The sequence below is a fragment of the Bacillus sp. AR13-1 genome (genome assembly GCF_008042285.1).
Lineage (GTDB): Bacteria > Bacillota > Bacilli > Bacillales > Bacillaceae_G > Bacillus_A > Bacillus_A mycoides.
The window spans coordinates 1-57,671 of the sequence record NZ_QNUA01000008.1; the positions used below are offsets into that span (position 1 = coordinate 1).

57 protein-coding genes, 1 pseudogene and 1 riboswitch (1 of these 59 running past the window's edge) are annotated in these 57,671 nt (G+C 35.8%); of the genes and pseudogenes, 52 read left to right on the forward strand and 6 right to left on the reverse strand.

The features are described from left to right. The first annotated feature begins 105 nt into the window (after positions 1-105). The 22 genes from DN408_RS07250 (at position 106) to DN408_RS07345 (ending at position 22,084) form a co-directional block, all read left to right on the forward strand. Complete coding sequence (locus tag DN408_RS07250) at positions 106-588, forward strand: ArpU family phage packaging/lysis transcriptional regulator (protein WP_078204473.1); 483 nt, start codon at positions 106-108, stop codon at positions 586-588. Beyond that, positions 588-1,130 carry a site-specific integrase gene (locus DN408_RS07255; protein WP_002010102.1) on the forward strand — a complete coding sequence of 181 codons (543 nt, stop codon included), beginning with the start codon at positions 588-590 and terminating at the stop codon, positions 1,128-1,130. Before DN408_RS07250 ends, DN408_RS07255 begins: the two co-directional genes overlap by 1 nt. A gap of 327 nt (positions 1,131-1,457) precedes the next feature. Further along, positions 1,458-2,189, forward strand: a complete 732-nt coding sequence (locus DN408_RS07260; RefSeq protein WP_078177836.1) for a nucleotidyltransferase family protein — start codon at positions 1,458-1,460, stop codon at positions 2,187-2,189. 2 nt (positions 2,190-2,191) lie between these two features. After that, positions 2,192-2,941, forward strand: a complete 750-nt coding sequence (locus DN408_RS07265; RefSeq protein ID WP_078177837.1) for a Panacea domain-containing protein — start codon at positions 2,192-2,194, stop codon at positions 2,939-2,941. A gap of 560 nt (positions 2,942-3,501) precedes the next feature. Then, the gene (locus tag DN408_RS07270; RefSeq protein ID WP_078177838.1) at positions 3,502-4,176 is read left to right on the forward strand and encodes a hypothetical protein; all 675 of its coding nucleotides are present in this window, start codon (positions 3,502-3,504) and stop codon (positions 4,174-4,176) included. Between the two features lie 159 nt (positions 4,177-4,335). Then, complete coding sequence (locus tag DN408_RS31315) at positions 4,336-4,473, forward strand: hypothetical protein (protein ID WP_158080629.1); 138 nt, start codon at positions 4,336-4,338, stop codon at positions 4,471-4,473. Positions 4,474-4,609: 136 nt separating this feature from the next. Continuing rightward, positions 4,610-4,945 (forward strand): HNH endonuclease, encoded by a 336-nt coding sequence (locus DN408_RS07275; protein ID WP_078177839.1) that lies wholly within the window; start codon positions 4,610-4,612, stop codon positions 4,943-4,945. 124 nt (positions 4,946-5,069) lie between these two features. Continuing rightward, on the forward strand, positions 5,070-5,381 hold the full coding sequence (locus DN408_RS07280) for a P27 family phage terminase small subunit (protein WP_088291085.1): 312 nt from the start codon (positions 5,070-5,072) through the stop codon (positions 5,379-5,381). Beyond that, positions 5,378-7,045: a terminase TerL endonuclease subunit gene (locus DN408_RS07285; RefSeq protein WP_147740025.1), complete on the forward strand. Its 1,668-nt coding sequence runs from the start codon at positions 5,378-5,380 to the stop codon at positions 7,043-7,045. Before DN408_RS07280 ends, DN408_RS07285 begins: the two co-directional genes overlap by 4 nt. An 8-nt stretch (positions 7,046-7,053) precedes the next feature. Then, entirely contained in the window at positions 7,054-8,217 is a 1,164-nt protein-coding gene (locus tag DN408_RS07290) for a phage portal protein (protein ID WP_179957887.1), read from the forward strand. Further along, on the forward strand, positions 8,201-8,983 hold the full coding sequence (locus tag DN408_RS07295; protein WP_147740026.1) for a head maturation protease, ClpP-related: 783 nt from the start codon (positions 8,201-8,203) through the stop codon (positions 8,981-8,983). The genes DN408_RS07290 and DN408_RS07295 overlap by 17 nt, the downstream gene beginning before the upstream one ends. A gap of 19 nt (positions 8,984-9,002) precedes the next feature. Continuing rightward, positions 9,003-10,157 (forward strand): phage major capsid protein, encoded by a 1,155-nt coding sequence (locus DN408_RS07300; protein WP_147740027.1) that lies wholly within the window; start codon positions 9,003-9,005, stop codon positions 10,155-10,157. Between the two features lie 12 nt (positions 10,158-10,169). Beyond that, the gene (locus DN408_RS07305; RefSeq protein ID WP_088291081.1) at positions 10,170-10,463 is read left to right on the forward strand and encodes a hypothetical protein; all 294 of its coding nucleotides are present in this window, start codon (positions 10,170-10,172) and stop codon (positions 10,461-10,463) included. 1 nt (position 10,464) lies between these two features. Continuing rightward, positions 10,465-10,815, forward strand: coding sequence for a phage head closure protein (locus DN408_RS07310; protein ID WP_147740028.1), 351 nt, complete (start codon positions 10,465-10,467; stop codon positions 10,813-10,815). 1 nt (position 10,816) lies between these two features. Further along, on the forward strand, positions 10,817-11,161 hold the full coding sequence (locus DN408_RS07315; RefSeq protein WP_002138037.1) for an HK97 gp10 family phage protein: 345 nt from the start codon (positions 10,817-10,819) through the stop codon (positions 11,159-11,161). Next, positions 11,158-11,490 carry a hypothetical protein gene (locus DN408_RS07320; protein WP_016120701.1) on the forward strand — a complete coding sequence of 111 codons (333 nt, stop codon included), beginning with the start codon at positions 11,158-11,160 and terminating at the stop codon, positions 11,488-11,490. The genes DN408_RS07315 and DN408_RS07320 overlap by 4 nt, the downstream gene beginning before the upstream one ends. Continuing rightward, positions 11,491-12,084, forward strand: a complete 594-nt coding sequence (locus DN408_RS07325; RefSeq protein WP_147740029.1) for a major tail protein — start codon at positions 11,491-11,493, stop codon at positions 12,082-12,084. It abuts the gene before it with no gap. A gap of 6 nt (positions 12,085-12,090) precedes the next feature. Then, the gene (locus DN408_RS07330; protein WP_016095495.1) at positions 12,091-12,453 is read left to right on the forward strand and encodes a hypothetical protein; all 363 of its coding nucleotides are present in this window, start codon (positions 12,091-12,093) and stop codon (positions 12,451-12,453) included. Between the two features lie 53 nt (positions 12,454-12,506). Beyond that, positions 12,507-12,668, forward strand: a complete 162-nt coding sequence (locus DN408_RS31745; protein ID WP_218943192.1) for a hypothetical protein — start codon at positions 12,507-12,509, stop codon at positions 12,666-12,668. A gap of 16 nt (positions 12,669-12,684) precedes the next feature. Then, a complete protein-coding gene (locus tag DN408_RS07335; RefSeq protein WP_147740030.1) occupies positions 12,685-16,305 on the forward strand; it encodes a phage tail tape measure protein in 3,621 nt (1,206 codons plus the stop codon). A gap of 41 nt (positions 16,306-16,346) precedes the next feature. Beyond that, positions 16,347-17,834: a distal tail protein Dit gene (locus DN408_RS07340; RefSeq protein ID WP_098403616.1), complete on the forward strand. Its 1,488-nt coding sequence runs from the start codon at positions 16,347-16,349 to the stop codon at positions 17,832-17,834. Beyond that, positions 17,831-22,084 (forward strand): phage tail spike protein, encoded by a 4,254-nt coding sequence (locus tag DN408_RS07345; protein WP_147740031.1) that lies wholly within the window; start codon positions 17,831-17,833, stop codon positions 22,082-22,084. The genes DN408_RS07340 and DN408_RS07345 overlap by 4 nt, the downstream gene beginning before the upstream one ends. A gap of 298 nt (positions 22,085-22,382) precedes the next feature. Here DN408_RS07345 and DN408_RS07350 read toward each other — a convergent pair whose 3' ends face one another. Further along, positions 22,383-22,697: a hypothetical protein gene (locus DN408_RS07350; protein WP_147740032.1), complete on the reverse strand. Its 315-nt coding sequence runs from the start codon at positions 22,695-22,697 to the stop codon at positions 22,383-22,385. A gap of 167 nt (positions 22,698-22,864) precedes the next feature. Between DN408_RS07350 and DN408_RS07355 the strand changes: the two genes are divergently transcribed. The 3 genes from DN408_RS07355 to DN408_RS07365 are packed head-to-tail and all read left to right on the forward strand — an operon-like array spanning position 22,865 to position 24,401. Next, the gene (locus tag DN408_RS07355) at positions 22,865-23,101 is read left to right on the forward strand and encodes a hemolysin XhlA family protein (RefSeq protein WP_147740033.1); all 237 of its coding nucleotides are present in this window, start codon (positions 22,865-22,867) and stop codon (positions 23,099-23,101) included. Beyond that, on the forward strand, positions 23,101-23,340 hold the full coding sequence (locus tag DN408_RS07360; RefSeq protein WP_147740034.1) for a holin: 240 nt from the start codon (positions 23,101-23,103) through the stop codon (positions 23,338-23,340). Before DN408_RS07355 ends, DN408_RS07360 begins: the two co-directional genes overlap by 1 nt. After that, positions 23,337-24,401, forward strand: coding sequence for an N-acetylmuramoyl-L-alanine amidase (locus tag DN408_RS07365; protein ID WP_147740035.1), 1,065 nt, complete (start codon positions 23,337-23,339; stop codon positions 24,399-24,401). The genes DN408_RS07360 and DN408_RS07365 overlap by 4 nt, the downstream gene beginning before the upstream one ends. Before the next feature lie 282 nt (positions 24,402-24,683). Here DN408_RS07365 and DN408_RS07370 read toward each other — a convergent pair whose 3' ends face one another. The 5 genes from DN408_RS07370 to DN408_RS07385 all read right to left on the reverse strand — a co-directional run bounded on the left by DN408_RS07370 (position 24,684) and on the right by DN408_RS07385 (position 28,039). After that, positions 24,684-25,415, reverse strand: coding sequence for a hypothetical protein (locus DN408_RS07370; protein ID WP_147740036.1), 732 nt, complete (start codon positions 25,413-25,415; stop codon positions 24,684-24,686). A 67-nt stretch (positions 25,416-25,482) separates the two neighbouring features. Beyond that, positions 25,483-26,298: a hypothetical protein gene (locus tag DN408_RS31320; RefSeq protein ID WP_235712290.1), complete on the reverse strand. Its 816-nt coding sequence runs from the start codon at positions 26,296-26,298 to the stop codon at positions 25,483-25,485. Between the two features lie 46 nt (positions 26,299-26,344). Continuing rightward, positions 26,345-26,896 carry a DUF7018 domain-containing (lipo)protein gene (locus DN408_RS07380; protein ID WP_147740037.1) on the reverse strand — a complete coding sequence of 184 codons (552 nt, stop codon included), beginning with the start codon at positions 26,894-26,896 and terminating at the stop codon, positions 26,345-26,347. A 32-nt stretch (positions 26,897-26,928) separates the two neighbouring features. Next, positions 26,929-27,078, reverse strand: coding sequence for a hypothetical protein (locus tag DN408_RS31325; RefSeq protein WP_179957888.1), 150 nt, complete (start codon positions 27,076-27,078; stop codon positions 26,929-26,931). A 10-nt stretch (positions 27,079-27,088) separates the two neighbouring features. After that, the gene (locus DN408_RS07385) at positions 27,089-28,039 is read right to left on the reverse strand and encodes a hypothetical protein (RefSeq protein WP_147740038.1); all 951 of its coding nucleotides are present in this window, start codon (positions 28,037-28,039) and stop codon (positions 27,089-27,091) included. A gap of 281 nt (positions 28,040-28,320) precedes the next feature. Here DN408_RS07385 and spoVFB point away from each other — a divergent pair. The 27 genes and pseudogenes from spoVFB to DN408_RS07525 all read left to right on the forward strand — a co-directional run. Then, positions 28,321-28,509 (forward strand): annotated as a pseudogene (gene spoVFB, locus DN408_RS31330) (dipicolinate synthase subunit B); the annotation flags it as partial. Between the two features lie 149 nt (positions 28,510-28,658). Continuing rightward, the gene (gene asd / locus DN408_RS07395) at positions 28,659-29,705 is read left to right on the forward strand and encodes an aspartate-semialdehyde dehydrogenase (RefSeq protein ID WP_147740039.1); all 1,047 of its coding nucleotides are present in this window, start codon (positions 28,659-28,661) and stop codon (positions 29,703-29,705) included. Positions 29,706-29,728: 23 nt separating this feature from the next. Beyond that, positions 29,729-30,961 carry an aspartate kinase gene (dapG, locus tag DN408_RS07400; RefSeq protein WP_002088068.1) on the forward strand — a complete coding sequence of 411 codons (1,233 nt, stop codon included), beginning with the start codon at positions 29,729-29,731 and terminating at the stop codon, positions 30,959-30,961. Positions 30,962-30,972: 11 nt separating this feature from the next. Then, entirely contained in the window at positions 30,973-31,851 is an 879-nt protein-coding gene (gene dapA / locus DN408_RS07405; RefSeq protein ID WP_002014579.1) for a 4-hydroxy-tetrahydrodipicolinate synthase, read from the forward strand. Positions 31,852-32,459: 608 nt separating this feature from the next. Further along, positions 32,460-34,130, forward strand: coding sequence for a ribonuclease J (locus DN408_RS07410; RefSeq protein ID WP_002088065.1), 1,671 nt, complete (start codon positions 32,460-32,462; stop codon positions 34,128-34,130). 102 nt (positions 34,131-34,232) lie between these two features. Beyond that, a complete protein-coding gene (tepA, locus tag DN408_RS07415; RefSeq protein WP_002014582.1) occupies positions 34,233-34,982 on the forward strand; it encodes a translocation-enhancing protein TepA in 750 nt (249 codons plus the stop codon). Continuing rightward, entirely contained in the window at positions 34,979-35,182 is a 204-nt protein-coding gene (locus tag DN408_RS07420; protein WP_002088064.1) for a YlzJ-like family protein, read from the forward strand. Before tepA ends, DN408_RS07420 begins: the two co-directional genes overlap by 4 nt. 214 nt (positions 35,183-35,396) lie before the next feature. Further along, positions 35,397-37,781, forward strand: coding sequence for a DNA translocase FtsK (locus DN408_RS07425; protein ID WP_002128718.1), 2,385 nt, complete (start codon positions 35,397-35,399; stop codon positions 37,779-37,781). Between the two features lie 203 nt (positions 37,782-37,984). Continuing rightward, a riboswitch (purine riboswitch) is annotated at positions 37,985-38,086 on the forward strand. A 233-nt stretch (positions 38,087-38,319) separates the two neighbouring features. Further along, positions 38,320-39,045: a GntR family transcriptional regulator gene (locus tag DN408_RS07435; protein WP_002088063.1), complete on the forward strand. Its 726-nt coding sequence runs from the start codon at positions 38,320-38,322 to the stop codon at positions 39,043-39,045. A 90-nt stretch (positions 39,046-39,135) separates the two neighbouring features. Then, on the forward strand, positions 39,136-40,212 hold the full coding sequence (locus tag DN408_RS07440; protein ID WP_002128714.1) for a BMP family lipoprotein: 1,077 nt from the start codon (positions 39,136-39,138) through the stop codon (positions 40,210-40,212). Between the two features lie 108 nt (positions 40,213-40,320). Beyond that, positions 40,321-41,853 carry an ABC transporter ATP-binding protein gene (locus tag DN408_RS07445; protein WP_002128712.1) on the forward strand — a complete coding sequence of 511 codons (1,533 nt, stop codon included), beginning with the start codon at positions 40,321-40,323 and terminating at the stop codon, positions 41,851-41,853. Further along, the gene (locus tag DN408_RS07450) at positions 41,846-42,904 is read left to right on the forward strand and encodes an ABC transporter permease (RefSeq protein WP_002088061.1); all 1,059 of its coding nucleotides are present in this window, start codon (positions 41,846-41,848) and stop codon (positions 42,902-42,904) included. Before DN408_RS07445 ends, DN408_RS07450 begins: the two co-directional genes overlap by 8 nt. After that, positions 42,905-43,864 carry an ABC transporter permease gene (locus tag DN408_RS07455; RefSeq protein WP_002066758.1) on the forward strand — a complete coding sequence of 320 codons (960 nt, stop codon included), beginning with the start codon at positions 42,905-42,907 and terminating at the stop codon, positions 43,862-43,864. Positions 43,865-44,074: 210 nt separating this feature from the next. After that, complete coding sequence (gene yfmF, locus DN408_RS07460) at positions 44,075-45,349, forward strand: EF-P 5-aminopentanol modification-associated protein YfmF (protein WP_002033691.1); 1,275 nt, start codon at positions 44,075-44,077, stop codon at positions 45,347-45,349. Further along, entirely contained in the window at positions 45,350-46,636 is a 1,287-nt protein-coding gene (yfmH, locus tag DN408_RS07465; RefSeq protein ID WP_002014592.1) for an EF-P 5-aminopentanol modification-associated protein YfmH, read from the forward strand. Between the two features lie 117 nt (positions 46,637-46,753). Beyond that, a complete protein-coding gene (gene ymfI / locus DN408_RS07470) occupies positions 46,754-47,467 on the forward strand; it encodes an elongation factor P 5-aminopentanone reductase (protein WP_002014593.1) in 714 nt (237 codons plus the stop codon). A gap of 76 nt (positions 47,468-47,543) precedes the next feature. Beyond that, entirely contained in the window at positions 47,544-47,792 is a 249-nt protein-coding gene (locus tag DN408_RS07475) for a DUF3243 domain-containing protein (protein WP_000114449.1), read from the forward strand. Between the two features lie 139 nt (positions 47,793-47,931). After that, entirely contained in the window at positions 47,932-48,717 is a 786-nt protein-coding gene (locus DN408_RS07480; protein ID WP_000574107.1) for a DUF3388 domain-containing protein, read from the forward strand. Between the two features lie 21 nt (positions 48,718-48,738). After that, complete coding sequence (locus DN408_RS07485; protein WP_016127442.1) at positions 48,739-49,665, forward strand: helix-turn-helix domain-containing protein; 927 nt, start codon at positions 48,739-48,741, stop codon at positions 49,663-49,665. A 63-nt stretch (positions 49,666-49,728) separates the two neighbouring features. Further along, positions 49,729-50,307, forward strand: a complete 579-nt coding sequence (pgsA, locus tag DN408_RS07490) for a CDP-diacylglycerol--glycerol-3-phosphate 3-phosphatidyltransferase (RefSeq protein ID WP_002014596.1) — start codon at positions 49,729-49,731, stop codon at positions 50,305-50,307. A 20-nt stretch (positions 50,308-50,327) separates the two neighbouring features. Further along, the gene (locus tag DN408_RS07495) at positions 50,328-51,566 is read left to right on the forward strand and encodes a competence/damage-inducible protein A (protein ID WP_078178533.1); all 1,239 of its coding nucleotides are present in this window, start codon (positions 50,328-50,330) and stop codon (positions 51,564-51,566) included. A 141-nt stretch (positions 51,567-51,707) separates the two neighbouring features. Then, the gene (gene recA / locus DN408_RS07500; protein WP_002014599.1) at positions 51,708-52,739 is read left to right on the forward strand and encodes a recombinase RecA; all 1,032 of its coding nucleotides are present in this window, start codon (positions 51,708-51,710) and stop codon (positions 52,737-52,739) included. 483 nt (positions 52,740-53,222) lie between these two features. Then, positions 53,223-54,788: a ribonuclease Y gene (gene rny / locus DN408_RS07505; RefSeq protein WP_002014600.1), complete on the forward strand. Its 1,566-nt coding sequence runs from the start codon at positions 53,223-53,225 to the stop codon at positions 54,786-54,788. A gap of 179 nt (positions 54,789-54,967) precedes the next feature. Next, positions 54,968-55,762 carry a TIGR00282 family metallophosphoesterase gene (locus DN408_RS07510; protein ID WP_002014601.1) on the forward strand — a complete coding sequence of 265 codons (795 nt, stop codon included), beginning with the start codon at positions 54,968-54,970 and terminating at the stop codon, positions 55,760-55,762. Positions 55,763-55,911: 149 nt separating this feature from the next. Further along, positions 55,912-56,172, forward strand: coding sequence for a stage V sporulation protein SpoVS (spoVS, locus tag DN408_RS07515; RefSeq protein ID WP_000404341.1), 261 nt, complete (start codon positions 55,912-55,914; stop codon positions 56,170-56,172). Between the two features lie 59 nt (positions 56,173-56,231). Next, positions 56,232-57,155, forward strand: coding sequence for a dipeptidase (locus DN408_RS07520; RefSeq protein WP_078178534.1), 924 nt, complete (start codon positions 56,232-56,234; stop codon positions 57,153-57,155). Between the two features lie 227 nt (positions 57,156-57,382). After that, positions 57,383-57,671 carry the 5' portion of a 2-oxoacid:acceptor oxidoreductase subunit alpha gene (locus DN408_RS07525; RefSeq protein ID WP_002014603.1) on the forward strand. It continues 1,469 nt past the right edge of the window, so the window shows 289 of its 1,758 coding nt (coding positions 1-289); it begins with the start codon at positions 57,383-57,385; the stop codon falls past the right edge of the window.

Sequence of the window (57,671 nt, forward strand, 5' to 3'; positions counted from 1 at the left end):
ACTCGTGAAATTGAAGATTTAATGGGGATTCATAGACCTTGTTATGAGCGTAGACGTGGGGCTTTAAGACAAAAGTAATTTAAAAATAAAAAGGAGTGGTCTTACATGACTAAACAATTATCTTTCTTACCGAAAATTGATAGAACGGCAACGCAGAAAAAATTAGAAGGTGTTCTCGAAAATGTACGTTTATATAGACAGTTTGGAATGATGCGTGAAGAAATGAAAGTCACTCCTTCTTATGAAATTAGATATCACGGACCTACAAATGATGTAGGAAATCCATTAGAAGATGTAGCGATGGCTAATATACAACAAAGTGAACGAGAAGAGTGGATTAAAAAAACGTCATTTCGTATTGATCAGTTCCTTAGTCGCTTGGGCAATGGGCGTGCAGGAAAGGATCAAAGAAACATCATCATTAAGCGTTATTTAGAAGATGAAGATGTATGTGATTATATGGTTTATAACGAGATTGGCATGAGTGAGCGTACTTATCGACGCGTTAAGGCTAGAGTGTTTTATAAACTTGCTTTTGCTCTTAGATTAGAAGTTTACGAGACAGAAGAGACTGGAGGTAATGAATAATGAATTTTGTTCAGCCAATACGTGATCCAGAAGAAATACAGCAGCTGAAAGATTATTTTAAGGAAAAGAGCTTACGTAATTACATTCTCTTCATTATGGGAATCAATACAGGCCTAAGAATCTCGGACATTTTGAAATTGAAGGTAGGAGATGTTAAAGGTAGTCATATATCTATGAGAGAAAAGAAAACAGGGAAACAGAAACGAATACAAATTACTGCAGCACTGAAAAGAGAACTTAAATGGTTTATTGAAGAAAGAGAAGATAATGAGTACTTATTGCAAAGTAGACAAGGAAAGAATCGTCCTATTGGTCGTAGCATGGCATATAAGATATTAAGTATAGCCGCAGCAGAGTTTGGTTTAGATGAAATCGGAACACATACGCTAAGAAAGACGTACGGGTACCATATGTACATGCAAACGAAAAACATAGCATTACTTATGGAGATATTCAATCATTCGTCAGAGAAGGTCACGTTACGTTATATAGGTGTAAATCAAGATGCAATGGATAAAGCGATGACTAGGTTTAAAATCTAAGCATTGCTTTTTTCTTTTTTAATCTATACAGTTACTCATAAATTTCGTACTGTGTAACTCAAAAGAGAAAGTATTATGAATTCAATGATAGCAAGGGATTTAGCAATTGGGTCAGTTACACACAATATAAGATATGGGTAAGTGATATAACAAAAGATAAAGGATATTGTTTCCTCTTGTCGAAATAATTATATATGATATCAGTTTACTTTTTTACAAAAGTAAAGCTATGTATTAGAAATAATAGAATATCATGACGAATTTTGATATTATATATACAAGGAGAATTAACAACTTTAATGGTTTACTAGAGAGAAGGAATACGAGTTGGATATTCTACAAATACAAGGTTTACAAGATTTACAAGAAATCAAGCCATATTGTCATTATAGTGATATACAAAAACTTTTTTTAGAAATTTATGATCTACATAATAAATTCTCAGCAGCATGGATTAAAAAAAATCAGACAACCGGATTCGAATTCATGAATTTAAATAAGAGACAGGTTAGAAATGTTTCAAGTGTTATTGAGGATAGAGAAGTATTTTTAATTGACAATATGTTTTATCGTCTTATTAAAAGTTATATGAATGAATTGGAATCATTGACGGTGGAGAGTGAATTAGAATACGATTATACGGAGTTAGATCTTCGAACTCGCATAAAACAAAATGAATCCGTAGTGAATAAATTAAAGTATTATAGAGTTGGAAAAGAAGGAGCAGGGGCTTTTAATCTAAATAAATGTTTAAATGATCTTTTTGGCATTCGAATAATTATTGAAGATTTTGACCATAACTGTAGATACTTTAACGATTTATGTGAAGGCTTAAAGGCTGAATATAGAATACGTACTATGGACTCATCAAAGAATAATTATAAAGCTACACACATATATTTTTATGGAGAAAGTAACAGATATTTTCCTTGGGAACTACAAGTGTGGAATGCAAATGATCTCAGTTCAAATGTTATATCGCACTCTTTACATAAACAGGAATATACAAAATGGGCTGATATTTATAAAAATTCAGCAGAAATTGAGGGAGGTGCTTAATCATGGCTTTTCACTTTATTGCAGTTATGAGTCACTATTCTGACGGGAGACGAATCGCTTGGCATTATTCCGATGAATCTAAACTTGATAAAGAAATTATTCAAGGTTTTTTAAAAAGAGTAAGAAAAAAATGTGGAGAAGTACAATTAGGTATCCACAAATTGGCGACAGATTCTACAACGTGGGATTCTGTATTACAAAAAGATTCGTTCTTTAAAGATGTATACAAAACTCGAGATGTAGAGACTTTTATTGAAATGATTATTCAAGATCAGGAATTAAGCGCTACAGACGTTTCTAAGTTTATATTGTCCGTATTGCCATCCTCTCACCTTAAATTGCAAAAATTACTGTATTTTTCATACGCAGAGTTTTTATTGCGAACAGGAGCTAAATTATTTAAGGAACCGATTGTAGCATTCAAGTATGGTCCAGTTGTTGAAAGTGTTTTTCATAATTATAAAGTTCATGGATCTACGACTATTGACTACAAGGAAGATGAAACAATATGTTATTCAACAGAGGATTTAGCCATTACACCATCTTTTATGAAGCTAGTATCCTCAGAACACGGTATTGTAGCACTAGAGTGCATTTTAAAAACCTTGAATCAATATGGGGAAGTGAGTGCAGGTGATCTAGTTGAAAAGACACATCAAGATGGAGGGCCATGGGATAGAGTATTTAAACCAGGCTGGAATTGTGAAATTACTGATGATGTTATTACACAATATCATCAAGTTATTAATTAATTCTTTAAGCATCCTATATGGGTGCTTTTTATTTTGGATAATAACCCTATTATCATATTTAATTGCACAGAATTAAAATAACTGGCAGAGTCGTGACCGCTTTTTGACCGCAAATGTGCCAGTTGTTTTGAGTTTGCCGTGATATATTTGTATTGTGAGAAGTGGCGGAAAACACAACTCACAAGGATAAATTTATAATTCTAAACGGTTCCATATTGACGACATGCTTCAGGGAATGAAATTCGTAACCAGCTGCGATGGTGCTGATTGAATGAGCCCGTTAATTTAAGAGAGCTTTTGCTCTTCTCCCAGTCACTTGATACAGTTCGGCGAGCAATTGTATAAAACAATATCAGGTGATTGAGAGCAGTGTGAAATTTCATACACCGTATGCTAATGTAATACAAGAAGATATGAGGTAGTTGAAGTTAAAGAGTGGAAATGCTGATTTAAATCTTTATTTTTATGGTAAAATAAGGTGCTTATTATATATCAAAAAATATATAAGAGAGACTTGTTAAATTTGTTGTTTGTATTTATTAATAAAGAGGAGAATTTAAATGAAAGTTAACTTAATGGAAATATTGCCAGATTTGGCAGAATACGATATGAAAAGTGTAATAGAAATCCATAAATATGGATGGGATATGGAGATTGCAAAACTAGAGAAAACATACCAATATGTTGAAGAATTGGTTAATGCAAGAAGAAAGATGTGTTCTGTAGCAGTGCATAGTGACCCTGGAGGAAGCACTATGCATTTACTGGATGAACTTAGCCTAGCTACAATGCTTATTCAACCTACTTATTATAAGTCGGTATTTGTTACAATATACAGTACGTTGGAGGCAACACTGAAGAATTTGGCTTCTGCGATTGAAACTGAAGTAAAAGTGGAAAAGTCACTAGAAGATTTAAGGCAACATAATGGTATACGGAAGTATATCAACTTTTTAATGCATAATGGTATACAAGAAAATTTAATTAAAGATAAATCTTGGAATGAACTTTTAAAGTGGCAAGATTTAAGGAATTGTATTAGTCATAATGGTAGCGTACCTAAAAATGATGAAATGAAAACAACTCTTGCACAGATAGGATTCTATATTGATAGGGAAACACCTCAAGTAATGTTTCATCCCGAAGATGTAGAAAGATTTATTCATTTAGTAAAAGTATACATGGAAAATGTATATAATCTTTGTCAAAAAACTTTTAACTTAATTATTAAATAAAATTTTACGAAGCAACTAATTATGATCCAAAATCAAATGAAAAAAATCGAAGAGGCATTCAAAGAAACATAAAATCAAAGAGGTAATAATTTTATATAGTTATGTTTTAGAAAAGCACTTCTTAAAGGAGTGCTTTTTATTGTGAAGAGGAAGTGACATATGAAGATTCCTGAAATGATACTTAATCTTTTTGATATCAATCAAGCCTATGAAATCGTGACAATTGATGAACATACGTGTGAGCCGATATATACACATAAGGGAACAGTCGTAAAGAAAGATGAAGAAAGTCTTTAGTTACAAAAGGAAGTGCAGTTTATAGAGCGCCTTTATTTCTAAAAATATAGAGGAAAGTGAATTCTATGAGAAGTGTATTAATGTAGTATGAGGTGATTAGTATGTTACTAAAGATATATAGGTGTGATAAGGAATAATGAAAGAATACAAAACAAAACAACAGAAGCGTAAGTTCTATGACAGTAGTGAGTGGAAGAGTATACGAGAACAGGTAAAGAAGCGTGACAACTATGAGTGTCAAGAGTGTAAGCGCAACGGCCATATTCGTGTGGATACCAATGAGTACAGTGAGAGTGCGAAACGTAAGAAGATACAGTTGGTTGTCCATCATATCAAAGAGTTAGAACATCATCCAGAGCTCGCATTAGAAATGGATAATTTAGAAACAATCTGTGTGGATTGCCATAATAAAGAGCACGGAAGAACATTCAAAAAGAAACTGAATAAATGGCAACACGATGAAAAGTGGTAAAATGATTCCAAAATAACACCCCCCCTTAAAATATTTCATCAATTTTTCGTATAAGGGGCACCGGAGGAGGGGGTTAACTGTCAGGTTTTTTTCTAAATTACGCACGTAAGGGGGGGGTGGGTAGATGGCTGTTAGTATTGTAAGGTTAAAAGAACAGCTCATGAATAGTATTGATATTACAGATTTAGTCGAAGTTGAGAAGGTAGAAAGATATATTGATCTTGTCAAAGCATTTAGAAAAATAAATAAAACTATTAATAAAGAAGGCGAGTCCGTAACAGTAAAAAACGGTTCTCAAGTTTTTGTTAAAGCCCACCCTCTTATAGGTGAGAGGAATAAAATTAACAGTTCTTTAATTGCATTAGGTAGAGATATAAAGTTTGTTGTTAAGAATACTATCCCTAATACAGGCTATAGCAAAAGTGATCTTACATGATTAGGCAAAAGTATGTGGAAGAATATATTGAACTTTATCGAAGTAGAAAAGTAAAGTTCAATAAAGAAAGAGAACTGTTAATTGAATATCTAGAAAAACATGTTTTAAACAGAGACGATTTGTATTTTGATGATGAAATGATTGAAGATTGTATCAACTTCGGCGAGAAGTGGTATTTTCCATTGCAGCCATTTCAAAAATTCTTAATAGCATTCGTCTTTTTATTTTATAAGAAAAATGGACGTGTATTTTATCGGAAATTCCTATGGATGTTAGGTCGTGGCGGTGGTAAAAACGGTCTGATATCAGTAATTGCTCATTTTTTAATCAGTGAATTGCATGGAATACCAGAATACAACATATCTGTTGTTGCGAATAGTGAAGAACAAGCAAAAACAAGTCCTGATGAAGTAAAGAAAACTGTTCGTAGACATGAAACATTAAAAAAGGCTTTTAAAGCAACGGAAACACAAACCACTTCAAAAGCTACTGCAAGTGTACTGAAGTTTAGAACATCAAACGGAGATACAAAAGATGGTTTGCGAGATGGAGCGGTTGTTTTTGACGAAATACATCGATATGAAAGTAATAAAGATGTCCGTGTCCACATCAGCGGCTTGGGGAAAAGGAAAAACCCCCGCGAGTTTTATATTGGTACAGACGGATATGTACGTGATGGTTTCCTAGATAAATTAAAAGAAAAAGCAAGGAAAGTATTAAATGGTGAAGCACGTCCTAACGCTCTTTTTCCGTTCATTTGTAAATTAAATGATGAAAAAGAAGTCGATAATATCGATGTTTGGGAAATGGCGAATCCTATGCTGTCAAAACCGCTAAGTGAATATGCTGAAGGTTTATTTGAAACGATGAAGGAAGAATATGAGGATTTGGAAGACGATCCTGACAACCGAATCGAATTTATGACAAAACGTATGAATTTACCTGTTTCAAATTTAGAACGTTCGGTTGCGAAATGGGAGGAAATAGTTGCTACAAATCGTCCATTTCCTGATCTATATGGTCGGGAATGTATTGGAGCATTAGACTTTGCAAGTATTAGAGATTTTGCTGCTTGTGGTCTTTTATTTAGAGTAGATGGTGAATATATCTTTAAAACGCATTCCTTTGTTCGTAAAGAGTTCGTTGATATTTACTATGGTTATTCTAAAAAAGCGAATGAGTATAAAAAAGAGAAATTCGCACCAATAAAAGAGTGGAAAGAACAAGGCTTACTAACCGTTGTGGATGAACCAACTATTAATCCTCAGCACATTGTTAATTGGTTTGTTGAAATGCGTGAATCTTATGGATTGAAAAAGATTATTGCTGATAATTTCCGTATGGAGGCAATAAGACCATTATTAGAAGCTGAAGGATTTGAAATAGAAGTTATAAGAAATCCTAGAGCGATTCACAGTTTACTAGCACCTCGTATCGAAATGGCATTTGCAAATAAACAAATTATTTTTGATGATAATCCTATGATGCGTTGGTATACACAAAACGTATTGGTTGTTATAAAAGGTGATGGGAATAAAGTATACGAAAAGAAAGAGCCAGTACGTAGAAAAACTGATGGATTCCAATGTTTTGTACATGCTCTTTATCGAGCTGATGAAATACAAGAATCTACAGATTTTATAATAGGTGATATTAAATTCTAATAAAGGGGGTGATAATCATTGGATGGCTGGATGCAGTATTTAAAAGAAATAGTGAATTAGGATTTATGTTTGATGTGGAAATGTTTATCGATAAGACAAATAGAGTCCACATGAAGCGGTTAGCAATTGATACATGTATTTCTTTTTTAGGAAGAACAATAAGTCAGTCCGAATTTAGAGTGAAAAACGGTGAAGCCTTTGAAAAGAATGAACTTTACTATCGATTAAATGTTAGACCAAATAAGAATATGACAGCAAGTACCTTTTGGGAAAAGTATATGTACAAGCTTATTTATGATAATGAGGCTTTAATTATACAGGCTGATGATGGTGATTTACTTATTGCTGATGATTTTGATCATAACGAATACGCTGTTTTTGAAGATACTTTTACAAATGTCACCGTAAAAGATTATCAGTTTAAGAGAAGTTTTAAGCAAAGTGAAGTTATTCATTTGAAATATCGAAATGACAAATTATCACCGCTTATTGATAGTCTTTTTACTGATTATGGTGATTTATTCGGTAGGATATTAAGCTCACAAAAACGTAAAAATCAAATTCGCGGAACAGTGGATATGGATATGCTTGCTGCAAAAAGTAAAGAGCATCAATCAAAGCTGCAAGAGTTCATCGATAACATGTATAAAGCAATTGGAGAAAAAGACGTTGCTATCATTCCACAGCAACCAGGATTCAAATACGCTGAAACATCAGATGGCGGAAACGCTGGTCAAAGTGTGGATGAAATCAACAAAGTAACGAATGGCTTTTTAAATCAAGTAGCGATGGCTTTCGGTATTCCGACCGCTTTGTTATATGGGGAAATGGCTGATGTAGAGAAGCAGACGAAGAATTACATGCTTTTCACAGTGAAACCTTTATTAAAAAAGATTTCAGATGAAGCAAACGTTAAATTCTTTGAAATGAACGAGTACCTTGAAGGGCAAAAGATTGAAGTTAAAGCTGTATCTTATCAGAACATATTCGACCTTGCGACAAGCATTGATAAACTCATTTCTTCTAGTGCATTTACAGGTAATGAAATGAGATTAGAAGCCGGATATGAGGCTTCTAATGATCCGAACTTGGACAAACATTATATTACGAAGAACTACGCTGAAATGAATATAGGTGAAGGAGGTGAGAAAGTAAATGACGGTGAAGCTTGATATTAAAGGTCCAATCATTTCGAGTGATGAAGCTTGGATTTATGAATGGTTTGAAATGGATGCAACAAGTCCAGGTATGGTTGCAAAAGAACTAACAAATGCCAATGGTGATGATTTAATCGTATCAATTAATAGTCCTGGTGGTTATGTACACGAAGGATCAGAGATTTATACAGCATTAAAAAATTATCCGGGCCAGGTTGAAGTTCAAATTGTTGGTTTGGCTGCAAGCGCAGCTTCTGTTATTGCAATGGCTGGTGATAAAGTTCGAATTTCACCAACAGCACAAATTATGATTCACAATGCTTCTATGTGGAATGGTGGAGATCATCGTGATATGGAAAAGGCTGCTGAGATGCTAAAGACGACAGATCGAGCAATTGTAAATGCATATGTCATTAAAAGTGGTAAATCCGAAGAGGAACTACTTAATATGATGGCTGAAGAAACATGGATGGGGCCACAACAAGCATTAGAAAACAACTTTGTGGATGAAATCATGTTTATGGATAATCCGGTTAAAATGACTGCTTCAGGTGCCGTTTCTGCTATGATTCCACAGAAAGTAATCGATGGTTTTAGAAACGGAACACTTAATAAAGGGAAAACTGAAGGCATTACAAAAGATGATTTAAATGCTGCATTATCAGAATTAAAAAGTGAAATCCTGAATGATCTACAAACTAATACAGAACCAAAACCAAAAGAGCCGAATCCGGAACCAGTTAAAAACAACGGATTGAAAAGGCTCTTTTTAAATTTATAAAAAATGGAGGAAACAAATAATGACAATTAAATTCAATAAATCTGAAGCATTTAGCAAGGCCAAAGCAAAATTAACAGATGCTTTAACAAACGCCGAAAGTACAGAACAAGAACAAACATCAGCATTTGAAAATTTCTTTGATGCATTACAAACGGATGTAGCGAACTCAGTTCGTGAGCAAGTAAATAATGATATGCTTGATCGTTCCATTCTACAGCAACGTGGTCAAAACGTTCTGACTTCAGCAGAAACAAAATTCTTTAATGCCGTTGTAAAAGATGGTGGATTCAAAGATGATTCTATTCTTCCTAAAACTACGCAAGAGCGTGTATTTGAAGATTTAGTAACAGAACATCCATTATTAGAGGCTGTAGGGTTACAAGATTTAGGAGCGGTGACGAAGTTTATTTATTCTGATGCAACTAAAGCTTATGTATGGGGTCCTTTATTCGGTGAAATCAAGGGTCAAGTAAATGCGGCATTCCGTGAAGAACAAATTGGCCAACTTAAATTAACTGCATTCGCGGCTATTCCAAATGATATGTTAGATCTTGGGCCGGAATGGGTTGAACGTTATGTTCGAACTTTATTAGTAGAATCTTATTCTGTTGGTTTAGAATACGGTTTTGTTAATGGTACTGGAGTAAATCAACCAATCGGTTTAATGAAAGATTTTAACTCTACTACAAATGCGGTGACAGACAAAAAATCATCCGGTACATTAACATTTGCTCCATCTGAGCATGGTGAAGTAATTGCTGGTGAACTTTATGAAGTAGTAAAAGCTTTATCTGTTGATGGCAAAGGTAAATCCCGCAAAGTATTAAATAAAATTGTGATGGTTGTCAATCCTGTGGATGCAATCGGTGTACAAGCACGTAATACAATTCAAACGGCAACAGGCCAATGGGTGATGGCATTACCTTATAACATTCAAACTGTAGAATCTAAAGAAGTGCCAGTTGGTAAAGCATTATTCTTTGTGAAAGGCCAATACCTTGCTGCAATTGCTGGTGGATATAAGCTTAAATCGTTTGACCAAACATTAGCGATTGAAGATGCAACGCTTTATACAATCAAACAATTTGCTAACGGTAAACCAAAAGATAATAAAGCGGCAATTGTATATGATTTAAAGATTTCATTTACACCAGCACCACCAGCAACTAAATAAGGAATGATGTAAATGGAAACAGTAATTTCAAATGAATTATTACAGCAATTCAAAGATAGGATGCGATTAGGCGATGATGAAGACGACAACCTAAGACGCATCTTATTTGCATCTAATAAAGATTTAATTAGGGTTTGTGGTAATTACGACCTTAATAAAGACGAGGTGTTCAAGGAATTAGTCTTTGAACGCTCTCGTTATGTTTATAACGATGCTCTAGAGTATTTTGACAAGAATTTTTTAAGTCAGATTAATAGTTTAAGCATTGAAAAGGCTTTAGAAGAAATTAAGTTGGGCGGTGAATAAAATGCGTCCTTTTCAGTATAAAAAGCCACTGAATACAGGCGATTTTAGAAATCGAATCAATTTTGAACAACCTGTAGTAATAAAAGATGAATTAAACCAGGTAATTGAAACATCTTGGCAGGAGTTAAAAAAAGCCTGGTCAATGATAAAAACGGTGAAAGGTTCCGAGTATATTGAAGCTTCAGCTTCACAGGCTACACGGGTGTATCGTTTTGTGATTCCATATACTTCTGGTATTACGGAAGAAATGCGAATTAATATGAAAGGCCGTATCTTTGATATTATCGAACCGCCAATGAATGATGATGAAATGTATCAGACATTGACTATTATCGCAAAGGAGCATGTTTAGTATGAATGATTTTGCGAGTGATCTTGCTAGGGAGTTGCAAAGGTATGCAAAAGTTGTGGAAGAAGATTTGGAAAATGAAATCGATGAAGTAGCAGATATTGCTGTAGGTAAATTAAAGCAAAATAGTCCTAAAAAAACGGGCGGCTATCGTAAAGGCTGGCGCAAGAAAAAAGAAGGGAAAGGTGTTGTTCTTCATAATACAAAGGGGCAATTAACGCATCTTTTAGAAAATGGCCATGCGAAAGCTGGTGGAGGCCGAGTACCGAAGAAAGTGCATATTCTTCCAGTTGAAGAGTATGTAATCGACGAATTGCCAAGACGAATTGAAAGGGCGGTTCAACGATGACATTAGGTGAATTAACAAAAATTCTTGAAGCTACAGGTTATCCTGTGGCTTATTCGCATTTCACAGCAACGCCGACTAATCCTGTTCCAGCTCCACCTTATATTTGTTTTCTTGTGGACGGTTCAGCCAATCTCATGGCTGATAATAAGGTCTATCATAAGATAAATGATTTAAATATAGAGCTTTATACAAATAGAAAAGATTCAGTTGCAGAAGCCAAGCTTGAACAAGTCCTGGACAATCATGAAATACCTTATGATTCGCCATTCGAAGGGATTATTGAAACAGAAAAAATATATCAAAAATTTTATGAAACGAGGTTGATATAAATGAATGAAAACAAGGTAACATTCGGTTTGAAAAATGTACATTATGTACCATTAGATACTAAGGATTTTTTGGTTAAATTTGGGACACCTATTCCATTACCTGGTGGAGTTGAACTAACTTTTGAGCCACGCGGTGATTTAATTGAATTTTATGCAGATGACATGCTTTATTACGCGGCAAGTAATAACCAAGGGTACGATGGAGCATTAAATATTGCTACTATCCCAGAGCAATTTGCTATTGATGCACTTGGTGAGGAATTAGACGAAACGGATGGCGTATTAAATGAATTGGCTGATGCAAAAGGGAAACCATTCGCATTATTATTTGAGTTTGATGGTGATGTGAATGCAACCCGTCATGTTATGTATAACTGTTCAGCAAGTCGGCCAATGATTGCATCTAAAACAAAAACAAGTTCTGCTGAACCAAATACAAATGAACTGAAGTTTGTTTCTAGCCCAATTGTTTTAGCGCCTGGTGGAAGGCCAATGGTTAAAACGAAAACGACTGCTAAAACAACACAAGCAATTTATAACGACTGGTACAAAAAAGTATATGTAAAAACACCGGCAGCACCAAAAGGAGCGTAATTATAAATGGAAAAGACAATTACTATAGATGGAAAACAAGTTCGATTAAAAAGCACAGCGGCAACAGTTAAACGATATAAAGCACAATTCAGACGTAATTTATTTGCAGATATGATGGGGTTAGGAGCAATTAATGCGTTAACTACGCCAGATGGATCAGAACAACCTATTGATATGTCTAATGTTGATATAAGTAAAGTGGACTTTGAACTTATTTATGACTTGACTTGGTTATTTGCTAAAACGGCTGATTCAAATATTTCTGATCCTATGACGTGGTTGGATGAATTTGAAGAATTCCCAATTGAAGAAATCATGCCAGAAATCATGGAATTAGTTCAAGTCACTATGGGAGCAAAAAAAAAATAACAGGAAATGATGAAAAGCAAGGGACATTCAGTGATGAAGAATTAACCACTGATTTGTTCCTTGCTCTTTGTTATAAAGCAAAATTAACGTATTGGGATTTAGAAACCATGACAATCGGCGATTGCTTTGATTATATTGCTGAATTTGCTGAAATGGAAAATCCAGATAAAGAAAAAGTAAGAAAAGCGAATCAAAGAGATTACGATTCTTTCTAGGAAATGAGGTGAGAATATGGCAGGAAAAATTAAAGGGATTACGATTGAAATCGGAGGAAATACTCAACCGTTACAAAATGCCTTAAAAGATGTAAATAAACAAAGTGATAACCTGGCCAATGAACTGAAGGAAGTAGAGCGTTTATTAAAGTTTAATCCTGGTAATGTCGAAGCTTTAGCCCAAAAGCAAAAGTTACTGACACAACAAATTGAAAATACGACCGAAAAATTAGATAAATTAAAAGCAGCGGAACAACAAGTGCAAGCTCAATTTCAAAACGGTAAAATTTCTGAAGAACAATATCGTGCATTCAGGCGTGAAATTGAATTTACAGAAGGATCGCTTAATGGTCTGAAAAATAAACTTGGAAACATGAAAGCAGAACAAGACAATGTAGCCAGTTCCACTCGGCAATTAGAAACATTGTTTAGTGCTACAGGGAAAAGCGTTGATGATTTTGCAGGGGCATTAGGAAATCGTCTTGTGAATGCAATTCGAAATGGAACGGCTACAAGTCGACAGTTAGAGCAAGCAATTGGAATTATCGGCCGAGAAGCATTAGGAACAGAAGCTGATATTGAGAAATTACAACGAGCTCTTCGATCTGTGGATGCTGGAAACTCAATACAACAAGTGCGAAATGAATTAAGAGATTTACAGCAAGAAGCCGGAAGAACAGAGAAGAAGTTTGAAGGACTAAAGGTAGGATTAGAAAATGTCATAGGTGGTATGGCTGCCGGTGGTGGTATTGCAACTGCGATTGAAAAAGCAATGGATATGTCAAAGTTGAAAACTAAGATTGATATAACATTCGATGTTCCAGAGTCCTCTAAAAAATCAGTGGAAGAAGCAATAAGAGGCGTAACCGCTTATGGGGTGGATGCTGAAGAATCGCTTGCTGGTGTACGTAGACAATGGGCTTTAAATAAAAACATTAGTGATGAAGCGAATGCATCTATAGTAAAGGGAGCAGCAACAATTGCGCAATCCTATGAAGGAATAGATTTTACAGAATTAATTCAAGAAACATACGAAATAGGTAGTGAATTAGGGATAACTCAAGAAAGTGCTCTTGGTATGGTTGATGCGTTGTTAAAAATGGGATTCCCACCAGAGCAACTAGATATCATTGCCGAATACGGAAGTCAGCTGACTCGTGTGGGTTTTAAAGCTGAAGAAGTTCAAGCGATTATGGAAGCAGGGGTTGAAACGGGTAGCTGGAATATCGACAATATGCTGGATGGGCTGAAGGAGGGGCGAATCCAACTAGCTGAATTTGCTCAAGGTGCGGATAAAGCTTTAAAAGAAGCACTTGATGGATCAGGCATTGCAACTGAACAAATAGAAAAATGGGGTGCAGCTGTCGCTAAAGGTGGAAGTGACGGTTCGAAAGCTATGGTGGAAGTAGCTAAAGCGATAGAAGGAATAGAAGATCCTGTTAAAAAGAATCAAGTAGGGGTTAAAGTTCTAGCCACTATGTTTGAAGACCAAGGACAAAATCTAACTAATACTTTAATAAACGCTTCAGAAAAAACAGTAGACTTCCAGAAGAATCAGGATAAATTAAATGAATCCATAAAAAAAATGGATGCAAGTCCAGCAGTTAAGTTTCAAAAAGCAATGCAAGATTTACAAGTTGCACTCAAACCTCTTCTTAGTGTTATAGCGGATGTTATTTCCAAAGTAGCTGAATGGATTTCTAACAACCCTAAATTAGCAGCCACATTAACAGCTGTTGCAATGGCTATTGGTATAATCTCAGGTGCAATTATGGCACTTGCTCCTATAGTCATGACAGTCATGAGCTTCTTTGAGATTGGAGCTTTAGCAGCAGCTGGACTTGTTGCCGGTATTCCTCTTCTTATAGCAGCTTTAGCAGCTATAGGAATTGCCATTTATAAAAACTGGGACGATATAAAAAATTGGACCATAGAAGCCTGGAATTCTATTAAAGAATATTTGATAGAACTTTGGGATGGGATAGTTCAATCCTCTAGTGAAGCATGGACTTCTTTCTTAGAAACCATGCACTCATTCTTTGATCCAATAGGTCAGTTTTTTAGTGATTTATGGACAGGGATTGGCGAAATATGTAGTAGTACATGGAATTCTATTGTTGAATTCTTTTCAGGTGCTTGGGCTTCATTTACTGAAATGATGCATAGTTTCTTTGATCCAATAGGTGAATTCTTTAGCAGCTTATGGTCTGGAATTGTTGAAACAGCTTCTTCCTGGTGGTCTTCTTTAGTTACAACGGCATCCGAATTGTGGGGAACACTCGTACAAGCTTGGGAAGAAACTTGGAATACTATTCTTACTGTTTTAGATCCAATTATTTCGGCGGTTTCTACTGTTTTAGAAGCTGGTTGGTTACTGATTCAAGCTGGAGTGCAAATTGCTTGGGCGGCAATCAGTCAATATATTATTCAACCAATACAAGAAGCTTACAATTGGGTAAGCGGAAAAATTGGCGAGTTAGTTAACTGGCTTAGTACACAATGGGGAATAGCAAAGGCCGCAGCTCAAATTGGATGGGGTTTATTTAAACAATATATCATTCAACCAGTTCAAGAAACCTGGAATTTAGTGAAAGAAAAGTTCAGTGATTTAGTTTCTTGGTTAAGTTCACAATGGGAGCTGGCTAAGTCTTATACGTTGGCAGGATGGAACCTGGTAAAACAGTATGTTATCCAGCCAGTGCAAGAATTGTGGAATACAACGAAAGAAAAACTTGGAGATTTAGCAAACTGGATATTAGGAAATTGGGAAAAAATAAAATCCTATACACTTTCAGCTTGGAATTTAGTGAAGCAATATGTAGTTCAACCAGCTACAGAGGCTTATAATTCAGCTAAAGAAAAGTTTGAGAGTTTGTATAATTCTGCGCGTGAGAAATTTGATGCTGTAAAGAATGCTGCACAAGAAAAATTTGAAGCAGCGAAAAGATTTATTATGGACCCAATAAGAGATGCGGTTGACGGGGTAAAGGGATTCATCGATAAAATCAAGGGATTCTTTGAAGGTTTAAAGTTGAAAATCCCAAAACCTGAAATGCCACCTCTTCCACACTTTAGCTTACAAACTAGTACGAAAAACGTTTTAGGAAAAGATATTACGTTCCCATCTGGACTCAATATTGATTGGCGTGCAAAAGGTGGTATTTTCACTAAACCAACTATATTTGGTATGAATGGCGGAAACTTGCAAGGTGCTGGTGAAGCTGGGGATGAAGCCGTTTTACCTTTAAACAAAAAGACACTTGGAGCTATTGGTGCTGGAATCGTAGCAGCCATGCCACGAGAACAATTTAGTATGTCAGGAGACATAAATCAATTAATGGGTGACATGAGTCGCATGATGGCTAGTTCTGTGAGCCAACTATCCGGATTAAAGACTGTTATGAGTGGTGTGTATGGAAGTATGTCAAATAGCAGACAAGCTATGACAAACAGTGCTTCGAATCAAGTATTTAATTATTCGTCAGGATCATCTAGCGGTGGAATAATTCCAATGCTTGGTGGTGATTTAGTTGTTGAGGTTCCTGTTGTTTTAGAAGGTCGAGACGTGGCGCGCGGTACTTATCGATATACAAAAGAATATCAAGAACGAGAAGAACAAAGAAACTCAGCCTTTTAGGTTTGGGTTTCTTTTATTTTATAAAGAAATGAGGTGTTAGCATGAGTTCTTTTACATTTAACAATCAACGTAAGGAATACATTCAAATAGAAAAAGGATGGAGTCCGCCAACATGGGCACCTTTGAAGCGTAATTTTCTAAAGGTTCCCGGATATCCAGGTGCCAGATTATTAAATACAGATACAGATCCCCGTCCGCTTCCTGTACCTGTTGGAATTATAGTTCCAGATGGAACGGATTTAGAAACATTAAAAGAAGAAATAGCAGAATGGCTTATTACTGAACAAGCAGCCGAGCTAACTTTTGATGCAAAACCAGACAGAACATATATAGCTGTTATTGACGAAGAATTTAATCCCGATGATTTTGTTACCTTAGGCAAAGGTACTTTGAAATTCATTTGTCCGATGCCCTATAAATTAGGAAAAGTACAAACTCATCCATTTGTGCAAAATTGGTCTACAGAAATAACTTCTAATTTTACTAATAAAGGAAGCGTAGAAGCCCCACCAATAATTGAAATGATTGTGAAAAAACCAAGCACTTTTTTAGATGTATGGTTTGGTGCATATCCTTTAGAGCGAAACTATTTCCGTATTGGTTATCCATTAACTGTGGAAGAATCAACTGTACAAGAGCGTGAACGCGTGTTGTGGGATGAAATGTCATCCGTTGTAGGTTGGACTCCTGTTACTGGACAAGTGGAAGAAATGAAGGGTACAGGCGAACTAAAGGTGAAAGATGGAACAGCGATTTATTGTCCATATTACGGTGCAGAAGGTACGAAAGAATTTCATGGCGGTATTGCAAAGAAAAGTATACCTGGTGGACCTATTCAAGATTTCGAAATGGAAGCCAGAGTTCACTTGCAATCTAAAAATATAGATCAAATGGGGCGTGTTGAAGTCCTTCTTTTAGATGAAGCGAGTAATGTTGTAGCTCGTATTAATATGAATGATTTATATACGGATGCTGAAATTACAAAGGCATATATGAGAGTTGGGAATAATGGAACGCCAAATAGTATAAGGAAATTAGTTGATACAACTGGTGCTCATCCTAATACATTTAATAATTTCAATGGAAGATTACGTATTGCAAGACGTGGGAAAGAATGGTCTGTCTATGTGGCACGTTTTAGAGATGGTACAGAAATAGACGATGCTTCACTTGTTGAACGTTGGATTGACGAAACAGGGAATCCGATGACGGAAAGAAAGATTGCACAAGTCATGATTGCCATTTGTCGGTGGGATAGAAATACACCTGTTTATACCATGCAAATTGATGATTTAAAGATTTGGAAGATAAACAAAGTCCCTTCCAATACAAAGCCCTTTATTTTCGATACAGGAGATAAAGTGATTATCGATACAGAACGAAGTTTAGTTACAATCAACGGAATAGATGCGATTAACTTAAAAGATTTTTTTAGTGAGTTTCCTAAGATCATACGTGGAGATAATCGTATTGATATTATGCCACCAGATGTTACAGCGACAATCAGTTACAGGGAGAGATACAGATGAGAACGCCAAGTGGTGAATTGCATGTTGTTGATTTTAAAACAGAACAAATTGTAGCATCTATTCAACCTAAAGATTTTCGGGATGATAAAAGACATTGGGAAATCAAAAATAACATTGATACATTAGAGTTTCGAGTATTTGATAATACAAGGCATTCAGCCACACTTATGCAGCAAAACTTAGTATTAAAAGAAGTGCGTGATGGCCGTATTGTTCCTTATGTAATTACTGAAATTGAAAAGGATTCTGATGATAGATCAGTAATCGCTTATGCATCTGGTGAATGGGTTCAACTTGCTAAAGCTGGTATTATCCCTCCACAAAAACTAGAAGGTAAGACAGTAATTGAAATGGTGGATATCGCTCTTGCAGGTACGAAGTGGAAGAAAGGGAATTTGGAATATGCTAGTTTCCGTTCCATGACTATTGATGAATTTATTGATCCATTGACTCTCCTTAAAAAGATAGCTTCATTGTTTGAATTAGAAATCCAATATCGCGCAGAGGTCATAGGCTCTCAAGTCGTTGGTCGTTATGTTGATATGATTAAGAAGCGTGGTCGAGAAACAGGAAAAGAAGTAACTCTCGGCAAAGATTTGATGGGAATTAAACGGATCGAAAACTCTCAAAACATTTGTACAGCCTTATTGGGTTTCGTGAAAAAAGAAGGCGGAGAGTTTGTTACTATTACCGAAATAAATAACGGTGTCCCTTATCTTGTGGACGGTGATGCTTACCAAAGATGGAATGAGAAAGGACAGCATAAATTCGGTTTCTATAGTCCAGAGACAGAAGACCAAGATATGAATCCAAAACGTTTAATGACTCTTATTAATACAGAGTTAAAAAAGCGTGTAAATACATCGGTTTTGTATGAAGTTGGAGCACAAAGCATCGGGCGAGTATTTGGATTAGCGCATGAACTAATTAATGAAGGCGATACAATCAAAATAAAAGATACAGGCTTTACGCCTAAATTATATCTTGAAGCTCGTGTCATTGCTGGTGATGAATCATTTACTGACCCTACACAAGATAAATATGTGTTTGGTGACTATCGTGAGATTGTTGATCCAAATGAAGAATCAAGAAAGATTTATAATCGGATTCTTAGTTCATTAGGTAATAAGCAAGAAATGATAGATCAGCTAGATAAATTGGTGAAAGAAGCTAATGAAACAGCTAGTAACGCTAAGAAGGAATCCGAAGCAGCAAAAACATTGGCTGAAAAGGTACAAGAGAACATTAAAAATAATACCGTTGAAATTATAGAATCCAAAAATCCACCGACAACTAACTTAATAGACAGAAAGACACTATGGTTAGATATTTCTAACGGTAAGCCTGGTATTTTAAAACTTTGGAAAGATGGCATTTGGGATCCGGTTGTCCCTGATGTAGAAAAGGTGAAGAAAGAAACATTAGAGCAGGTTAATAAAGATATTGAGTCCACAAAAACAGAGTTAAATCAAAAGGTTCAAATCGTGGACAATAAAGCGCAAGAAATAGCTGGGCAAATTTCTGATGTGAAAAAAGAGGTTCAGGGAAAAGTAGACTCAAATTTTGTTAAGGAACAAATTAAAGATAAAGCCGATAAATCAGGTGTTTTCACAAAAGATGAGATTAATAATGGATTTGTCGGTAAACAAATTTATGAAACTGATAAACAAGGAAACGTTAAAAAGTTTCAAGAAATCAGTACATCTTTTGAGCAAACGAATGAAGCAATTAAATCAAAAGCTGAAAAACAAAGTGTAACGGATTTAGGAAATAATCTAACTCAAGTATCAAAGACTGCTAATGAAGCGAAACAAACAGCTGATGGTAATACACGTACCATTTCACAAGTGGATTCTAAAGTAAATCAAACAGTTACAGACTTTACCAAAAAGACTACTGCAATAGAAGAAACGGTTAATGGCGTTTCAACAAAAGTTACTAACATACAAACCGAACAAGGAAAGCTTACTGAACGTATTACCAAATCAGAGCAAACCGCAGATGGATTTAAAACTTCTATTGAGTCGTTAACTAAAAAAGATGGTGAAATTAGTAATAAATTAAGTACGGTTGAATCAACGGTGGAAGGCACAAAAAAGACGATATCTGATGTGCAGCAAACAACAAATGATCTCAAGAAAACAACAACTGAAATTACAGAGCAAGCAGGTAAAGTCAATGAAAAGTTAACTAGTGTAGAAACGAAAGTTAATAATGATAAAGCTGGGGGACGTAACCTTGCATTAGATTCAAATGTAAAATATGAGAAAACAGATTATTTAATCAATCAATATTCTCTAACTGAAAATTTCTCTACAGGTGAGGAATATACCTTTGTAATTAAAGGAAGTGTCCCTCAAGGTCAAAAATTTGGAATTTGGCAGAATGGCGGGTCTAGCAATGTTGGATATGCAACAAGTGTTTACGCTAATGGAATAACTTATGTAACCTTCAAAGCTGTTGCGGCTACAAATGGGAATGAACGAAAGTTAAGTTTATATAACTCTCCAAGTAATACTACAAAAGCTACTGTAGAATGGGTTGCTTTATATAAAGGGAATAAGCCGCAGGATTGGACACCAGCCCCAGAAAACCAAGTAACAAATGATGAATTTACGAAGAAAACAAATGAAATTACAAAAAGTGTTGATGGAATCAAAGAAACAGTAACGAAAGTAGAAAATAATCAAAATGGATTTGATAAGCGTGTTTTAGAAGTTGAAAAAACAGCAAGCGGACTATCTTCCACAGTTATTAATTTAAACAATGTAGTATCCGACCAAGGAAAGAAGCTTACTGATGCCAATTCTAAAATTGAACAACAGGCAACAGTAATCGGGGCAAAAGTTGGAATCAAGCAAGTCGAAGATTATGTTGCTGGATTTAAGATTCCTGATTTAAAGAATACGGTTAATAAAAATAAAGAAGATCTACTTGCAGAATTAGCGAACAAGCTTGCGACCGAACAATACAATCAGAAAATGACTCTCATTGATAACCGCTTTACTATTAATGAAAAAGGTATAAATGCATCAGCTAAAACAACAGAAGTATATACAAAAGAACAAGCGAATGGGCAATTTGCTACCTCAGGATATGTAAGAGATATGGAAAGTCGCCTTCAGCTAACTGAAAAGGGCGTTAGCATATCAGTAAAAGAAAATGATGTCATTGCAGCGTTCAATATGAGTAAAGAAAACATTAAGCTGAATGCGGCACGAATAGATTTAGTTGGCAAAGTTAACGCAGATTGGATTAAAGCTGGGTTGTTAAGTGGTTGCCAAATTAGAACATCAAATACCAATAACTATGTAAGCTTAGATGACCAGTTTTTACGTCTATATGAAAGTGGTGTCCCTAGAGCGTTTCTTGGATATTATCGAAGACGAGACGGTGCAGTACAACCAACTTTCATCTTAGGATCAGATGAAAAAACTAGCGCTCCTGAAGGTACTTTATTTATATCTCAAATGGGGACCGGATGGCCTCAAGCTAGTGCGAACATTGGTATTACTGATGACATAGTTGATAGTGAGATAAGAAAGTCTGTGTTTTGGGAGCTTAACAGAAACGGAATTAGTGTTCTACACGCAAACGACTATCATGCTCTTTATGCCGGAAATGGAAACTGGCATTTCAGACGAGGAAAAAGTGGTCTATATCAATCTACATTAGCAATCGAAGATAATAGCTCAGATGCGGATTTAAGATTACCTAATATCACATTACGTAATAGCCGTGTAGCAGGATATACCGGAGTTCTCCAAGTTAAGTCGTCTGTTACTCAAAATGGATGGGGAGCTGTTCAAGGTAACTTTATGAGCCCTTCGTTACGTGAATATAAATCTAATATTCGTGATGTGTCTTTTTCTGCTTTAGAAAAGATTAGAAATGTTAGAGTAAGAGAATTTAATTATAAGAACGCGGTAAATGAGCTTTACAAAATGAGAGAAGAGAAAGATCCCGATGACCCACCAGTGACAACACAAGATATAAAAAAATATTATGGAGCAATTGTAGATGAATCTGATGAAGCATTTGTGGATGAAAGTGGGAAAGGGATTCACTTGTACTCTTACGCATCCCTTACAGTAAAAGCTTTACAAGAACTTGAAGAAATTCAAAATGAGAAAATACAAGAAATGGAGAGAAAGCATAATGAAGAAATTACATCAATGAACTACAAGTTAACAACGTTAGAAACGTTAGTTCAAAAGTTAATAGACGAGAAACCAGAGCAGCAGTCATAAGCTGGTCTTTTTTTATTGAACAAAATACGGCTTTTAGAGACAAGTGTGCGATAACATGCTTTTTTATTTTTAGAAAAAGGCGAAAAAGTTTATGTTCGGGGTTTTATGATGACACGATAGGAACATGTACTGAGTATAAAGAAAAGGCGACTGTAAGTGTAATGTATATGGGCTCTAAATATTAACGAGCGGATTTGATGCAGGGGAAGTTATCTTTGTAAAAGAACTAAGGACTAAGATTAATAAAAAGTGATTTAAAAAACATTACTCTTGATGTCGATTAAATCACTAAGTTAAATTAATCCTGTGAATCTGCGTTGTCATGATTCGCTGAATTCGAATCGTGATTATTACCTTCCGAATGATCCTGAGCACTTTTCATAGACGCTGTAATAACTGAGGTAGTCATTACGGCATTCATCCAGCTAGCTTCAGCATCATTAGTATTTGTTCCTGAATCGTTATGATTACCATTTTCTTGTATTGAGGAATGATTTTTTAATTCTTTTTCAATAGATTTGTTAACTTGTTTCTTCCTACCAAAAATCTTCATGAATACTAGTAATATAAAGCATACAACGAAGATTATTAGAAGAAAAATTATCCCTTCCATATGCACACCTGCTTTCTACTCTAAACGATAACAAATAACACGGTACAATAACACATTACAAGGGAAATTTTTAAAAATAAAATTATTCTGAATAAAATACGACTTTTAAAACAAATCAAAGCGTGCTTATAGCAGGCTTTTTAATTTTTAGAAAAGGAGTCGAACCAATGCAAGAAATTCAAGATTTAAAGCAAGAGATCCAACAAATTAAGTCAGATCAAAAGGATATGCAGCGCGATATCCGAAACATAGAAACACGTACCACTGTCAATGAAAAGGACATTGTGAATATAAACAAACAGCTTGAGAAGATTAGCGCCAATACTACCTGGATTCTCCGTATCATTATTGGTGCAATCGTAACAGCACTTATCGGTTTATTGTTGAAGGGAGGTGGTATGTAATGATTGAGATTACTGTAATGATTGGAATTGTAGTTGGTCTTTCACAGATTGCAAAAACAATTGGATTACAAATAAAATATGTTCCGTTATTGAATTTAACGCTTGGCATTGTGCTAGGCGTTTTATTTTTGGACGGAGATATCAAAGCAAATGTATTTCAAGGAATCATCATTGGACTATCAGCAAGTGGATTATTTGACCACACAAAAATTATGAAAAAGGATGTTGATGCTAAATGAAAAAGACAATGAAACATGTTACCTCATTTCTTATGATTCTAGCACTTGCTGGTTCTTTTGCAACAAGTGCTTTTGCCGATAGAACGCTTATTATTCCTGATTTACCAAAACAACCATACCGTTATGGTGTAGGTGCTTATGAGGGTGTTGTGGCGCATAGTACAGCAACTCCAGAAGCGCCAGCTATTAACATTCAAAAATATGAGTCTCGTACATGGCGTTCAGCTTTTGTTCATTATGCAGTTGATTGGAATGAAACAATTCAGATTGCTGATACAAAATACATTGCTTATGGTGCAGGGCCAGGTGCGAATAAACGTTTTGTACACGTAGAGCTTTGTGAAACAAGAGATTATGAGAAGTTTAAACGCAGCTATGATAAATATGTAAAATTACTAGCTAAAATCTTGCGAGATCGAGGATTATCTGTAGAAAAAGGATTATGGACTCATTATGATGTGACAAAATACCTTGGTGGAACAGATCATGAAGATCCGCTTGATTATTTACGTAGCCACGGTGTATCAGAAGCCCAATTCCGTGCTGATGTACAACGAGCATACAATAATTCTAATGTTGAAGTTACTGTTTCAGAAAAGCCCTCTAAGCCAGAAAAAGTACCAACAGCTGTAACAGATGGTATTGCTTATATTGAGGGTAAAAACGTTAATTTACGTAAAGGACCAGATACAAGCTATTCTAAAATTCGCCAGTTAAACAAACCAGAATCATATATTGTGTGGGCTGAAAAAGACGGCTGGCTGAATCTTGGCGGAGAGCAATGGATTAAATACGATTCTTCTTATGTGAAGTTTGATAAGAAAAGTACAGTGGACTCATCTATTGTAGGAAAGCGTGTTGTTTCTAAAGTTAATAAGCTACGTTTCTATGATGCTCCATCTTGGCAGGATAAAGATGTTGCTGGTTCTGTGGATGCAGGGTTAGGATTCACAATTGATGCGAAAATAAATGTCAATGGATCGTCACAATATAAAGTACACAACAGCCAGGGTAAAACATACTATGTAACAGCAAATGAAGCCTATGTGTATGTGAAGTAAAAACAAGAGCCGTCATTTGACGGCTTTTTTTATTGCTATGTAATTAGAATTTACTTTTAGATAATGCTTTAAGTACTGGCTTTACAATTAAACCTACTAAACGAAAAGTTTTAAATATAGAGCGAACAACCTTCATGGAGATGCCCCCTAAATTAAATAATATATCAAGTATGTATTATTTCTTCTCTTTAACTTCAACAAAATTTAATACTTTACCTTTTGGATCATCATTCTCAAATCTAATCCTTTTCTGATTTCATCTAGCCTATTTAATAGATTTTACTACTCTGTTTTTGCTATTTCGTCTAATGTCATTTCAAGGTATCCTAAACCGTGATACATAGAGCTTAAACTAGATTCAGTCTTTGCATTATCATTTGCATCTAACCCTTCAAATGCCCCTTCTATTGATAATACAATTACTTTCATATCGTCACTTAATGCCTCTCTGAAATAACTGTACTCTGTAGGTGGGTCAAGTTCTTTTATCTTCATACCTTGTTCTTGAACTAATTTAAACTGCTTTCTTAATTCCTCTTTATTCGTTTTCAATGTTTTATCTTTTTCAACTATTGGTTTTGTAGCCTGAAGTGCATCTATGAATTGTTTAGTTTGTGTTTCAATCTGTTCTTTATACTGTTTTAATGTTACAGGAGGATTAACCTCTCTTATTATTTGTTTATCATCACTTGCTCGTTCTTCAGCTAATGTTCTATTTGCATTTTCTTCTTCACTTGCTACCATCTTAGTTTCTTCTTTAACTTCTTCTTTGACCACTTTGTCATTACTTTTATTTTTTGTCTCTTTTCTTTTGTATGCTTTATCTATTTCTGCATCTACAATCTTCATGAAATCTTCTTCTCGTGGCTTTACTGTATCCGATTGCTTCGTATCCTTTGAATCTTCAACTTTTACATTATCAGTCTGCTTCTCTTCTGCATTATCTTTAGAACATCCTACTCCTGCTACTAATATAAGTGGAAATGCTAAACATATTAGTTTCTTTGCTTTCATACCTCATACCCCTTTTATATTTATAACCTCTACTTATTATTTAGTTCAAACATACAAGTAGAGTCTTTTATTTCTTTGGTGTATAGTCAATTGACTCGTCTGTTGTGCTTGATGTATCTTCTACAAATGAATCAAGATCTTTCTTGCTACCATCGTATTTTTCATTAATTGCTCGTTTCAATGCGGTAGGGTCTTTATCGTTCATATCAGCAAAGAAAGGTTCCCATTTTTGCATATCCTTTTCTAACCCTTTTATAGCCTTGTCTACTTCTTCTTTTTTTACTTTCTTTTTATCGTCACTAGATTCTTCATAATTATCAACTGCTTTTTCTAACTTAGGTATATAGTTTTGCATACTCTCTATACCTTCTTTGATTTCATAGTTATAGTCTGCATACTTTTTAGGTACGTCAACTCTTTCTAATTCTTCTAACTGACTACTAATACGCATTACGGTATCCTTTGGTGCGCCCTCATATCGACCTTCTGAAATTGCCTTTGACTCCTTATTTAAGGTTCTTATCTCGTCTTTAAGGGTTACTAATTCCCTAAACATAAAATCCACATAGTCTGTTGCAGAAACATAGATAGATGACTTCACCTTTTTCTTTTCTTCTTGCTTATCTTCCTCTGTTTCACTTTCTGTATTCTCACCATTTCTTTGCTTCTCTTCATATTCTAGTTGAGACAATGCACCTCTTAGTTGTGCTTCAATTTGCTCATCACTATAATGTAGTTGTTTCATATCTTTAATCATTTTATCTGCTTTAAACTCTTTGTCTACCTTTCTAAACTCTGCTTGTGTAAGTCCGTATGTGTCTAGTGTACAGGCCGATAATAACATGATAGGTAAAGCTAATGTTAATAGTTTCTTTGCTTTCATTTTTATATTACCCCTTAGTGAATTGAATGATTTGTATGTTACTATATTATTTTGCATGTTCTTTCATTAATTTATCAAGTGCTTTACCGTAGGCATCAGGATCATACTTAGACAATTCCTTCGTAGTTGGTTCCCAATAGTCTAAATCTGCTACTGATAGGTTTTCCATTAGTTTTGCTACTGATTCTTTAAAACTGTCTTTATCTTTCTTGCTGCTTTCTCTTATTAAATCTAACCCTTTTCTTAGTTCTGACGCACCTTTTAACATGACTTTTTGTTGGTCTTGAAACTTAGCAGGCGCTTCTATGTTTTCAATAGCTTTTACAGTTTCCTCTAACTCGTCTACAGAATCTAAAATGACATCTGTCTTACTATCGTCTTTAATAAATTCTCCCATATTGATTAGATATCCATCTTTCTTGACGAACTGAAACTCTACCATCTGTTCGCAAATATAGTTTGGATACTGTTTCTCTGATAATACGACTTTCTTCTTAAATGTATCTTGAGTCTTAGGAGTAGAATCTTTATCTCCTACTCCACAACCGAACAATAATAGAACTGGAACTGTTAATGCTATGAGTTTCGTTGCTTTCATTATGTATCCACCTTGTGATATTATTTGTTTCCCTAGTTAGGACTCTTCGTTACTTGAACCAACTCATGTAAGGCATCTGCATGAGAAGAAAGTGCTTTAGTTATCGTAGATGTTCCTTTTAAATAATCACTATGCGTTTTATCGTCTACGTTTGATAATGTCAACTCAATACCTTCACGCATAGTCTCCATTTTATGGATTACTATTACCTAAAGCGATAACCGCAGAAATATATTCTTCATCTAATCCTTTTCGAATAATAGCCATACATGTCCCAGGTTCATCACCTAAGAATGCAGTTTCAGGAACGCTATTTTTCAATATTTCACTAGTAAATGTAAAGATTTCTCTTTCTGGATCTTGAGCATCTGTATAACGTCCATTCTCTATGACATCGACTGGAAGTATACTTTTTACTTCTGTCATGACATCGGATAATGAACGGCTTTGTTTTCCAGATTGGGAAAATTGAAGGGTGATATTATTTGCTCTACCTTCTAAAAACATTGCTATAATATAATCGTTTGCAAATCTAGTGATTGAAGCGGACCCTTTATTTGAACCGTATTCTTTTATAAAGTTTTCTTCTGTATCACCTAGACCAGCTTTAACAGAAATTTTATTTGATTGTGTAGCGGATAATTGTTTTTCCTTATCTGGTGTAGATTCTTTCTTTTCTTTTTGTTGTTTCTCTTTTTCTTCAGCTTCGGCTTTTTCTTTAGCTTCTTTTTCAGCTTTCTGTTGTGCTTCTTCCTGTTTGCGTTTTTCTTCAGCAGCCTTTTTCTCTTCTTTAGCTTGTTTAGCTTTTTCTTGTTCTTCTTTTTCCTGTGCTTTTTTCTCTTGTTCTTTAGCTTTCTTTTCCTTTTCAATTTTTTCTTTTTCTTGGTTTTCTTTTAATACTTTTTCTTCAGCTCTTTTTTTATCAATTGCAACTCGTTCTTCTGGAGTTATCGACTTGCTAGCAAACACACTTGCTAAAATAAACGAAATGAATAATACCGGCAAGAAAATTAATATAACTCGACCTCTTGTTTTTGTGTTGCCAAAACGAAGGACCTTTCCTGGTTTGATCAGACCTATAATTAGTGCAATTACTGATAGTATTGACACTAATAAAAACAAAAACATTAATGCAGTAAACAAATAAAAACCTCCTTATATATGTAAATCAAAATATAATTATAACAGGAATAAATGGTTGAGTTACATAATTATTGTAAAAAATCTAATGTATACTTTCTTAAGCTCGCATAAACCCACATTCAAAAAACTTGTCCATTAAGCCACTTACAATCCCTTTGGATGAGTTATTGTATTAATGAAGAGTATGATAGACATGTATGGAAATGAAAATAAATTTACAGTCTGCGAAATGGACATATAATAGAAGAAAAAAGAAATATTTATATTGTCATCACCCTGTTGGCGTCAACCTAATGCGCCTAATGGCTACAAAAGACATCTACTTCGTACCATTTGGCCAAGATGCACCAGAGAAAAAACCGAACTCAATGGTAGCTCGTATGGAGTTACTTGAAGATACAGTATTGGAAGCGCTACAAGGAAAACAATTACAACCTGTTGTTGTAGAAAAATTCAGATATATGAATTAAAAAACGAAAAAAACGTACAATTTTTGTTGAAACCATCATTCTTACTGTAGAATATGATAAAATTAACGTTATTAAGATTAGAGGGGGCATTGTAAGCTCCTTCTAATTCTAAGTTATAGAAGGATTGGTATCTAGAAAGGGGCATAGTGATGGAAAAGCAAAAAACTTTTCATGTCGCTGTAGTTGGAGCAACCGGCGCAGTTGGTGAACAAATGTTAAATACTTTAGAGAAACGAGAATTTCCAATTGGGAAGTTAACGTTACTTTCATCTAAACGATCTGCAGGTAAGAAACTTGTATTTAAAGGCGAAGAATTTATAGTTCAAGAGGCAACTCCTGAAAGTTTTGAAGGAGTAGATATTGCACTATTTAGTGCAGGTGGATCTGTATCGAAACAATTAGCGCCAGAAGCAGCAAAGCGCGGTGCAATTGTTGTTGATAATACAAGTGCATTCCGTATGACAGAAAACGTGCCACTTGTTGTACCTGAAGTAAATGAAAATGATTTAAAAGAACATAATGGTATTATTGCAAATCCAAACTGTTCTACAATTCAAATGGTAGTAGCTCTTGAGCCAGTTCGCCAGCAATATGGTTTAAAACGAGTAATCGTTTCCACATATCAAGCTGTATCAGGTGCTGGTGCGGCAGCTATTGAAGAACTTCATGAACAATCACAAGCAATCTTAAATGGCGAAGAAGTAAAGGCGAATGTTTTACCTGTATCAGGTGACGAAAAGCATTTCCAAATCGCTTTTAATGCTATTCCACAGATTGATAAATTCCAAGATAATGGATTTACATTCGAAGAAATGAAAATGATTAATGAAACGAAAAAAATTATGCATATGCCTGAATTAGAAGTAGCTGCGACATGTGTACGTTTACCAGTTGTATCGGGTCATTCCGAGTCTGTATACATTGAAGTAGATAAAGAAGGCGTAACAGTAGAAGAAATGAAAAACTTACTTGCAAATGCAGAAGGTATTGTACTGCAAGATAATCCAGCAGAGCAGTTATATCCAATGCCAGCTACTGCAGTAGGTAAAAATGAAGTATTCGTTGGAAGAATCCGTAAAGATTTAAATAATGATAAAGGATTCCACCTTTGGGTCGTATCTGATAACTTATTAAAAGGCGCTGCATGGAATTCTGTTCAAATTGCAGAGCGCTTAGTAAAATTACAATTAGTGTAAACGGCTAAGAGAAGGTGCAAAATATGAAAATTATTGTTCAAAAATTTGGTGGTACATCAGTACGTGATGACAATGGGCGCAAGCATGCGCTTCACCATATAAAAAAATCGTTAGCTGCTGGTTATAAAGTAGTTACTGTTGTATCAGCAATGGGCCGTAAAGGTGAACCGTATGCAACTGATACGTTATTAAGTCTTGTAAATCAAGAGGAACCTAATATTTCTAAACGTGAGCAAGATTTATTATTATCATGCGGAGAATTAATCTCAGCAATTGTTTTCTCTAACATGTTGAATGAGAATGGTATAAAAGCAGCAGCATTAAATGGTGCGCAAGCTGGTTTTGTAACGAATAATGACTTTACGAATGCTAAGATTATTGAAATGAATTGCGATCGTATACATGAAGAGTTACAAAATGTAGATGTTATCGTCGTGACTGGATTCCAAGGTCAAACGAAAAATGGAGATACGACAACACTTGGACGCGGAGGTAGTGATACCTCAGCTTCAGCATTAGGTGTTGCGCTTCATGCTGAATATATCGATATCTTCACAGATGTTGAAGGTGTTATGACTGCGGATCCTCGTATCGTAAAAGATGCACGTCATCTTCAAACTGTAACATATAACGAGATTTGTAACATGGCTTATCAGGGTGCGAAAGTTGTTCATCCACGTGCGGTTGAAATTGCGATGCATGCAAAAGTACCACTTCGAGTACGTTCTACGTATTCTGATAGTGAAGGTACGCTTATTGCGGCATATGATGGTGCTACAAAAGGGCAGGATGTAGAAGAACGTCCTGTTACAGGGATTGCCCATGTGTCAAACGTAACGCAAATTAAAGTGCTTGCAAAAGAAACTGCATATGATTTACAACAACACGTGTTTAAAGAAATGGCTAATGAAGGGATTAGTGTGGACTTAATTAACATTTCTCCTACTGGTGTAGCTTACACAGTAAAGGATAGTGTATCAGCGCGTGCAGTTGAGGTTTTAAAGCAACTTGGATATGATCCAGTGGTGACAGAGCATTGTGCGAAGGTTTCTATCGTTGGTGCTGGAATGGCAGGTATTCCAGGGGTTACAGCGAAAATTGTCACAGCTTTAGCGGAAAAAGGTATTCAAATTCTGCAATCAGCAGATAGTCATACGACAATTTGGGTTCTTGTAAAAGAAGCCGATTTAGTGGAGGCTGTGAATGCATTACATAGTGCATTTGAGCTTTCAAAAGAAAAGCAACTGGAACAATAAGGAGTGAGATCATGATAGATTTTGGGACAATTGCAACCGCGATGGTAACACCGTTTGATAAAAATGGTAATATCGATTTTGCAAAGACAACGAAATTGGTAAATTATTTAATTGATAACGGTACAACAGCAATCGTGGTAGGAGGGACGACTGGAGAATCTCCTACATTAACATCAGAAGAAAAAGTAGCGTTATATCGCCATGTCGTATCTGTTGTCGATAAAAGGGTGCCCGTCATCGCTGGAACAGGTAGCAATAATACGCATGCTTCTGTCGATTTAACAAAAAAGGCAACTGAAGTTGGTGTTGATGCAGTTATGCTAGTGGCACCGTATTATAATAAACCGAGTCAAGAAGGGATGTACCAGCACTTTAAAACAATCGCTGAAAGCACTCCGCTTCCGGTAATGCTATATAATGTTCCAGGACGATCTATTGTACAAATCTCCGTTGATACAGTTGTTCGTTTATCAGAAATAGAAAACATTGTTGCGATTAAAGATGCAGGTGGCGATGTATTAACAATGACAGAAATCATTGAAAAAACAGCGGACGACTTTGCAGTATACAGCGGTGATGATGGTTTAACATTACCAGCTATGGCAATTGGAGCAAAAGGTATTGTTTCTGTAGCATCTCATGTTATCGGGAATGAAATGCAAGAAATGATTGCTGCATTCCAAGCTGGAGAGTTTAAAAAAGCGCAGAAATTACATCAATTACTAGTAAAAGTAACGGATGCACTATTTATGGCGCCGAGCCCAACACCAGTAAAAACAGCATTACAAATGGTGGGATTAGATGTAGGTTCTGTACGTTTGCCACTTCTTCCATTAACGGAAGAAGAAAGAATAACGTTACAATCCGTAATGCAATCTATTCCTCGTTAATAAAAATGACCTAGTGTGAAACTAGGTCATTTTTATTTTGACTAACTATATGTAAGTGATGAAAATTAGCTATAGTTAATAGGCTGTAATAAGAAGGGGGTGGCAGGGGGGAGAATTAGTAAGAAACTGATTACAGAGATAAGATTTTTTTAGTGAATATCGTTTCATGTTTATGTAAAGAATTTACATGAATATTTTTCCATCAAACTCTTATTACGTAGGGAAAATAGTAAAACTGATATGAATTTTGCCCTCTTAAATTATAATCTCATTTTAATGTCTTCTCTTGTCTTTCGCATAATTTAACTTGTGTTCTATTTCTTGTATCAGTTATAATATGGCTAAGTAGCTTAGTACGGGTATGCTTAGCAAAATTGGTAAAAATTAAGATTTAATGAAATTTTCATATCATATCGAATAAGATATTTGATTTATATAATGAAAGAGAGGTGAAACCTGGTTTAAAAAATTAACAAGGACATGATATCGCATAACGGTAAGGACATTCGTCTTGGACGGTGAATATATGGTGGTTGTAGAGTTTCCCCTGGTGTCTCTGCAATTTTAGTGAAATCAGTGTTTGCAAGATTTTTAAACCAGGCAACAACATGAAGAGAAAAGAGAATGAGTCTGTTAAAGTATTTGCTCTTGGCGGAGTAGGTGAAATCGGAAAAAACATGTACTGTGTTGAAATTGATTCTGAAATCTTTATTGTAGATGCCGGATTGATGTTCCCGGGAGATGAAATGTTTGGGATTGATATTGTTATTCCTGACATTACATATTTAGTAGAAAATCAAGAGCGAGTAAAAGGACTATTTATTACCCATGGTCATGAAGATCATATTGGTGGAATTGTTTATGTGCTTCGTAAATTATCTATTCCAGTATATGCGACGAAATTAACGGTAGGACTTATACAAGAAAAGCTTGGCGAAGCAGGAATGTTAGGCCGTGTAGACTTAAAAACAATTGACTCGAATTCAACAGTAGAGTTTAATTCAACAAATGTGTCATTCTTCGGAACGACACATAGTATTCCGGATTCTGTGGGTGTTTGTTTCCATACATCAAAAGGTGCTGTAGTATATACAGGAGACTTTAAATTTGATCAAACTCCAATCGGAAATAGTGGAGCAGATCTTGGAAAAATGGCGCAAATTGGAAATGAAGGCGTACTTTGCTTGTTATCTGATAGTACAAACGCTGAACGTCCTGGTTATACAGGTTCGGAAAAAGAAGTTGGTATAGAGATTTCTAAAGTATTCTATAGTTCAGAAGGGCGTATTATTGTTGCTTCATTTGCCTCCAATGTACACCGTATTCAACAAGTGTTTGATGCAGCTGCTGAAACTGGAAGGAAAGTAGCGGTAGTAGGACGTAGCATGGTGAAAGTGGTAGATATTGCAAGACGTCTTGGTTATTTAGATGTTCCAGAAGGTATGGTTATTTCATTACAAGAAATAGACAATTTCCCGGAAAAAAAGGTAGCCATCTTAACGACTGGTAGTCAAGGGGAACCGATGGCAGCCCTTTCTAGAATGGCGAAACAAGCTCATAAACAAATTTCAATTCGTAAAGGTGATACTGTTATTATTGCAGCTTCTCCAATTCCAGGAAATGAAGTATCTGTATCAAAAATTATTGACTTGTTATTTAGATCTGGTGCTGAGGTTATTTATTACGGTGAAAGAAAAGTTCACGTTTCAGGTCATGGTAGCCAAGAAGAATTAAAGCTGATGATAAATTTAATGAAGCCGAAGTATTTTGTACCCGTACATGGTGAGTTCCGTATGCAAAAAGCACATGCGTATTTAGCGGAAGATGTAGGTGTTGCGAGAGAGAATATCTTTATCGTAGAAAAAGGCGATGTAATTGCTTTTGGTGACGATGAAGCAAAATTAGCTGGTAAAGTGCAAGCTGGTAATGTTTTAATTGATGGATTAGGTGTAGGTGACGTCGGTAACATCGTTCTTCGAGATAGAAAGATGTTATCTCAAGATGGAATTTTAGTTGTTGTTGTAACACTTGGTAAGGATGAAAAGAAAATAATCTCTGGTCCAGAAATTATTTCACGCGGCTTTGTATATGTTCGTGAATCAGAAGCATTAATCGAACGATCCACAGATATTGTACGTATGATTGTTGAACAATCAATTAAAGAATATACAATTGAATGGTCTATGTTGAAACAAAATATTCGTGAATTATTAGGGCAGTTCTTGTACGAAGAAACGAAGAGAAAGCCAATGATTTTACCGATTATTATGGAAGTATAAAGAAGGTCACCTTTACAGGTGATCTTTTTCTTTTTTAACCCTATCGAATGAAATTCATAACTTAAGAAATAATAGTTATATACGAGTGAAAGGGGATGCGATATGACAGAACGTGATCGTTATACAAATGAAGAAAAAGAAGCTGAGCCGAAAGAAGTTCCAAAAGAGGCTTCTATAGTGGAGAAAATTCAGCAACTTGGACAGACAAATGTACCACAAATGAATGAATCGCGTATTCATTGCTTAACAATTGTTGGGCAGGTGGAAGGTCATATTCAGTTGCCACCACAAAATAAAACAACAAAATATGAACACATCATTCCGCAAATTGTCGCGATTGAACAAAATCCGAAAATTGAAGGTTTACTGTTAATATTAAATACAGTTGGGGGTGACGTTGAAGCTGGATTAGCGATTTCTGAAATGGTGGCTTCGCTTTCAAAACCAACTGTATCTCTTGTTTTAGGAGGAGGGCATTCAATCGGTGTACCGATTGCGGTCTCAACTGATTATTCATTTATTGCCGAAACAGCGACGATGACAATTCATCCAATTCGTTTAACAGGTCTTGTTATAGGTGTGCCACAAACATTTGAGTATTTGGATAAAATGCAAGAACGAGTCATTCGATTTGTGACAAAGCATTCGAAAGTAACGGAAGATCGTTTTAAAGAGCTTATGTTTGCAAAAGGGAATTTGACGCGAGATATTGGGACGAATGTAATAGGTGGAGATGCAGTGAAGTATGGTCTTATAGATGGTGTCGGTGGTATTGGTAGCGCACTTCGAAAATTAAACGAATTAATTGATGAACGCAAGGATAATAGTACAGAAGGGACAATGCTACAATGATTTTATATACAATTATGCCAGAGCAACTTGTGTATCCGGCCGATTATTCACAATGCGAAAGCCAAAAAGTTGTGAATATAAATGGCGTGGAATTAGTGGTTTCTGAGGAGGATAATCAATGTTACTCTATTGTACGTGTATTAAGTACGAATCCGTCTCACTACCTAGAGTTTGAGCCTGGACAGAAAATTACCTTTTAGCAAAAAGAAGGATTTTGTTTAGGAGCTATGGTATAATATAAAAAACAAGACGGTTGAGCAGCCATGAGTAGGCTGCTTTCTTCTGTTTATTTAACATTTTACAAGAAGTGTAAAAATAGAAGATATAAAGACCTGAAAAATAGAGAGAAAGACATGTAAGTAGAGCTTTTTTATAAGAAAGTTGTACTTAATTTTTAGAACACGAGGTGAAGAAATGGCAAAACAAAAGCAAAGAGGGACGAAGGCTAAGGCAAGACGTACGATAAAGCCAACTTTGTATTATGAAATCGTCGGGTTGACTCTTTTTGCACTTTCGATTATTACGATTTTACAGCTAGGTGTTGTAGGGAAATCGTTTGTGTTATTTTTTCGCTTCTTCTTTGGTGAGTGGTACATAATAGGTGTGTTAGGTGTAATAGCTTTATCTGTTGCGTTTGTAATAAAGCGGGGATGGCCCAACCTTTTAAATAAACGGCTAATAGGTGTTTATTTAATTGTACTAGCAATATTAATGTTTAGTCATATTACATTATTTAACCTGCTTACGAAAGATGGAGCTGTGCAAAATACTTCTGTAATTGTTAGTACAAAAGATTACTTCTTCCTTGAAATGAAAAAGGGCCCGGATAGTGTTCATTTAGGTGGTGGTATGTTCGGTGCACTGATGTTCGCAACGTGCTACTTCTTATTTGACGAAGTAGGGGCATATATCATTGGAATTATTTTAGTTATTCTTGGAATACTTTGTATAACAAATAAACATATTGGGGAAGTACTTGCTCCGATAGGGAGAATTCTTAGAAGTCAGTTTCAAGTAATGCAAGGGGATTATAAAGATTGGAAATCTCAAAGGGTCGCCGAGCAAACTGAAAAGAAAAAAACAACAAGAAGCAAGAGGCGTGAACGTGTTGCTGAACAAGAAGAAGCTATTGAGCCAGTAGAAGAAATAGAAATTGGTCCACCAATTATTTCGAATTTTACTGAGAATTATCCAGTACGTGAAGAGACGGAAAAGCAGATAGAAGAAAATGATTTAATTACTCCTCCGTTTATTGAAGAGGCAGTTCCGCCTGCGCCAGAAGAACAACCTCACAAGAAACGAGGAGAAAAAATCGTTGAATCGCTAGAAGGTGAAACGAAAGCACCTCCTATACAATTTTCTAATGTGGAAAATAAAGATTATAAGCTTCCTTCGCTTGATATATTAAAGTTTCCCCAAAATAAGCAAGTTACAAATGAAAATGCGGAAATTTATGAAAATGCTCGTAAATTGGAACGTACATTCCAAAGTTTTGGTGTGAAAGCGAAAGTAACAAAAGTACATAGAGGTCCTGCAGTTACGAAATATGAAGTGTATCCTGATATGGGAGTAAAGGTAAGTAAAATTGTTAGTTTAAGTGATGATTTAGCGCTTGCTTTAGCAGCGAAAGACATTCGTATTGAAGCACCTATTCCTGGGAAATCAGCTGTAGGGATTGAGGTTCCGAATTCAGAAGTTTCTATGGTAACGCTGAGAGAAGTTCTTGATTCAAAGGCGAATAACCACCCAGAAGAGAAGTTATTAATCGGTCTTGGACGTGATGTTACAGGAGAGGCTGTATTGGCACGTTTAAATAAAATGCCCCATTTATTAGTAGCTGGTGCGACTGGTAGTGGAAAGAGTGTATGTATTAATGGAATTATTGTAAGTATTTTAATGCGTGCAAAACCGCATGAAGTAAAATTAATGATGATTGATCCGAAAATGGTAGAGTTAAATGTATATAACGGTGTTCCGCACTTATTAACACCAGTCGTAACTGACCCGAAAAAAGCATCACAGGCTTTGAAGAAAGTTGTGAGTGAAATGGAGCGTCGTTATGAATTATTTGCGCATAGCGGTACGCGTAACATTGAAGGATATAATGATTATATTAAAGAACATAATAGCCAATCGGAAGCGAAACAACCTGAATTACCATATATTGTAGTGATTGTGGACGAGTTAGCTGATTTAATGATGGTTGCTTCTTCGGATGTAGAAGATGCGATTATGCGTTTAGCGCAAATGGCACGTGCTGCTGGTATTCATTTAATTATTGCGACTCAGCGTCCGTCAGTTGATGTCATCACAGGTGTTATTAAAGCGAATATTCCATCGCGTATTGCATTTGCTGTATCTTCCCAAATAGATTCTCGAACGATTCTTGACGGTGGTGGTGCAGAAAAGTTGCTAGGTCGTGGAGATATGTTATTCATACCAATTGGTGCATCGAAACCTGTTCGTGTACAAGGGGCGTTTTTATCAGATGATGAAGTTGAGAGAGTCGTAGAATCTGTTATTGCGCAGCAAAAAGCGCAATATCAAGAGGATATGATTCCACAAGATGTTCCTGAAACAAAGCAGGAAGTAGAAGATGAATTATACGATGAAGCGGTTCAGCTTGTAGTAGAAATGCAAACAGCATCTGTTTCTATGTTACAACGTAGATTTAGAGTAGGATATACGCGAGCAGCTCGTTTAATTGATGCCATGGAAATGAATGGTGTAGTAGGTCCTTATGAAGGTAGTAAACCAAGGGGAGTACTCATTAAAGATGTGCAAGAAAAAAGTTCTTAAAAAAAGCCTAATTGTTTTTACAATTAGGCTTTTTTATATGCTGTTTTTGTTATATACTATAGTCACTGGCGAAGAAAGGGCTTACATCTTTAAGGGTCCTTTAGAATACGAATGCTTATCGTTTTGGTTTTCAAAACGTTCGATATTCAATGTAGAAAAATGTTGAATTCTGTTGACACATATGGGAGCAAGTGGTAAGATTACTTCGAAAAGAATCACTGCCTCATATAATCTTGGAGATAAGGTCCATAAGTTTCTACCTGGCAACCATGAATTGCTAGACTATGAGGGGAAAAGTGTGTAACAAAGGATGTAAGGAATCTTTGTGCCGAACTTTTTCTCTATATGAGAAATGTTTATGGTACAAAGTTTTTTTTATGGGATAAAGTGTGAAAATTTCATCTTGAAAAATTATTAATATTTATTCGATAATTACGCTTATTTTTAGTATTTAGTAATTTATACTATGTTGTAAGTTGAAAAAAGAGAAAAGAAGTCTTACATCAGAGGTCGAATAATTGAAATGCGGGGGAGTCTTATGTCAGTAAAATCCGATAGTCGTCACCTATATTTGCGGGTGATTGATCACATCAAAGGAAAAATTAAAGATGGGGCTTACAAAGAAAAACAAAAGTTACCTTCAGAGTTTGATCTAGCGAAAGAACTTGGTGTAAGTAGGGCAACTTTAAGGGAAGCACTACGTATTTTAGAAGAAGAAAATGTTGTTATTCGTAGACATGGTGTAGGGACATTTGTAAATGCGAAGCCGTTATTTTCTTCTGGAATAGAGCAACTTTCTAGTATTACAGATATGATTTCTAGTGTGGGGAAAACACCAGGAACAATCTTTTTATCATCATCTACAACAACTTTAACAGAAGAAGAAAAAGAGAAATTTAATTGTGAAGATGCTTTTAGCGCAGTAATGATTGAACGTGTTCGTACAGCGGATGGGGAACCAGTTGTATATTGCATTGATAAACTGGCAAAAGAGATATTACCAGATTTATCGGGATACAATGAGGAATCGCTGCTTACAGTAATACATAATAATACGCACAAGCGTATCACATACGCAGTTGCTCACATTGAACCGATTGGTTATCACCCGAAAATTTCACCGATTTTAGAATGTGAACCTGAAACGGCACTGCTAGTTTTAAAACAAATGCACTATGATCAAAATGATGAGCCAATCTTATATTCTATTAATTACTTTAGAGCTGATAAGTTTAGCTTCCACGTATTAAGAAAACGTATGTAGGGAAGTTCCTTTTTAGGGAGGTGACAGCAAGAAGTAAGGGACAGCAGCGTATGAATCATTAGACAAAACATTTCAGGAGGGGTTTCTAGTATGAAGAAAAAAACAGGTCTTTTATTATCGTTAACGTTAGCAGCAAGTACAGTGTTAGGTGCATGTGGTAACTCGGATAAAGCGGATAGTGACAAAAAAGGGGATAAAGAGTTTAAGGTTGGTATGGTTACAGATGTTGGGGGCGTTGATGACAAATCATTTAACCAATCAGCTTGGGAAGGTTTAACAAAATTCGGTAAAGACAACGATTTAAAGAAAAATGAAGGATATCGTTACCTTCAATCAAGTAAAGATGCTGATTACATTCCAAATTTAACGAAATTTGCGAAAGATCATTATAACACAACATTTGGTATTGGATACTTAATGGAAAAATCAATTGAAAAGGTGGCTGAACAGTATCCAAAAGAGCAATTTGCGATTGTAGATACTGTTGTAAAGAAGCCGAACGTAACAAGTATTACATTTAAAGACCATGAAGGTTCATTCCTAGTTGGAGCTGTAGCAGCGATGACAACAAAATCAAATAAAGTTGGTTTTGTTGGTGGTGTGAAGAGTCCGTTAATTACAAAATTCGAATCAGGTTTTAAAGCTGGTGCAAAAGCAGTAAATCCAAATATCGAAATTGTATCACAATATGCTGATGCATTTGATAAGCCAGAAAAAGGATCTGTATTAGCTTCAGCAATGTACGGTCAAGGCGTTGACGTAATTTACCATGCTTCAGGTGCAACTGGTAACGGTGTATTCACAGAAGCGAAAAACCGTAAGAAAAAAGGTGAAAATGTTTGGGTAATCGGTGTTGACCGTGACCAAAATCAAGAAGGCATGCCTGAAAACGTAACTTTAACTTCAATGGTAAAACGTGTTGATGTTGCAGTAGCAAAAGTAGCGCAAGAAGCGAAAGATGGTAAGTTAAAAGGCGGTAAAGTAGAAGAGTTCGGCTTAAAAGATGATGGCGTTGGTATTGCGAAAACAACTGATAATGTGAAAAAAGTAAACCCAGAAATTTTAACAAAAATAGAAGAGTTTGAGAAGAAAATCACTGCTGGTGAAATTAAAGTACCTGCGACTGATGATGAATATAAAGCATACGAAGCTGCTCTAAAGAAATAATGATAGAGCAATAGCAAAGGTTAGTTCTTAGAACTAACCTTTGTATATATAAAAATACTTTTAATAGAGTGTAATTGGGGAGTGTTCCCTGCTAGAAGGAGGAACAAAATGGAATACGTAATTGAGATGAACAATATTACAAAAGTATTCCCAGGTATTGTAGCGAATGACGATATTACGCTGCAAGTAAAACAGGGAGAGATACACGCTTTACTTGGAGAAAATGGTGCAGGGAAATCAACGTTGATGAATGTACTGTTCGGTTTGTATCAACCAGAACAGGGCGAAATTAAAATTAAAGGAACCCCTGTAAAAATTACAAATCCGAATATAGCAAATGACCTTGGAATTGGGATGGTCCATCAGCACTTTATGCTTGTTCATAATTTTACAGTTACAGAGAATATCATTCTTGGAAATGAGCCGAAGAGAAAAGGGAAAATAGCTGTTGAAGAGGCTGCAAAAGAAATTAAACAATTATCTGAACAGTACGGTTTAGCTGTTGATCCAAATGCAAAGATTGAAGATATTTCGGTTGGGATGCAGCAAAGGGTTGAAATATTAAAGACGCTTTATCGTGGTGCGGAGATTTTAATATTCGATGAACCGACTGCAGTGTTAACTCCTCAAGAAATTCATGAGTTGATTCAAATTATGAAAAAGCTTGTGCAAGAAGGAAAATCTATCATTCTTATTACACATAAATTAAAAGAAATTATGGAAGTTTGCGATCGTTGCACAATTATTCGTAAAGGTAAAGGAATTGGTACAGTTGACGTTGCGAAAATGGATGAACATAAACTTGCAGAATTAATGGTCGGACGTCAAGTGAATTTTAAAACAGAAAAAATAGGGGCCAAACCGAAAGAGGAGGTTCTGTCTGTTGCGAATCTTGTCGTTCATGATGCACGCCAATTACCTGCTGTAAAAGGCCTTGACTTAACTGTTCGTGCAGGAGAAATCGTTGGTATTGCAGGGATTGATGGAAATGGTCAAAGTGAATTAATAGAGGCGATTACTGGTTTACGAAAAGTTGAGTCAGGTTCTATTGCAATTAAAGGAAAAGAAATAACGAATTGGCCTGTTCGAAGAATTACAGAGGAAGGAATAGGTCATATTCCAGAAGACCGTCATAAACACGGGCTAGTTCTTGATTTTTCTGTTAAAGACAATATAGTTTTGCAAACATACTATAAAAATCCATTTTCAAAGAAGGGGATTTTAAACTTTAGCAAAATCACAGAGAAAGCAAAGGCGCTTATTGAACAGTTTGATGTACGTACGCCTAGCGAACAAACATTAGCGCGTGCTCTATCAGGTGGAAATCAGCAGAAAGCTATCATTGCACGTGAAGTAGATCGTAATCCAGATTTATTAATTGCAGCACAACCAACACGTGGTTTAGATGTAGGTGCGATTGAATTTATTCATAAAAAATTAATCGAGCAGAGAGATAATGGGAAAGCAGTATTACTTCTATCGCTAGAACTGGATGAAATTTTAAATGTAAGTGATCGAGTTGCTGTTATATATGAAGGTAAAATTGTAGCAATTGTCGATGCGAAAGAAACAAATGAACAACAGCTTGGTTTGTTGATGGCTGGCGGAACGGAGAAAGAGAAGGTGAATACAAATGGCTAAAAAATTTTTAACGGAGCGAACAATTAACATTTTAGTTCCTGTATTATCCGTTATTTTTGGTTTACTTGTTGGTGCCATTGTAATGTTAGTTAGTGGATATGATCCAATTGTTGGGTATGCAGCGCTTTGGGAAGGAATGGTTGGAAATCCGCAGGCTATCGGTGAGACGCTACGTACGATGATTCCACTCGTGTTAGCTGGTCTGTCTGTTGCATTTGCGTTTCGTACAGGTCTCTTTAACATTGGGGTAGAAGGACAATTATTAGTTGGATGGCTTGCCGCTGTCTGGTTTGGATATGCAGTATCGTTACCAGCATTTTTGCATATTCCGTTATCTATTTTAGTAGCCGCGATTGCCGGTGGTTTATGGGGATTTATACCTGGATATTTAAAAGGAAAGCTTAAAGTAAATGAAGTAATTGTCACAATTATGATGAACTACATTGCACTTTATGTTACGTATGATCTTATTAAACGTTTTATACATGAAGGTAATGAGAAATCTTATGATGTACAAGCGAGTGCTTCATTAGCTTCTGATTGGCTATCTTCATTGACAGATGGATCTCGTTTGCACTGGGGAATTGTTGTAGCTATTTTAATTGCTATTGTAATGTGGTTCGTATTAGATAGAACTACGTTAGGATATGAGTTGAAATCGGTTGGTTTTAACCAAAATGCATCGCAATATGCAGGGATGAAAGTCTCTCGTAATGTTGTATTATCAATGACAATTGCTGGCGCTTTTGCTGGAATTGGTGGGGCAATGGAAGGTCTAGGGACATTCCAAAGTATGACGGCAATGACATCGTTTACTGGTATTGGATTCGATGGGATTGCGGTAGCTCTTCTTGGAGGAAATAATCCGTTTGGTATATTATTATCGGCTTTACTGTTCGGTGGTTTGAAAAGTGCAGCCCCGCAAATGAATTTTGAAGCAGATGTACCTTCTGAGTTAATTAATGTTATTATCGCATGTATTATTTTCTTTGTTGCTTGCAGTTATGTTTTACGCTGGGCACTTACACGCATGAGCAAGGAGGGGAAATAAATGAGCTTTATAGATATTTTAGCCATTCTTGTGACTGGTACTTTATATACGGCAGCGCCACTTATTTTTACGGCGTTAGGTGGAGTGTTCAGTGAACGTTCTGGGGTTGTAAATATAGCCTTAGAAGGTTTAATGTTATTTGGTGCATTTACTGGTATCGTTACAACGTTATTAATGGGTGATACGTGGGGAGCAATGACTCCTTGGATTGCACTATTATTTGCAGCTATTGGTAGTGGGTTATTTGCACTTCTTCACGCAGTAGCGTCCATTACATTCCGCGCGGATCAAGTAGTAAGCGGGGTAGCGATTAACTTTTTGGCTCTCGGTTTAACAGTATTTGCGATTAAGAAAATCTTTGGTAAAGGACAGACTGATTTTATTCAATACCGAATTGAAAAAATCGATGTTCCAGGACTTTCGGATATTCCGGTAATCGGGAAAATCTTTTTCTCAAATGTACCGTTAACGTCGTATATTGCCATTATTTTAGCATTTGTTGTTTGGTACATTATTTATAAAACACCGTTCGGTCTTCGTCTTCGTGCTGTTGGTGAACATCCAATGGCAGCAGATACGATGGGGATTAATGTATATAAAATGCGTTATATTGCAGTTTGTATATCTGGAATGTTTGCAGGAGTGGGTGGTGCGGTCTTCGCAATGTCGATTTCTGGTAACTTCTCAGGTGCTACAATTACTGGACAAGGTTTCTTAGCACTAGCAGCTATGATCTTTGGTAAATGGAATCCACTTGGTGCTCTTGGAGCAGCGCTGTTCTTCGGATTTGCTCAATCACTTGGGATAACAGGTGGTACAATTCCTATATTAAAAGAAATTCCAAGTGTATTCTTAACGATATTACCGTATGTATTTACAATATTAGCACTCGTTGGTTTTGTAGGCCGATCTGAAGCTCCGAAAGCATTAGGAACGCCTTATGAAAAAGGAAAACGATGAGTATTTAGAAAGTATAAAAAAAGCTCGCACATTAGTGCGGGCTTTTTTACATAGAATATATTTAATATGGAATTTTACTATGTTCCTTACATATTAAAGTTTTTAGAAAGACTCAAATGTAAGCATAATAAGGAAGAAAATTTGATTTTTTATTTCTAAAAACTGTATATTGAAGAGGAATATTCCTACATACGTAAAGGAGGGCTATTAATGAAACTAATGGAACAGCAACTGCATGAATTAGGTGGCTTGCGAGTACATATTATTCCGACTGATAAATTTAAAACAAATACCTTTGTATTTCGTTTTAAAGCACCTTTAAATGAGGAGACGGTGACAGAGCGTGCCCTATTGCCGTACGTATTGCAAAGTGCGACAGAAAAACTGCCTTCTGTAATTCGTCTTCGTCAATATTTAGAAGAATTATATGGATCTTCTTTAGCGGTAGATGTAAGTAAAAAAGGAGAAGACCATATCATCTCTATTTATGTAGACATTGCAAATGAAACATATTTACGCGATGCACCACCGTTATTTGAAAAAGCGCTTTCTATGTTATCTGATATTGTTTTACATCCAGCAACAGAAGGGGACGGTTTTCTATCTTCTATTGTAGAAAGTGAGAAACGAGCACTCTTGCAACGAATTGAAGCTACTTATGATGATAAAATGCGTTATGCAAACGAGCGTTTAATTGCAGAAATGTGCAAAGTAGAACCATATCGCTTAAGTGCAAATGGAAAAAAAGAAAGTGTTGCTTCTATTACAAATGAAAGTTTGTATCAATATTATCAAAAAGTGTTAGCTGAAGATGAAATGGATTTATATATCATTGGTGATATTTCAGAAGATGCTGTGGAGCTTGTAAATAAGTATTTTTCGATTTCACCTCGCGCTATGAAAGAGAGAAATGTACTTCTTCATAAACGAAATAATGAAGAAAAAGAAATTGTTGAAAAACAAGAACTAAAGCAAAGTAAATTAAATATCGGCTATCGCACATTCATTACGTATAAAGATGAAGATTATTTTGCATTACAATTGTTTAACGGATTATTTGGAGGGTTTTCTCATTCGAAGTTATTCGTAAATGTCCGTGAAAAAAATAGTTTAGCGTACTATGCAGCATCGAGATTTGAAAGTCATAAAGGTTTGCTCTTCGTTATGTCTGGAATTGAAGCGAAGAACTTTGAAAAAGCTGTTGAAATTATTAAAGAACAGATGAAAGCAATGCAAAGCGGTGATTTTTCAGAAGAAGAGATTCAGCAAACGAAAAGTGTAATTCAAAATCAAATCTTAGAGGCAATTGATACACCACGTGGTTTTGTTGAAATGCTTTATCACGGGGTGATTTCAGAGCGTACGCGTCCAGTTGAAGAATGGCTAACGGGCATAGAAAGCGTGACGAAAGAAGAGATTGTGAAAGTTGCTAATAATATTGAACTAGATACAATTTACTTTTTACATGGAACGGAGGGAGAATAAATGGAGAAAATTGTGTATGAGCAATTAAAAGAGACGCTATATTATGAAAAACTTCCGAATGGATTAGACGTATATATCTTACCGAAACAAGGCTTCAACAAAACATTTGCAACATTTACGACGAAGTACGGTTCTGTTGATAATACATTTGTACCGCTTGGAAAAGAAGACATGACTCGTGTACCAGATGGAATTGCTCATTTCCTTGAGCATAAATTGTTTGAAAAAGAGGACCATGATGCGTTTCAATTGTTTAGTAAACAAGGTGCTTCAGCGAACGCTTTTACATCTTTTACAAGAACCGCTTATCTCTTTTCCTGTACATCAAATGTAGAAAGAAATTTAAATACGTTGTTAGACTTTGTACAAGAACCGTATTTCTCTGAAAAAACGGTTGAAAAAGAAAAAGGTATTATCGGTCAAGAAATTCAAATGTACCAAGATAACCCAGACTGGCGTTTATACTTTGGGTTAATCGATAGTTTGTTTGTGAAACATCCAATTAAAATTGATATTGCAGGGACAATTGAGTCCATTAGTAAAATTACAAAAGACCTACTGTATGAATGTTATGAGACTTTTTACCATCCGAGCAACATGTTATTATTTGTTGTTGGAGCGATTGATCCTGAAAAAACAATGGATTTAGTTCGTGAAAATCAAGCGAAAAAAGATTACGAAAATCAACCAGAAATCGTTCGCTCTTTTGAAGAGGAACCAGAAGAAGTAAATGAAAAGAAAAAGATTATTTCAATGCCTGTTCAAACTCCAAAATGTTTAGTTGGTATTAAGGCAACGAATTTAAAAGAAAAAGGGCAAGCTCTGTTAAAACAAGAAATTGCACTTACATTACTTTTAGATTATTTATTTGGAAAAGGGTCAGTTCATTACGAATCTTTATATAATGAAGGTCTTATTGATGATTCGTTCTCGTATGACTATACAGAAGAAAATAACTTCGGTTTTGCAATGGTTGGTGGAGATACGAAGCACCCTGATGAATTGGCAGAGCGATTAAAAGGTATTTTACTACAAACGAATTATGATCAGTTAGATGAGACTGCGCTGGAACGGGTGAAGAAAAAGAAAATTGGCGGATTTTTACGATCGTTGAATTCACCTGAATATATTGCAAATCAGTTTACACGATATGCGTTTAATGAATCTAGTTTATTTGATGCTCTTACAGTGTTAGAAGGATTAACTGTTCAAGACCTACAACAAGCAGCAAAAACATTATTAATTGAAGAGAAAATGAGTGTCTGCCAAGTGTTACCAAAAAAATGAAGTAATATGTGAATAAAAAACGCAGTATCTATATCCCTCATCTAACGTTTGGTTATTGCCAAATGGTAAGATGAGGGTATTATTTATTTATACATAAAAAGATAAGAGAGGGAATTTATGAAAAAGTATGCATTAGTAACTGGAGGAAGCGGAGGGATTGGCTCTGCTATTTCGAAGCAGTTAATCGAGGATGGTTATACAGTCTATATTCATTACAATAAAAGCGAAGAGAAGATAAGGGGGTTACAAAAGGAGTTTGATGCAGTGATTCCTGTGCAAGCAAATTTAGCTTCTATCGATGGAGCAGAGAAATTGTGGGGACAAATCGAACATCCTATTGATGTTATTGTATACGCAGCTGGAAAGAGTATATTTGGATTAGTAACAGATGTTACGAATGAAGAATTAGATTATATGGTGGAGCTTCAAGTGAAGAGTGTATATAGACTTTTATCGATGGCGCTTCCACCGATGATCGGGCGGAGAAGTGGTAATGTTGTTGTTATTTCATCCATTTGGGGGCAAATAGGAGCGTCTTGTGAGGTGCTGTACTCAATGGTGAAAGGTGCACAAAATTCATATGTGAAGGCTTTAGCGAAAGAAGTTTCTCTAAGTGGATTGCGCGTTAATGCGGTAGCGCCAGGTGCGATCGAAACAGAAATGTTAAATGTATTTTCAGAAGATGATAAAAATGAAATTGCTGAAGATATTCCATTAGGTAGAATAGGACTACCCGAAGAAGTAGCAAAAACAGTATCATTCCTCGTTTCGCCAGGAGCTTCTTATATTACGGGGCAAATTATCGGAGTGAATGGCGGTTGGCATTGCTAAAAAATTCTTACATAAAAAACAAGAAATTGTACAAATTAAGCATGATTCTATTACTAAAATAGTGAGGTGCTTAAACATGTCAGTGTTAGATAATTTTGATCAGTGGAAGAGCTTTTTAGGAGAACGTTTAGAACAAGCGGGGGGAAAAGGGCTTGATGGTGGTGCCGTATCAGATATGGCATTTCGTGTTGGTGATTATTTAGCAAATGAAGTAGAAGCGCGCAACGATCAAGAAAAATTATTGTCTGAGCTTTGGAAAGTTGCTGATGAACAAGAGCAACATACAATTGCAAATTTAATGGTGAAGTTTGTACAACATAAGTAAAAGTAGAGAGGAGCTTCTCCTCTCTACTTTTTTTGTATAGTAATTAGGAGGAATAGATTATACATTTAGCTTCCCTATTAAGGTGAAATCATATAATATAGTACGTAGGTGTAAAGTAAGCGTAGGGGAGTGATCTTGGATGATTGAATGGTATTTTGAATATGAAATACATAAAAACCGACCTGGCTTACTTGGTGACGTTTCTTCGTTAATCGGTATGCTTGGCATCAATATTGTCACAATTAATGGTGTAGATAATGCACGACGTGGACTTTTGCTTATGTGTGATAATCAAGAACAAATCTCTAGACTTGAATCAATTTTAAATACGATGGATAATATAACGGTAACGAAATATCGTCCGCCAAAGCTTAGAGATAAGCTAGCAGTTAGACATGGTAGGTACATACAACGAGATGCAGATGATAAGAAAACATTTCGATTTGTGCGTGATGAATTAGGATTGCTTGTAGACTTTATGGCGGAGATAATGAAAAAAGAAGGTCATAAATTAATTGGGATACGAGGAATGCCTCGTGTCGGAAAAACAGAATCTATTGTTGCCGCAAGTGTTTGTGCAAATAAGAGATGGTTATTCGTATCATCTACTCTCATTAAGCAAACTGTTCGTAGCCAATTGATTGAAGATGAGTATAGCGACGATAATATTTTCATACTAGATGGAATTGTGTCGACAAAGCGTGCAAATGAAAGACACTGGCAGCTCGTTCGTGAAATCATGAGATTGCCTGCAACGAAAGTTGTGGAACATCCGGATGTGTTTGTGAGTCAGTCAGAATACACATTGGATGATTTTGATTATATTATCGAATTGCGTAACGATTATGATGAAGAAATTCAATATAATTTAGTAGATGAAATTGAGCAAGGTACGCAAAACAATTTCTCTATGTTCGACTTTTAAAGAAATATTGAGGTGTTAGTAGTGACGGAATTAGGACAAAAGCTGACAGAAGCAAGAGAAGCGAAAGGCTTATCTATTGATCAGCTGCATGAGATTACAAAAATTCAAAAACGCCATTTAGTAGCGATTGAAGAAGGCAATTATGATGTGTTGCCAGGAGCTTTTTATGCGCGTGCATTCATTAAACAATATGCAGATGCTGTTGGATTAAATGGAGAGGAACTGCTTGTGGAATATCAGAGTACGATACCACAGTCTGAAAAACGTGAAGTTCCACAAGTATCAACTGGACAAAAAACACAAGAAACAATGCAAAAATCTTCATCATGGCCAATTGCGGATCATATGCCCAAAATTTTGATTGCGTTGTTAGTAATCGCATTTGGAGTGGTAGTCTGGTTTGTTATTCAAGCGTTAACTGGAAAAGATGATAGGCAAGTTCCAAATGCTCAAAGTGAGAAAATTGAGGTTCAAAAAGCAAAAAATTCTCCGTTAGATACGAAGAAAGATGAAGCGAAAGCGGAAGAACCAAAAAAAGAAGAACCAAAAAAAGAAGAACCAAAGAAAGAAGAACCAAAGAAAGAAGAGCAACCAGCGCAACCAACTGGACAACAAGAAGTGAAGGTAGTTGGAACAAGTGGTAAGGTATCTACTTTGGAAATTCATAATAATAAAACATTAGAACTGGAAATTTCAGCGAAGGGTGCAAGCTATGTAGATGTTAAAGATGATGCGGGTAACGAAATTCTAAACACTACAGTACAAAGTGGTCAAACAGAAAAACGTGATTTATCAACAGTAAAAGAAGTGCGGCTTAATATTGGAAGTGCACCGAATGTTGAAATTAAACTGAATGGCCAAGTGGTTACTTTCCCATTAGATCCAGCAAAAGAATATCACCAAAGATTGGTGATAAAAAACCAAGGGATAGGGCAAGCTGCGCAATAACAGTCATCGCTTCGATGACTTTTTTCAATGAACAAATGTTTTTGACATGATGGAGGAATAGCTGTGAATTTACCAAATAAAATTACAATATCTAGAATCTTCTTAATTCCAATTTTTATGGTAATTATGTTAGCGCCCTTTGAGTGGGGCTCATTTATAATTGGTGATGTAGAGTTACCAATTCAACATTTAGTAGGGGCACTTATCTTTATTATTGCTTCGGCTACAGATTGGATTGATGGACATTATGCAAGAAAGTATAATCTTGTAACGAATTTAGGGAAATTCCTTGACCCGTTAGCAGATAAATTACTTGTTTCGGCAGCACTTATCACATTGGTAGAAATGCAATATGTACCTGCTTGGATCGTTATTGTAATTATAAGCCGTGAGTTTGCAGTAACAGGTTTACGCCTTGTACTTGCTGGGACAGGAGAAGTAGTTGCAGCAAATCAGCTAGGGAAAATTAAGACATGGACACAAATTATTGCGATTGCAGCATACTTATTACATGATGTACCGTTAAATCTACTTCATATTCCAGTTGCAGATATTTTCATATGGATTGCATTATTCTTTACCGTTATTTCAGGATGGGATTATTTCTGGAAAAATAAAGATGCTTTTGTAAACTCAAAATAGAAGTTTATGGGGGAATTGGGATGAATGCTGAAATTATTGCGGTTGGAACGGAATTATTACTTGGACAAATTGCAAATACAAATGCCCAGTTTTTATCTGAAAAGTTAGCTTCAATCGGAATTAACGTGTACTACCATACTGTTGTTGGGGATAATAACAAGCGATTACAGAAGGCAATTGAATTGGCTGAAGAACGAGCTGATATGCTCATTTTTACAGGTGGATTAGGACCGACAAAAGATGATTTAACGAAAGAAACAATAGCGTCTAGTTTAGATGAAGAGCTTGTGTATGATGAAAAGGCATTAACATCGATAAGCGATTATTTTAAGCGTACAGGCCGTGAATTTACGGAGAATAATAAAAAGCAGGCGCTCGTTTTAAATGGATCGACTGTATTTGCGAATGATCACGGTATGGCGCCTGGTATGGGATTAAATACGAACGGAAAAGTTTATATTTTATTACCAGGACCACCAAAAGAAATGAAGCCGATGTATATAAGTTACGTAGAGCCTTTTTTATGTAAGTTTACAACGGGGGAAAATATTTATTCTCGTGTTCTTCGTTTTTTTGGTATTGGGGAATCTCAATTAGAGGTGAAAGTTCAAGATTTAATTGATGGACAAACGAACCCAACCATTGCACCACTTGCAAATGATGGCGAAGTGACATTACGTTTAACTGCCAAACATCATGATGCTGATGAGGCGGAGAAACTGATTCAGCATGTGGAAGATTTGATTTTAGAAAGAGTAGGAGAATTTTTCTACGGATATGACCAAGATTTCCTTCATTACAAGGCAATAAGGCTATTGAAGGAAAAAGGGTTAACTTTAGCGTGTGCAGAAAGTTTAACAGGTGGTCTTTTTGGAAATCAAGTAACAGAAAATGCTGGTGTTTCATCTGTATTTAAAGGCGGTGTCATTTGTTATCAAAATGATGTGAAGCAACAAATTTTACATGTACCTGAAGAAGTGTTACGTACTGATGGCGCGGTTAGTAAACAGTGTGCTCGCTATCTTGCTGAAAATGTAAAGGAACTGTTAAATGCAGATATCGGAATTAGTTTCACTGGGGTGGCAGGACCGGATGCTTCAGAGCATAAAGAACCAGGAACAGTATTTATTGGATTGGTGATTAAAGATGAACCAGCTGTAGTCTTCTCGCTTAATTTAAGTGGAAGTCGTCAACAAATTAGAGAACGCTCTACAAAATATGGATTTTATCATTTATTTAAAAAGCTAGAAGAGATATAAATTTCTTCTAGTTTTTTTGTTGGAAAACCTAGTTTTATTCGATATAAAATAAAAAAACGAATAAATGTTCGATTTTTGTTGGCAAATTGAATTGAAAATAGGTATAATAAGATTAGCAATTTAGTTAAGGAGGAATTTTGAATGAGCGATCGTCAAGCGGCATTAGATATGGCGTTAAAACAAATAGAGAAGCAATTCGGTAAAGGTTCAATTATGAAATTAGGAGAACAAGCGGAGCGTAGAATTTCTACAATTTCAAGTGGTTCTTTAGCACTTGATGTGGCACTAGGGGTAGGCGGATACCCACGTGGCCGTGTTATTGAAATTTATGGACCTGAAAGTTCAGGTAAAACAACAGTTTCATTACACGCAATCGCGGAAGTACAGCGTCAAGGTGGACAAGCAGCGTTCATTGATGCGGAGCATGCAATGGATCCTGTATATGCACAAAAATTAGGTGTTAACATAGATGAATTACTATTATCACAGCCTGATACAGGGGAGCAAGGACTAGAAATCGCAGAAGCACTTGTACGAAGTGGAGCGGTTGATATTATCGTAATTGACTCTGTGGCAGCTCTTGTACCGAAAGCTGAGATCGAAGGGGACATGGGTGACTCTCACGTTGGTTTACAAGCACGTTTAATGTCACAAGCACTTCGTAAACTTTCAGGTGCAATCAACAAATCAAAAACAATCGCAATCTTTATCAACCAAATTCGTGAAAAAGTTGGGGTTATGTTCGGGAACCCAGAAACAACTCCAGGTGGTCGTGCGTTGAAATTCTATTCAACTGTCCGTCTTGAAGTACGTCGTGCTGAGCAGTTAAAGCAAGGTAACGATATTGTTGGTAATAAAACGAAAGTAAAAGTAGTTAAAAATAAAGTAGCACCGCCATTCCGTGTTGCTGAAGTTGATATTATGTACGGAGAAGGTATTTCAAGAGAAGGTGAAATCTTAGATATGGCTTCTGAACTTGATATCGTTCAAAAGAGCGGTGCTTGGTACTCTTATAATGAAGAACGCTTAGGACAAGGTCGTGAAAATTCGAAGCAATTCTTAAAAGAGAATACGGATTTAAGAGAAGAAATTGCCTTCTTTGTTCGTGAACATCACGGAATTGGTGAAAACTCTGGTGTTGAAGACACGGAAGATTCAACTCGTCAAGATTAAAAAATAAAAGACACGGTCCCGTGTCTTTTATTTTTTAATCCACTATGAAAGCGTTGTATATAGCTGGAGATAAAATATTTATTCTATCCAAAAGGCTATGTGTAAAGGGGAATATTCATATATTTTAAGTGAATGAATTGGGATTTTCTAAGGTTTTCCAGGATAATATGCCGTCTGTTTTTTTAATCCATATAAGATTCAGGGCTGAAGGTAAAGAAAGTAAAAGTAGACAACGCTTGACAATGAAAATTGCGATAGATACAATGAGAATGTATATTTTTTCTTATATACGATATACTCTTCTCAAGAAGAGAAGTAATATTCGGAGTAAGACTTAAATCTTGCCGAAATAATAATATGACATTTTAATTGTGAAATGAAGAAAGTCCCTTAAAAAAGCGGGACGACGGTCTTTGCTGTACGTTGTAATTCAATGTACATGCCGACAGTCTTTTTTCATTCATAGCAAGGGGAGGTGAAATCATGAGTAGTAGTACAGTTTGGATACTCATCTCCATTTTGCTTGCAACAGTCGGTGCAGTTGTTGGCTTTTTTGTTCGAAAGTCTATTGCTGAAGCGAAGATTAATGGTGCAGCTAATGAAGCAAAACGTATTCTAGACGAAGCGAATCGTGATGCTGAAGCACTTAAGAAAGAAGCGCTTTTAGAAGCAAAGGATGAAATTCATACACTTCGTACAGAAGCTGAATTAGAAATTCGTGACCGTAGAAGCGAATTACAAAAACAAGAAAATCGTTTAATGCAAAAAGAAGAGAACCTTGATCGTAAAGACGAAACGCTCGATAACCGCGAGCGACAGTTAGAAAAGAAAGAGGAATCTCTTGTAGCGAAACAACAACAGATTGAAGAGTTGGAAAGCAAAGTGGGAGAGTTAGTTCAAAAGCAACAAACAGAATTAGAGCGCATTTCCAATCTGACCCGCGAACAAGCGAAAGCAATTATTCTTGGTAAAGTGGAAAGTGAAGTTTCTCATGAAATTGCCGTTATGGTAAAAGAAAGTGAAGTTCGCGCGAAAGAAGAAGCGGATAAGAAGGCAAAAGAGATTTTATCTCTTGCAATGCAAAGATGTGCAGCTGATCATGTTGCTGAAACAACCGTTTCGGTTGTAAATCTTCCAAATGACGAAATGAAGGGACGTATTATCGGACGTGAAGGTCGTAACATTCGTACGTTAGAAACGTTAACAGGTATTGACCTTATTATCGATGATACACCAGAAGCTGTAATTCTATCAGGATTTGACCCGATTCGTCGTGAAACAGCTCGTATCGCTCTTGATAAACTAGTACAGGACGGACGTATTCACCCAGCGCGTATTGAAGAGATGGTCGAAAAATCAAGACGTGAAGTGGACGAGTATATTCGTGAAGTCGGAGAGCAAACAACGTTTGAAGTGGGTGTTCATGGCTTACATCCAGATTTAATTAAAATTTTAGGTCGTTTAAAATACCGTACAAGTTACGGACAAAACGTCTTAAAACACTCTATGGAAGTTGCATACTTAACTGGACTTATGGCAGCGGAGCTTGGTGAGGATGAAAAACTAGCAAGACGTGCTGGTCTATTACATGATATCGGAAAAGCAATCGATCATGAAGTAGAAGGTAGCCACGTTGAAATTGGTGTTGAACTCGCAACGAAATATAAAGAGCATCCTGTTGTAATAAACAGTATCGCATCTCACCATGGTGACACAGAACCAACTTCTATCATTGCAGTTCTAGTTGCTGCAGCAGATGCATTATCAGCTGCAAGACCGGGAGCTCGTAGTGAAACGCTTGAGAATTACATTCGTCGTCTTGAAAAGTTAGAAGAAATTTCAGAGTCTTATGAAGGCGTAGAAAAATCTTTCGCAATTCAAGCAGGACGTGAAGTTCGTATTCTGGTAAAACCAGATACAATTGATGATTTAGAAGCTCATCGTTTAGCTCGTGATATTCGAAAACGTATTGAAAATGAACTGGATTATCCAGGACATATTAAAGTAACTGTTATTCGTGAAACACGTGCAGTGGAATACGCAAAATAAAGTGGTGAAACACCACTTTATTTTTTTGTGTTGGAATTGGGTAAAATAAAGAAAATTATTTATGAGCAGTATGCAAGTGAAAGAAACTTATAATAGATAAATTGTAACTGTTGTAAGGAAATAGCTTTAAGGTTATAGTATGGTAATAAAAAATGTAGTACATAGAAAGGGTAAGACATATGAGAATATTATTTGTTGGGGATGTAGTAGGATCTCCTGGTAGAGACATGATTCAACAGTACGTACCGGCATTAAAGAAGAAATATACACCGACAGTAACAATTATTAATGGAGAAAATGCTGCGGGTGGACGTGGAATTACTGAAAAAATATATCGAAACTTTTTAGAGTGCGGGGCACAAGCGGTTACGCTTGGAAACCACGCTTGGGATAACCGTGAAGTATTTGAATTTATCGATGATGCAAAATATCTTGCAAGACCAGCTAACTTCCCAGAAGGAACGCCGGGAAAAGGGCTTATCTTTGTAAATTGTAATGGAACAGAAGTTGCAGTTATTAACTTACAAGGACGTACTTTCCTTCCTCCAATTGATTGTCCATTTCGTAAAGTGGATGAGTTAATCAGTATTGCAAAAAAACGTACAAACATTATCTTTGTTGATTTTCATGCTGAAACAACAAGTGAGAAGCAGGCGTTAGGTTGGTATGTAGACGGTCGTGCTACAGCGGTAGTAGGTACACATACACACGTTCCTACAGCTGATAATCGTATTTTACCAAGCGGAACAGCTTATATTACAGATGTTGGTATGACAGGCCCATATGATGGGATTTTAGGTATGGATCGCGAAGCGGTATTGAAGAAGTTTTTAACGAACTTACCAGTGCGTTTTGAAGTGACGAATGGTAGAACACAATTAAGTGCAGTGTTAATTGATGTGGATCCTAATACAGGGAAAGCAAAGAAAATTGAGCGCATTTTAATTAATGATGACCAGCCATTTTTTGACTGATTTTTAACAAAAAGTTAGAGAATTCGTTATATTTTAATTTTTTAGAAAAATTACAGAAATTTAGCAGGAATACGTGCCATTCCTCGTGAATATAAGTTAAAGTGAAATAATTGCTATTACTTTTTATAGAAACGAGGAGGAAACGCGGAATGGAAATATTAAAAGTTAAAGCAACGTCGGTCCCTAATTCTGTAGCTGGTGCACTTGCAGGTGTTATTCGCGAACGCGGAACAGCAGAAATTCAAGCTATTGGTGCAGGTGCATTAAACCAAGCGGTAAAGGCAGTAGCAATTGCAAGAGGATTTGTAGCGCCTAGCGGTTTGGACTTGATTTGTATCCCAGCGTTTACAGATATTATGATTGATGGTGAAGAGCGTACAGCGATAAAATTAATTGTAGAACCTCGTTAAGTTGAAACAACCTGTTTGCATGTATGCAAACAGGTTGTTTTTGTAATGGAGGAATGAAAATGAAAATTTTTGATGCACATTGCGATGTACTCTTTCAGTTATGGAGTGCAAAGGGAAAAAAAGACTTTCAAAACGATTCACAATTACATATTACATTTGAACAATTAATGAAAAGAAAAGGAAGTATACAATGCTTTGCTATATATATACCAGAAACAGTAGCGTATGAAAAGCGTTTTGAAGTTGCGCTGCAAATGATAGATATTTTTCATAATGAAATTCTATCGCTACCAGGAATGAAGTTTATTCAGACAAAAAACGATATTAACATGCTAAAACAGGACGAGATTGGAGCATTATTAACATTAGAAGGATGCGAAGCAATTGGAAAAGAAGCGATGAAATTACGTTTGTTTTATCGCTTAGGTGTACGTTCCTTTGGATTGACATGGAACTATGCCAATCTGTTAGCTGATGGAGCGCTAGAGGCACGTGGAGCAGGTTTAACTACATTTGGTAGACAAGTTGTACAAGAACTTAATACGTTACATTTATGGACCGATGTGTCTCACTTAAATGAAAGAAGCTTTTGGGATGTTATTGAAATTGCTAAAAGCCCAATTGCATCTCATTCAAACTGTTATCAACTTTGTGGGCATCCACGCAATTTAACCGATGAACAAATAAGAGCCCTTATAAAGAAAAATAGCATTATTGGTATTACTTTCGTACCGCAGTTTTTAACGAATGAAAGACAAGCGAATATAGCAGATATATTAAGGCATGTGGAATATATTTGTTCATTAGGTGGAGAAAAAAATATAGGATTCGGTTCTGATTTTGATGGGATTTTAGAAACTGTTGTAGGTGTAGAAGTATATAGGGATTATGAAAATATAATTAATCAACTGTGTAAAAAGTATAATGAATCAACTGTAGAGCGATTTTTGTATAAAAATTTTGTTGACTGTATAACGTTCTAAAAATTATATTTTAATAATTCGGAAGAGTTAAAATAAATTCACTTGAATTTATTGATTTTTTTAAGACCTAATACTAGAATGGTAAACGAAATAGCATTATACTAAAGATTCAGGGAAAACAGAAGAGGCATAATTTGCGTCCATTGTAGTTTATTTGCATAAAAAATGCTAAACTAATACTGTAAAAAAATACACTACAATGAATGCAGCCAAAAGGGGTGTAGGAGATGATTAGTCAACTTTCATGGAAAGTTGGAGGCCAACAAGGTGAAGGAATTGAAAGTACAGGGGAAATCTTCTGTATTGCATTAAACCGATTAGGATATTACCTATACGGTTACCGCCACTTCTCATCACGTATTAAAGGCGGCCATACAAATAATAAAATTCGTGTAAGTACAACAGAAGTACGCGCGATCTCAGATGATTTAGATATTTTAATTGCTTTTGATCAAGAAACAATTGATTTTAACTTCCACGAACTACGTCCGGGCGGAATTGTAGTTGCGGATGCGA

Coding starts and splice junctions, on each gene's coding strand:
- DN408_RS07250 (WP_078204473.1), top strand. CDS start 106: ATGACTAAACAATTATCTTTCTTACCGAAAATTGATAGAACGGCAACG.
- DN408_RS07255 (WP_002010102.1), top strand. CDS start 588: ATGAATTTTGTTCAGCCAATACGTGATCCAGAAGAAATACAGCAGCTG.
- DN408_RS07265 (WP_078177837.1), top strand. CDS start 2,192: ATGGCTTTTCACTTTATTGCAGTTATGAGTCACTATTCTGACGGGAGA.
- DN408_RS07270 (WP_078177838.1), top strand. CDS start 3,502: ATGAAAGTTAACTTAATGGAAATATTGCCAGATTTGGCAGAATACGAT.
- DN408_RS31315 (WP_158080629.1), top strand. CDS start 4,336: ATGAAGATTCCTGAAATGATACTTAATCTTTTTGATATCAATCAAGCC.
- DN408_RS07275 (WP_078177839.1), top strand. CDS start 4,610: ATGAAAGAATACAAAACAAAACAACAGAAGCGTAAGTTCTATGACAGT.
- DN408_RS07280 (WP_088291085.1), top strand. CDS start 5,070: ATGGCTGTTAGTATTGTAAGGTTAAAAGAACAGCTCATGAATAGTATT.
- DN408_RS07285 (WP_147740025.1), top strand. CDS start 5,378: ATGATTAGGCAAAAGTATGTGGAAGAATATATTGAACTTTATCGAAGT.
- DN408_RS07295 (WP_147740026.1), top strand. CDS start 8,201: ATGACGGTGAAGCTTGATATTAAAGGTCCAATCATTTCGAGTGATGAA.
- DN408_RS07300 (WP_147740027.1), top strand. CDS start 9,003: ATGACAATTAAATTCAATAAATCTGAAGCATTTAGCAAGGCCAAAGCA.
- DN408_RS07305 (WP_088291081.1), top strand. CDS start 10,170: ATGGAAACAGTAATTTCAAATGAATTATTACAGCAATTCAAAGATAGG.
- DN408_RS07310 (WP_147740028.1), top strand. CDS start 10,465: ATGCGTCCTTTTCAGTATAAAAAGCCACTGAATACAGGCGATTTTAGA.
- DN408_RS07315 (WP_002138037.1), top strand. CDS start 10,817: ATGAATGATTTTGCGAGTGATCTTGCTAGGGAGTTGCAAAGGTATGCA.
- DN408_RS07320 (WP_016120701.1), top strand. CDS start 11,158: ATGACATTAGGTGAATTAACAAAAATTCTTGAAGCTACAGGTTATCCT.
- DN408_RS07325 (WP_147740029.1), top strand. CDS start 11,491: ATGAATGAAAACAAGGTAACATTCGGTTTGAAAAATGTACATTATGTA.
- DN408_RS07330 (WP_016095495.1), top strand. CDS start 12,091: ATGGAAAAGACAATTACTATAGATGGAAAACAAGTTCGATTAAAAAGC.
- DN408_RS07335 (WP_147740030.1), top strand. CDS start 12,685: ATGGCAGGAAAAATTAAAGGGATTACGATTGAAATCGGAGGAAATACT.
- DN408_RS07340 (WP_098403616.1), top strand. CDS start 16,347: ATGAGTTCTTTTACATTTAACAATCAACGTAAGGAATACATTCAAATA.
- DN408_RS07345 (WP_147740031.1), top strand. CDS start 17,831: ATGAGAACGCCAAGTGGTGAATTGCATGTTGTTGATTTTAAAACAGAA.
- DN408_RS07350 (WP_147740032.1), bottom strand. CDS start 22,697: ATGGAAGGGATAATTTTTCTTCTAATAATCTTCGTTGTATGCTTTATA.
- DN408_RS07355 (WP_147740033.1), top strand. CDS start 22,865: ATGCAAGAAATTCAAGATTTAAAGCAAGAGATCCAACAAATTAAGTCA.
- DN408_RS07360 (WP_147740034.1), top strand. CDS start 23,101: ATGATTGAGATTACTGTAATGATTGGAATTGTAGTTGGTCTTTCACAG.
- DN408_RS07365 (WP_147740035.1), top strand. CDS start 23,337: ATGAAAAAGACAATGAAACATGTTACCTCATTTCTTATGATTCTAGCA.
- DN408_RS07370 (WP_147740036.1), bottom strand. CDS start 25,415: ATGAAAGCAAAGAAACTAATATGTTTAGCATTTCCACTTATATTAGTA.
- DN408_RS31320 (WP_235712290.1), bottom strand. CDS start 26,298: ATGAAAGCAAAGAAACTATTAACATTAGCTTTACCTATCATGTTATTA.
- DN408_RS07380 (WP_147740037.1), bottom strand. CDS start 26,896: ATGAAAGCAACGAAACTCATAGCATTAACAGTTCCAGTTCTATTATTG.
- DN408_RS31325 (WP_179957888.1), bottom strand. CDS start 27,078: ATGCGTGAAGGTATTGAGTTGACATTATCAAACGTAGACGATAAAACG.
- asd (WP_147740039.1), top strand. CDS start 28,659: ATGGAAAAGCAAAAAACTTTTCATGTCGCTGTAGTTGGAGCAACCGGC.
- dapG (WP_002088068.1), top strand. CDS start 29,729: ATGAAAATTATTGTTCAAAAATTTGGTGGTACATCAGTACGTGATGAC.
- dapA (WP_002014579.1), top strand. CDS start 30,973: ATGATAGATTTTGGGACAATTGCAACCGCGATGGTAACACCGTTTGAT.
- DN408_RS07410 (WP_002088065.1), top strand. CDS start 32,460: ATGAAGAGAAAAGAGAATGAGTCTGTTAAAGTATTTGCTCTTGGCGGA.
- tepA (WP_002014582.1), top strand. CDS start 34,233: ATGACAGAACGTGATCGTTATACAAATGAAGAAAAAGAAGCTGAGCCG.
- DN408_RS07420 (WP_002088064.1), top strand. CDS start 34,979: ATGATTTTATATACAATTATGCCAGAGCAACTTGTGTATCCGGCCGAT.
- DN408_RS07425 (WP_002128718.1), top strand. CDS start 35,397: ATGGCAAAACAAAAGCAAAGAGGGACGAAGGCTAAGGCAAGACGTACG.
- DN408_RS07435 (WP_002088063.1), top strand. CDS start 38,320: ATGTCAGTAAAATCCGATAGTCGTCACCTATATTTGCGGGTGATTGAT.
- DN408_RS07440 (WP_002128714.1), top strand. CDS start 39,136: ATGAAGAAAAAAACAGGTCTTTTATTATCGTTAACGTTAGCAGCAAGT.
- DN408_RS07445 (WP_002128712.1), top strand. CDS start 40,321: ATGGAATACGTAATTGAGATGAACAATATTACAAAAGTATTCCCAGGT.
- DN408_RS07450 (WP_002088061.1), top strand. CDS start 41,846: ATGGCTAAAAAATTTTTAACGGAGCGAACAATTAACATTTTAGTTCCT.
- DN408_RS07455 (WP_002066758.1), top strand. CDS start 42,905: ATGAGCTTTATAGATATTTTAGCCATTCTTGTGACTGGTACTTTATAT.
- yfmF (WP_002033691.1), top strand. CDS start 44,075: ATGAAACTAATGGAACAGCAACTGCATGAATTAGGTGGCTTGCGAGTA.
- yfmH (WP_002014592.1), top strand. CDS start 45,350: ATGGAGAAAATTGTGTATGAGCAATTAAAAGAGACGCTATATTATGAA.
- ymfI (WP_002014593.1), top strand. CDS start 46,754: ATGAAAAAGTATGCATTAGTAACTGGAGGAAGCGGAGGGATTGGCTCT.
- DN408_RS07475 (WP_000114449.1), top strand. CDS start 47,544: ATGTCAGTGTTAGATAATTTTGATCAGTGGAAGAGCTTTTTAGGAGAA.
- DN408_RS07480 (WP_000574107.1), top strand. CDS start 47,932: ATGATTGAATGGTATTTTGAATATGAAATACATAAAAACCGACCTGGC.
- DN408_RS07495 (WP_078178533.1), top strand. CDS start 50,328: ATGAATGCTGAAATTATTGCGGTTGGAACGGAATTATTACTTGGACAA.
- recA (WP_002014599.1), top strand. CDS start 51,708: ATGAGCGATCGTCAAGCGGCATTAGATATGGCGTTAAAACAAATAGAG.
- rny (WP_002014600.1), top strand. CDS start 53,223: ATGAGTAGTAGTACAGTTTGGATACTCATCTCCATTTTGCTTGCAACA.
- DN408_RS07510 (WP_002014601.1), top strand. CDS start 54,968: ATGAGAATATTATTTGTTGGGGATGTAGTAGGATCTCCTGGTAGAGAC.
- spoVS (WP_000404341.1), top strand. CDS start 55,912: ATGGAAATATTAAAAGTTAAAGCAACGTCGGTCCCTAATTCTGTAGCT.
- DN408_RS07520 (WP_078178534.1), top strand. CDS start 56,232: ATGAAAATTTTTGATGCACATTGCGATGTACTCTTTCAGTTATGGAGT.